The following is a 57,671-nucleotide window of genomic DNA, read 5'->3' as shown; positions in this document are numbered from 1 at the left end:
TCTACTTCTTGCTGATATTTTTGCCCATATGTAAATTCATGAGGCCATTGTAGCCATGTTCCTTCATGTTTGCTTTTTTCATCTGGCATTGTATACTTTCCTACTTGTTTTCGTACCTCTACTTTCTTCATATCTTTTCTTTGCGTTTTTTCAATTTCCTTCGCCTGAACTTTCTCAATCCCTTTCCCTAGAGCATAACCACTGAAAATAGATGTGGTTAGTATAGCACTCATACACAAATTCGTTATTTTTTTCATTTCTTAACCTCCTTTTCTGTCTTACTGTAAACCTTTACATAGTGTGAAGGTCAAGCTTTTCCGTTTGAATTATTTAAATATTTTAAATGTGAAGTGTAATTTGAATCGAACTTTATACAAAACAAGTAAGAATCAACTATTTCTACTATAATCATCATTTTTTCATAAAATCTTACACTCTTTTCTTATGTTATTCTTTTTATACTATGTACTGTATTATTTTCGAAAATAATACAGTACATGAAATTTCATATTAAATACATATTCATTTATTTATTGATTTGTTTATTCAGTTTATATTTAACTATTCAAAAGCAGTTACAATTCTCTCTTTCATTTTCTGTAATACTTCACTGCTCAATACTTTTTGACCAGCAGGAAGTTTTAATATGGCAGCGGCACCTTTACTAAGGTATATTTCTTGATCATTATTTTGATTTACTACCAATATTCCTTGTCCTTCAAATTCGAAATAACTAATATCTTTTGTTTCATTTGTATTATTCTTTATTGCTGTATATAATCCATATAAATCTTTACTTCTATTTTCTCCGCCCGTTCGAATCGGTTCAATATCATTCGCAACAATTAGTCCTTCTGGCTGCTCACCCTTCATAATAAACCACAACTTTTCATTTGTTGGTAATAGTAAATGCTTAAATTCAGAGCTATTTAAAATTTGCTGTGCTGGAATTGTTTCATAGATTGGTAACGAAAATGGAGATGTTGTTATTTTTTCAAAGCTTAAATTTTCAGAAGAACTTCCCTTACTATATTGATAATCTTTTAATGCGATCGATTGTACCGATTCACTTTTATTTTTTGATGCATAACTAATTTTACTAGCGAAAATAATAACGGTCATTAAACACATGCACGGTATCACAAGCTTAAGTAGTTTTCCCATTTATGAACCCCCGCTTTTAATATTATTAGTTTGCATGGATATTATAAACAGTTTCACTCCACCAAAAATTATTATTGTTATGGAACGTACTGAAATTATGATTATAATGATCACCATACCAAGGGTCCATGTACGTTATATAATCTGTTCCATTTGTCCCTTTATAAAATCCATCAAGTACTACAAAGTGTCCGATGTTAGCTCCATTTTGCCACATAATGAGTGCAATCATCGGCTGATTACTATTAATTTGACTTTTGAACCAATCATACGATTTTGCTCCAGAACTTATAGCTGAGCTAACACCATATCCCGATAATCCATATTGTATTTCACGTGAAGTTGCAGGATTATTATATGATCCACCCTTAACATACCTAACGTACTGATCTTGTGAAGGAGTTTTCCCAAAATAATTTAAAACTGAAACCGAAGTGCCTGCCCAACACCAATTTGATCTTTCTTGTAATATGTTAGGTACAGATAATTTACGATCTATTGATGTATTTGGAGGATTTCCATTAATATACGCTGACGTTACATATACTTTTTTTCCATCTTTAAAATAATAAAACCAACGATTATCTAAATTTCCTGTCCAGTAATCTTTAACCGCTTCACCATACTCCCATCCTTTAAAAGATACTTTTGTATTTCCGGGAATCACATCTACAATATTTGCATTCAAACTTTTTGCCTCTCTAACATTTACATTCAATGGAGCTGTTGTTCCTGTAAATTCAACTTCCTCTGCTATTATTTTCTGAACACCAATAAAACTAAATGTGAAGAACAATAAAAACATACAAACAATAAAATGCTTTCTTCCCTTCATTTCTCCACCCCTTCATCAGTACTAAAAAACATCAACAATTCATCCTTATTAATTGTTCAAGCTTAATATTACATACTAACGAAAAATGACTTCTCATAAAGTGAAACTTTGATCAGTAGTGGTTTTATTCATCCCCCACTGATTGTTAGTTAAACCAATCGGGCTGCTCTGCAAATAGCGGGATAAATTCCAATACAAAAAAGGAGCCTATAAATTTTTATAGGCTCCTTTTTATTTCGTCGTTATTACTTAGCTAATTCTTTTGTACCCTTCATTACATCAATGAAGAATCCCCAGTTATTCACTACAGAAGAGATACTGATATGTTCATCTGGAGTGTGGACGTTAAAAATGTCTGGTCCGAATGAAATTGCATCTAATTCAGGCATTTTTTGAACGAATGCGCTACACTCAATCCCCGCATGCACAGCGAAGATTTCAATTTCTTTATTGTATTTTTCTTGATGCACTTTTTCAAATAAATTACGAATTTGTGAGTTTGGATTGTATGGCCATTCTGGATACTCTGACTCTATTTCAAATGTAGCACCAACTAATTCAGCAATATATTTGATTTCTTCTGCAACATGTTGTTTTAAACTACTTACAGAACTTCGCACTTCGTTACGTAATTTAATTTCATCTTGCAACGTTTCAATAACGCCTAAATTTGTTGAGCTTTCTACAAGACCTTTAATATCCATGCTCATACTTTGAATGCCATTTGGAATTAAGAATAATGATGAAATAAGCTGCTTTTGTGTCTCTTTAGCGAATACTTTTTCAACTTTTTCAACTTTTTCAACTTTTTCAACTTTTTCATCCAATTTTGTCAGTGTAACATGAACATCTGGATCAACAGCACGCATTTCTTCTTGTAATACACGTGTCCATGATTCTAGTTTTTCTTCTACTTGTCCTACATCTTCTGTACGAATTAAAATTGTAGCTACACTTTCACGCGGAATTGCATTCGTTTTTAATCCGCCGTGAACTTCACTTATGTTAAACTCCGTATGTGCTGATAAATCACGTAATACTCGTCCTAATACTTTGTTCGCATTACCGCGTTGTTTATCAATTTCCATACCAGAATGTCCGCCTTTTAGACCACCAACATATAGACGGTATGCATCCATATTCGCTGGCGTTTCATCCCAAATTACGGGAATTGTTTCAACAGCTTTCGCACCACCTGCACTACTTACAAGTAATTTATGATCTTCTTCAGAATCAATATTTATAAATATCTTTCCTTCAAAATGATTTGGATCAATAGCAAAAGCCCCGCCCATTGTCGTTTCTTCTTCAGTAGTGATAACGACTTCAAGTGCTGGATGCGTAATTTCTTTTGAATCTAATAAAGCTAATGCATACGCAACTGCAATACCATTATCAGCACCTAAAGTTGTTTGATTTGCATATAACATATCCCCAATGATTCTTAATTCAATTGGATCTTTTTCAAAATCATGTACTGTTGCTTGATTTTTTTCGCAAACCATATCCATATGACCTTGAATAATAATAGCTGGTACATTTTCATAACCAGCTGTTGCTTCTTTTTTAATAATGACATTTAATGCTTCATCTTGAATGACTTCTAAGTTACGCTCTTTTGCAAAGCCCACTAAATAATCACTAATTTCCTTTTCATTACCTGATCCTCTAGGAATCTTTGAAATTTCTGCAAAATGATAAAATACAGGGTGCTTTGTTAATTGTTCTAAAGTAGAATACATTTTTCAAGCTCCTTTCAAAATGAAAAAATAGTATGTAAGTCTTTTATCATTATACCATGATTCATTATTTTACCTTTCTTTTAACTTTTATTGTTCATTTTATGTAAAACACTCTTACAACATTGTAAGGGCATTGTAATCTATATCGATTTTTCTCATTTAATAATAGCCGTATACTTTTTAAAGAAACACATTAAAGGAGATAAAGAAAATGAAAAAGTTTTTAGCAATTATTACACTATGTTTATTATTTTCTAGTTTTACTATTGGCTGTGAGAGAGCGTCACTAAATAGAATTGGCAAAGATGTATATTACATGCAGATAAAAGGCGAAGGAACTATCGAAAAGGTAGATGGTAGAAACTTACGAAACTATACGCTGCCCGCATATGATGAAGATGGCGTCAAAAAACAAATTACATTTAGAAGTACAAAAAAAGAAAACAATCATAAATTAAATGCAGACGCGTTTTTACGCCTTTATGTAGATCAAGATGATAATAATAAAAATGAAATATCATCAATTGAAGTAAAGTCCTATGAAGAGATTCAGAAAGCAGATTTGCCTGAAAAAATAAGAGAAAAGTTTACTATTAAATAAAAAAACAAAAGAAAATGCTCTATGCATTTTCTTTTTTTCTTTTCACCTGTATATATTTTGAACTACTATTATTCATCAGTTTCTCTAACCGATTTATATTCTCCGTTAATGCACCTTTCACAAGAGAGAAATCTGTATTGGATTCTTCTTTTTTTTCTTTAAAAAACGAAGACTTTTGTACATTGACTTCAGCCATCTCTTCTCCCCCTTTTCAAAAAGATACAACCTTTTATTTATATTATATAGCAAATGTAGAAAGAGTGTACACTTATTATTTTCTTTTTAATTCTTCTTCTAATTCTTCTACTTGCTGCAACGTATCACCTTTTATTAAAGAGAAATCTGTTGTACCTTCAACTCCTATCTCACATTATCTCTTTTTTATTTTTGTTAATTATCATAAAATTAACAACATTAATCTACTACTACTTAATAATATTTGATATTATTAAGTAGTAAATTAATGGAATTATCATCTAATATATTTTTGGTTAAAATAATTTTTCATACAAGGAGGTTAACCATATTGAATATTATCGTGACTCCAGAATTATTAGAATGTTCAGCCGAAAAATTCAAAAGTGCTCAAGAACAAGCACAAGTACAATTTACCAACCTTCGAAAAGATATCTCATATCTTGAATCAATTTGGTATGGTTCTACCAAAGAAAAGTTTTATTATGATTTTCAACAATCTATCCAAGTAATGAATAAATATATTCATTACTTGGATAGATTGAAACTCAACTAAAAAGGGCAGCCGAAAAATTCAGAAAAGTAGATGATGAAACAGGAGCTGAGTTATGCACAAATAATGGGAGTTTACTCGATTCTCTCAAAAAGGGATTGATGACCGCATTATCTCCCACCGTTAAATTAGGTATAATGGCAGGTGTATTAAATGTTATTCCAAACAAAAAAAGAAATGATTTAGTAGATATCGTCACTCGTAAATGGGTTAATGGTAAGGCGGGAGAATTATGGAATAAATTAATTCCCTTGAAAGACTTTTCAACATTAGAAAAAACCGCTGCATCATTAGGAAAATTAGATAAATCTCTTCCTAAAAATAGTATTAAAGAATCTAATATTTCTAAGCATATTATAAAAAATATGAAACCCTTTGGTATAGCTTCCATTACCCTTACTACATTAGGTGAAGTAAATTCATTAACATCAGCCATACAAAGTGATTTTAAAAAATATGATGGCTCTCAAGCTGGTGTTAATATTGCTATGGATACAGTTTATTCTACAGGAAAAGTAGTTGGAAATTTAGCTTCAACTTATGCAGGTGGAGTAGCGGGTGCTGAAGCGGGTGCATTAGCTGGCTCATTCATTTTCCCTCCAGTTGGTACAGCTGTTGGTGCAATTGCAGGTGGCATTATTGGTTCTACTGTTGGTGGCACCGCATTCAATGAATTGGCAGATAAATTTGTACCTCGTCAAAAGTTTAAAGAGAGTATTTCAAGTTTTACAGATAGCTTCACTAATTTTTTAAAATAAATTAAAAATCAATTGAAGAAATGAGGTAAAAAAAGTCTCTAATTAGACTTTTTATGAGCTATGAATAAAAAACAAATTGTTTCCATAGAGGAATTAGCATTTCTAATGAACTCTATAGAAAATCAACCTTATGCAAAAGAATTACTAAGTCTTATCTATGATGAACTAGAGAAAGCAGATGTCGAAAAAATATTATTAACTGCAGCGCATTCCCTATTTGCTAGAGGATTATTAAACTTTAATCAACAAACTAAAGAAATGCAATTACAACCGGGTATAAAGAAATTATTCAGCACTATGTGTAATCCGCACCTTTCATTATTACTTCAAAAAGTCGATTTTACAAACGAAACAACGATTACTGCTAACATTTATATTGATAACACTTCAAACGTTACATATCAGAGTTTAGATGGTATTATACATGAAATCGAAGAGATTTCAGACGATAGATTATTTTTAGAATCTAAAAATTTATTACAGCTAGGATTTCAAGAAGAGGAAAAAGAAAGTAACATTGTAGGAACTCTCCCAAACCACATCGTACAAAATATCGAAAAGTTATTCCCATTGTCTATTCAAGAAGGGAAAACAATGTTAATCGAGAATGGATTTAATTCCTTATATGCTGAAAATTTTATAAGGGATTTAAAAACAACGCAGTCGATTTACACTATTATGCGTCTAGATACAACAGAAAAGAATGAGGTTATTTCTGACAATGGATTCTTTGTTATTGAATCACCAAACACTCAATGGCTATTAACTCAAAATATAATAAATGATTCCTTTGATATAACCTATTTAACCAAAAATCTTTTCGAAAATGAAATAGCAAAACTAATAAAACATTAATCCTCTAAGACGGGAGTATATTTATATTGAATAAACATCAGAATTCTAACAAAAAAAAGGAAGGTCTTTTCGAAAATAGGATATTACCTATCATCACTGTTCTTTCAGGTGTAATTCTACTAGTGTACAAAGGGTTAGAATTTATTTCAAAGTATGTACTACTTTTAATCTTATTTGCCCTAATTATTGCTTCTTTATACTTATTGTTTATGCGAGAAATAGTTGGTGCTGCTATTGGATTTATTTTTGCAGCTCTTGGATATTATATGTATAAAATTATTTTTAAACAAAAAAAGAAATAGCGGATAAACAAATCATAAAGATGTAATTTAAAAGAGAATGCTTTTACGCATTCTCTTTTAAATTACCCTCTTTTATATACTTATATGGGATCGCCTCTATAAGTTTTTCTAATCCATTTACATTTTGAGTTAATGCACCTTTCACAAGAGAGAAATCTGTATTTGATTCTTCTTTTTTTTCTTTAAAAAACGAAGACTTTTCTACATTGACTTCAGCCATCTCTTCTCCCCCTTTTCAAAAAGATACAACCTTTTATTTATATTATATAGCAAATATAGAAAGAGTGTACACTTATGATTTTCTTTTTAATTCTTCTTCTAACTCTTCTACTTGCTGCAACGTATCCCCTTTTATTAAAGAGAAATCTGTTGTATCTTCGTTATCTTCTTTAAAAAAATCATTGTCATAATCTTTTACCACTACAATCACCTCTACATGCTAGTGTAGGAATGATTGTCCAATTTCATTCAACTTTGTCGGATTTTGTTTTTAATTTATGTATATAAGAAAAGGACAGAAAAAGATTCTGTCCTTATTTACTAAAATAACTATGATGTATTGTTAAATTATATACATTTTCAAAATCCCGATCTTGCAGGTTATTTTTCTTTCCATCAATAACAATGAAAACGTCACTTACTATTTTTGCTGGTATAATCCCGACATTTTCTACTTGCACCGCTTTCTGCTCATTCAATTGCTCGATATGTTCTAATGGAACGATAATACTAAATTGCGAGCGAATACCACGAAAGTTTGTATTTAATTCCTTCGCGGCTTCAAAAACAACAATTTTCGCACCAATCTTTTCCCCATATGAATCTAAAAATGCATTTAAGCTCTTTGTATATTCCTCTTCCGTATGCCATTCCATCGTACCGAATACTGATGGATTAACATTTTGAATAATTGTCGTGTATATTTCTCCTCTCGCTTTAGATGCAATTAATGATCGTTTTATTGATTGAACTGTCTTGCCAATATCACTAAATTTCGCACCCCATATTTCAGAAATATTAGGTGTTAAAATGAACGCAATATCAACAAAAATAACCATTGCAGTAAACATTAAAAGATTTTTCCAGAGGGTTAAATCAATTCCTTTTATCATGAAATACACGGTGACAGATATGATAAACAAACCATACCAAGTCTTTCTAATACGTTGCTTTTTCTCCTCGTATAACTCCTCATTTTTCCAATAAAAGAAAACAAGGACTACAAAGACAATCGCTAAAACAAATAAGCCAATTCGAATGTTAGAGATCATTAATCACATCACCCTCCATTCAAAAACTACTCACGATATCATTACATGCGCAAGCTGCTCTCTTTATGACAAAAGACGTGGACAAGCTTCTAAAATTAGCTACATCGCATATACATTAGAAAGTACCACGTCTTTTATCCTGTTATTTGTGGGCAGTAAGACCCCCACTGATTAAAATTTCACTTTACCATGAGTCTATATTGTATATGTAGACAAGCATTCATTTCAAATTTTCGTATTAAAAAGAAATATGTTTTGGAATTTCCCCTTCAGGTACTTCTCCATTCATACTTAAATAATAATGACGAATCGGACGTAAGTTTTCGTCTAATTCATAAACAAGCGGAATGCTAGTGGGAATATTTAATGAAACTACACCATCACTTGAAAGGTTGTCTAAATATTTTACTAGCGAGCGAATTGTGTTACCGTGTGATGAAATAATTACTTTATTACCACTTTTTAATGTCGGCGTAATTTCTGAATGCCAATAAGCAAGTACTCTCTTCTCCGTATCCTCTAAACATTCAGTTAATGGAAATTCACCTTTTTTGAGTGTTTTATATCTTGGATCGGTCGCTTCATATCGAGGATCGTCTTCAGTAAGAGCCGGTGGTCTTACATCAACACTTCTTCTCCAAATATGAACTTGCTCCTCACCATATTTTTGTGCAGTTTCATCTTTATTCAGCCCTTGCAATGCACCATAATGTCTTTCATTTAGCTTCCAAGATTTATGTATTGGAACCCAAGTAAGATCCATCTCATGAAGTACAATCCATAACGTCCGAATTGCGCGTTTTAATACTGATGTATAAGCCACATCAAAAGTATATCCGTTTTTCTTTAATATTGCTCCTGCTTCTCTCGCTTCACTTAATCCATTCTCTGATAGATCAACATCTGTCCATCCAGTAAAGCGATTTTCAAGATTCCATAAGCTTTGTCCGTGACGAATAAGTACAAGTTTTATCATTATAATTCCCCTTTCGGAAATGTGAATTTTATTGTTCCATTGCGTACACGTATAAAGTATCTAGTAATGTATCTTTTTATCCATTCACTCTATGACCAAATCATAGTTGCCAAATGTATGGATAAAATTTGTTCTTTTTCAAACGATAAAAACAGAAGTTTTTTCATTATTTTTGATCGACTGGTAGTTCACGTTTCGTTATCCAAGCATCAAAACCTGATCTGCTATTTGCCATTTCATTCATAACTTGGTGCCAATTGTCCTCACATGATTCACCAAATTTTGAAAAAATAGCACCCATTTGTTGTCTTTGTACATCACTCAGTTTTTTCTCTAAATCTGTACCTTTTTCTGTTAAAGACAACTGTTTCACACGTCGATCATGCATAGCTTCATTACTCTCAATTAAGCCCTTTTCCACAAGTTGACGTAGCGGTCCATGGAGAGCTTGTTTACTTATTTCTAATAGTGATAATAACTCATTTACACTTATCCCTGGAAAACGTGCGATAAAAAATAAAATTCGATGATGTACTCGTTGAATGCCATATTCTTTTATAATTTCATCTGGCTTTTCAGTAAATGTTTTATATGCAAAATAAAATAATGCTAATGCCTCATTCATCTGTTCTTCTTTATGTTGTGTCATCTACTTTCCCCCTGTATGTAAATTATACCACAATCTAGTAATGAATATTTTAATCAACGCATTAGAACTTATTTAGTCTATTGAAACATTCATTGCATAATTAGGAGATGATTCATTTGAAAAAACAATATACTGTAAGTACATATTTATTGGATAGACTACATGAATTAGGAATTGAACATATATTTGGGGTTCCTGGTGATTATAATCTTGCTTTTTTAGATGATGTGGTAGCACATGAAAATTTAAAGTGGATTGGCAATTGTAACGAATTAAATGCTGCATATGCAGCAGATGGGTACGCTCGCATAAAAGGAATCGCTGCTCTTATTACTACTTTCGGAGTTGGAGAATTAAGCGCTATTAACGGTATTGCTGGCTCATATGCGGAAAACGTGCCAGTTATAAAAATCACGGGTACGCCACCAACAAAAGTAATGGAAAATGGAGCAATCGTCCATCATACGTTAGGAGATGGAAAGTTCGATCACTTTTCCAATATGTATCGAGAAATCACTGTGGCACAAACAAATGTAAAACCTGAGCATGCTGCTGAGGAAATTGACCGTGTTTTACGTGCATGTTGGAATGAAAAACGCCCGGTTCATATTAATTTGCCGATTGATGTATATAATAAACCAATTAATAAACCTACAGAACCAATTTTATATAAACCGATTTTAAGTAATAAAGAAGCGTTGGATAAAATGCTACTACATGCCACTTCAATAATAAATAACGCCAAAAAACCTGTAATTTTAGCTGATTTTGAAGTAGATCGATTTCACGCTAAAGAAAATTTACATCAATTTGTAGAAAAAACTGGGTTTCCCATCGCGACGTTAAGTATGGGAAAAGGAGTATTCCCAGAAAAACACCCTCAATTTATAGGGATTTATACTGGTGATGTAAGTTCTCCGTACTTGAGAAAAAGAATTGATGAATCTGATTGTATTATTAGTATTGGTGTGAAGTTAACTGATACTATTACAGGCGGCTTCACACAAGGTTTTACAAAAGAACAAGTTATAGAAATCCATCCCTACACTGTGAAAATTATAGATAAAAAATACGGTCCAGTTGTAATGCAGGATGTTTTACAACATTTAAGTGATTCAATTGCGCATCGTAATAAAGATACTCTTGAAATTAAGCCATTTATTTCAGCACCATCACCTTTTACTGAAGAGTTCAATCCAAAAGCACAAATGGTCACACAAAAACGTTTTTGGCAGCAAATGTACCATTTCTTACAAGAAAACGACATCTTAATTGTAGAACAAGGAACACCTTTCTTTGGTAGTGCTGCTATCCCTCTACCTAATAACACTGCATATGTAGGACAACCGTTATGGGGATCTATCGGATATACACTGCCCGCTCTACTTGGTACACAGCTCGCCAATTTATCACGGCGCAACATTTTAATTATTGGTGATGGTTCTTTCCAAGTAACTGCCCAAGAGTTATCAACTATACTACGTCAAAATTTAAAACCGATTATATTTTTAATCAATAACAACGGATACACCGTTGAACGTGCCATTCACGGCCAAAACCAACCTTATAATGATATACAAATGTGGGATTACAATAAACTATCAATGGTATTTGGATCAGAAGAAAAAAGTCTAACATTTAAAGTAGAAAATGAAGCAGAATTAGCAGAAACCTTAGCAAATATAATTTTTAATAAGAATCAACTTATCTTTATTGAAGTTATAATGAGCCAAAGCGATCAACCTGAATTGTTAGCTAAACTCGGGAAAAGATTCGGTCAGCAAAATTCTTAATATAAAAGCATAACCCAATTATACAATTGGTAGTGTAAAACTTGTTTTGAGAATAGTTTCGACACTCAAAATACATAAGGAAAAGGATGGAAAGCACCATCCTTTTCTATTTTAAGAGCATTCTTCGACTAACGCCTCGTGCGACAAGCAAAAATTCTTAATCCATCTTTAACTTTATAGCTTTTGTCGCAATAAATGTTTTAATATGCTTATCTAATATCCTTGTCCCACCAAAATCATCCTCATAAAAACCTGTTATAGCAAAACCAGCTTCAATTTGGCCTTGGATTTGGTCTTCTAAAGTATGCGCATATTCTATTGTTTGATTTGAATCGATGTAATCTTGAACTTCATCCTCTGGTAAATAATCCAATGTTGATGAAGGAATTGAATGTTTAACATCAAGAATACCTTTTTGTTCTTGGTTATCATCAAAGATCCATAGTAACGGATTTGTAAATCCAGCAATAAGAATACCTTCATTCTTTAAAACCCTAGAAACTTCATTCCATACAAGATGAACATCTTTTACAAACAAATTAGAAACAGGATTTATAACAATATCAAAATATTCATCCTCAAAATCACCAAGGTCTGACATATCTCCTTGTACGGTTTTCAAAGTCAAACCATCCCGTTTTGCTACCTTTTCATCTTGTTCCAATTGCTTCTTAGATATATCAGTTACTGTTACATCTGATCCAGCAGCAGCTAGAACAGGTGCTTGTTGTCCACCACCTGATGCTAAGCAAAGTATCTTTAATCCATCTAATGACTTTGGAAACCACTTTCTAGGAACTGATTTTTCCGTAGTGACTGTAATCTCCCATTCACCTGATTTGCTTTTCTCAATAACCTCGCTACTTACAGGCTGCGTGTATCTAGAACCTTCTTCAACCTTCTTATCCCATGCATTACTGTTTTGTTGTGTAGTATCCATTGCGATTAGTCCTCCTAGCGATCTAGTTGTATTCAATGTGTAAGCTTAATGCTTTCCTTTTTCTATTAACCTGCCTAATAGTTCATACATAGTTGTCTATATTTACATTAACAGATAAATGCAAAAATTACTAAAAAAATTCTAAAAAGACAAAAAATTACACATCTATTCCATTCATTTAAACTAATCGTAGAATTGTTAAGTTTTAAACAACTCACTTCCACATAAAAAAAGCATTCCAAACCTGTTGACAGTTGGAACGCTTTTTTATGTTATTTAATTTTTCAAGCTTTTAACTAAATCGATTAAACAAATAAGCTACGCTTTTTCTTTTTTATTCAGCAAGAGTTAACTGCCAAGATACACCATACTTATCATTTAACCAGCCAAACTTTTTACTAAACGGATAAGAATCTAAAGGCATAAGAATTGCTCCATCCTGCGCTAGTTTATGAAAAACCGTTTCAATTTCTTCTTCTGTCTCACAAGTTACATAAAGAGACATAGCTGGAGTGAATGTAAAATTATGATTTACATAACTATCAATACACATAAACTCTTGGCCATTTAGCGTAAAAGTTGCATGAATTACAGTTCCCTCTTTACCAGGTCCATTTTCATTGTAACGAGAAATACTTACAATTTCCGATTGGTCAAATAGCGACGTATAAAAATTCATTGCTTCCTCAGCTTTGCCTTCAAACATTAAAAACGTAGTGATTTTTTGATTTGTGTTACTCATATGGAGACAGCCCCTTGTTATATATTTATGTAAAACATAAGTCGGCCAAAAACCGAACGTATATTCCTATAAGTGTATTGTCTATAAAAACGATGAGTTTGTCAATTATCTACTTTATTATTTCTTCTTAAATAACGCTGTCCAAAGAAATGATTCTCCAAACATTTCATTCGGTTGTTTCATTTGTTTCATCCTTCTAATCTCAATTACTTCAAATTCTTTAAATATCTCTCTTAACTTTTCTTCCGAGTATGCAAGACCACCTTGTAGACTCCATTCTCTATATACGTCCCAATCTGTTATTTCTGATCCATTTCGCTCATCTAAATCGCCTGCCGCAAAACATGTTAATCCAAAATAACCACCCGATTTTAATGAGTTTTTAATTAAATCCACATAATTTATTCTTCTATGCGGTGGAATGTGATGCAAACAGCCCGAATCGTATACAAAATCAAATTCGTTTTGAACCTCTAAATTAAAAATTGAATCACAAATAAAATGAATTTCTACCTCTTTTGCCAATGCCCTTTCTTTAGCCCAATTAATGCCTTCTACAGATAAATCCACTGCTGTTACATCAAATCCTTGAGTCGCTAAATAAATGGCATTTCTACCTGGACCACATCCAAGTTCTAATACTTTCCCTTTTGAAACTCTCTCTTTTTTTATATACGAAACTAAATTCTCATCTGGAATATTTTCAAAAAACGGAACATCTTTTTCTTTATTCTCATAAAACTCATTCCAAAATGGTTCTGCAGGTCTTAATAATGAATCAAGCATTTTTAAAATGTCTTCTTGTGTGTGTAACGTTTCAGTTTTCATTAATACCCCTCCATAAATTAATAGTCAGAAAATTATTATATATCTTTTCGAACTTTCAAACAAAGAAAAAACTCCTATATTCAATAGGAGTTTTTGTCTTTAAAATCCGAGTACAGCTAACCATTTTAACAATTTCTCTTCTCGCGCTTTTAAATCATCATTCCTAAACTTGCCTAGTTGTATTTCACTAACAACTTCTCCGTCCTCCATAAAAAGAACTCTTTTTGTTTTCTCTGCTACCTATACAACATGAGTCACTTAAGAAGGTTACTTTGCTGAAAAATAAAGCCGATTTCGTTAAGGGATATTTTTGCTAACGCCTCTTCTTTCATACATGTTATTTCATACAATCATACTTTTCTAATAAAATAACGCTTTTGTTCACTTTTTTGATACATTTACGAAACATTCATGTGTTACCTTCATTTAGTTCTTTTCTTTTTATAATGTCGTGTGAGATATACCAACAGAGGAAGCCCTAGATCCCCTAATCTTAGGGCTTTTTTATAAGAATTTTATACATTTTATTATTTCCACTAACTCTTTAAATTGTATATACATAATATAAAATTTTCATGTTGTTATATTTTTTGATGGCCTCTTATCTTTCCTTAAAAGGCTTTTTTTCAAATAACGCTTTTATTTAATTTATATTTAAAAAGTTCCTTTTCATAAAGACTTCCCTTATATGCTATACTCATTCTTAAATAATTGTATAAGGAATGTTAAAAATGGATGATAGATCGTCAAGACAATGGAAATTGCGACAAAAGTTAAGAGCACTGAAAACCAAAAACAACAATGACACAAACCCTTTGTTTAGTGAATGCCTTGAATCCCTAGGAAACGAAACTCTCATTTTCTCCCAAGAAAAAAGCCAACAGATTGCTACTATTTTAATGAATTCATTTCCTATAACTGTCTCGGGAAGAATAGATTGGGAACAGATAGATAACCAATTCATAGCTTCGAACAAAGAACAAATAATTTCCCTTATTAGAGCAAACCAACTAGATTTTGACGAACAGATTTTTATAATATGGGATAACTATGAAATCCCTGTAGTAAGTACAAATCTTGATAAAGTATTCCAATCACTAGTTGACGTTGATGCAGTCAGTTTTTATTACTGGCTATTAGACAAAGAATATAGATTCGTAATTGAAATAAATGATGAAGAATTGATTAGGGTTGGGTTTCGCTAATACTCTAAGCATATTTCCTCATTCTACTGATCTGCAAAATTTAAATTGTATTATTTATCAAAGACTTAAAATATACGAATGTCACGTAAACCGATTGGTGTTAATCATGTTTATGTTTATAATTACGTTGATTTGGATAACTTGCATTTATAAAATGTAAATGTTTTACAAATTCAAGTTAAACAAACATTGTTATATCAAGGTTTGTTTGACCTAACATGTTATATTCTTGATACTAAGACGGTTTTTATGAGCATTTCGTATAAGTGTGATTTAACTGATTAAGACTATTTTAAAAAACGACATATCAGCGATAATTTATGTCTATTCTGTATAAGTGTTAGCAAGATCGCTTGCAAACTTGTTAGCACTTTTTTAAAACTTAAACCAGAGGAGATTCATACAATTTAGTAACAATGTAAAATTGAATTTATCAAGGATAAACCATTTAACAAATAGTTTGCAGCACTGAATGATTTACAAAAGAATACCCATCGATACACTACGAATAAAAATAATCAGCTAATCGAGGGAATATAATTATTTTTATTTAATTCGCACTTGTACTTCTTGTTCTTGTATTACTTGAATGATTAACTCCAATACAATATTTTGTATTAACTGATGCTCATTATCATGAAGTTTACTTTGTTCTGATATGTATTCAATACATTGATATATATACCCTTCTACCAATAAGCTCCCTTTTTCAACTGTAAGTGTATTTTGCTCATTCTTTTTTACCTTTGGTATTAAAAATTCGGTTTTTGTCAAAATAATCTCCTGTTCAACCTCTTTTATTCCTATGACTTTTTCTTTAAATACAACCTTTTCTCGTAAACTAATTTCACCTTTATATCTTCCTATTTCTATTGGTAGTTTCGCTGTAATAAAATTATTTACGTCTTCCCCATTTTCACTCTCTAATATTATACTGTGAATAGGAATCCATGAAGATGCCTCTACCTTATTCTCTTCTTTATTCCCTTTATTTTTTTGGTTATATAATTCAAAATGAATTCTCTTCTCATGAAGATTTAAAGAAACTAATTTACAATAACTATCCGAATAATATTGTTGCACTGTAGTTAATAACTTACAATCTAATTCACGCCCTTCTACACCTTTTTCATTCCTAAATACAAATGCTTCTTGATTTTTAACATTTATTTTTGGAAATATTTTAAAACTAGTTACTTCTGAAAAAATAGAAAATGGAGTTTTGACCACCAGTGAGCGTATTAAAGGCCCTATTTGTGATCCAGACGCTTTACCTTCTTTCTCTAATTTTGATGCTACATATTCTCCCTTTAATTCAGGTGGTATTTCTTCTTTTCCCCCTCTTTTTTCGTGTAAATTATCTTGTATATTCAGTTTTTTATACTTGTAAATTTCATCCCATATCCCCTTACCAATCCATGGATTTTTCATCACCATCCCCCCGTCTGATGAAATTCAAAAAATTTGTTTTTTGTATGTGACCATTTCATCATTATATATGTTGTATAAAAATAAAAAAGAAATTGTCTTTTTAACAAAGACAATTTCTTTTTATTTTTATAGTGCTACTTGTACTTGTTGTACTTGTAAAACTTTTAAAGTAAGATCTAGTACAATTTTTTCACGAAGCGTATCAAATGGTTCGTTTAGGTTTGTAGGACAAGGTGAAAAGTCTAATTCAAAAAATTGAGCGCTTACTAATTCACAATATGGTTGTTCGTTATAAAAAACTGCATTTTCAAAGAAATATTTGTCTAGACGTGGTAAATCACCGTTTTTAGGATTTATAAAATGAGAAGTAGTGTCCGAAGAAGAAGCTACTAAAGCTAATGATAGAAAATCACCTTCTGTCAGATCTGCAAAACCAGAAAATGGAACATTTGCAATACGATCATATAGAACTCCATTACACTCGTCATTTGCATATTCAATATTTTTACGAATATAGCCTTGTACAAATAATTTCGCTCTTGTAACTCGTCGGTAAGGTGTACCTGGTACTGGTACGAATGCTACAGGCACTAACTTACATTGTGTTAAAAATACGTTTTTTAAGATGCGTTTAATTTCGACTGCTGGAGGCTCTAATGAAATATCGGACTCTACAACAATTTGAAGCGTTCTTTCAGCTAATACAACTGGAATCTTTACAATAGGTGCTCCTGGAGTAACAATTGGTGTTGCAGTCTCATCACTTAATGGTGTTTGGGTTTGTCCCGCTACCTGACATGGTACATTAATTGGACATTGTTCGCTCATGTTTTATGCTCCTCTTTTTATAAGATTTTAGAGTTTATGAAATTTTCAAACTCATAATACTTGTATATGTCTTTCTTCTACTAATGTTTGGGTTCTATAGTAGCCTTTTTAATCATTATCATTAAGTTAGTATAATCTAATCATTTTTATTGAAAATTCTGAAAATTAATATTTTTAGAGGGATACAAATTCTGTTTTCAACGTATCTCGCAGATTCGGTAAAATTATGAAGTCTTTATTACATGAGTTATCTTGAATTTAATTTTGAATATCACGATATGAACATGGTTACCAAATGATCATTTTTATTTTTATCAAGCTATATATTCGTAAAAAATCGCTTTACATATACTGAAGTTTTATTTGTTGTTACATAAAATCTTTTACCTATTCAATTTTGAAATATACATTCAAGACAGTATACTCCAAAATAAGAAATTATTTTAAATTAGAATATTTTCTTTGATAAATGTGTGTTGATTAATTTCATAATCAGTAGTTCTATCCACTCTCCCTTAAAAATTAGCATAGTTTTTATGAATTCTATATCTAGTAGAAAGCTCTCTATCATATAAAAGTATAATAATAGGTTAATAAACAAGCAGTTTTTTTACTAAAACATAGAATAATACTAACCCTAATTGAAGGGCGGCATAAAAGTATTTCCTGGAATAATGATTGCTGGAAATCTAAAGACAAGCACCATTGTGATGACGATAAATTTAGATATATTATTTATATAATTTGTGTTATAGTTTCAAATGTTAATTAATTACAATATTTTCTAAAAAGGAGTATACATAGTCATATAAATCATGTTATTTTGGATAGTTTGTTCTTTAAATTAGGAATTAAATAAAGAATTATAAAAACGCGCTAGGTACAACTAAGAAAGAAACAGGATAAAGAATAAGTCATATTACCTGTAGTAATAACACTAAGTGAATTGCCCCCCTTATAAGTGACTTGTGTATCTCTTACTGCGTTTGAAGTTAATTGCCAATATTTCGTGTCGTTCTTCCACAAGACATTGCGTAAAACCGTTTGGTTACCAATTCCACCAACGTAATCTTCAACATCTTTCATTCACTTCATTAAATTGTCCTGTTGCTTGATTTTGTGCCTCTTGAACTTTTTTATTCAACTCTGTTTTTGTGGTTTCAATATCTTTGTTGACTTGCTCTAAGGTATCTTTCTTTACTTTGTCCACATCAGGAACAACCGACTCCCAATTGCCATTCTTCCATAATTTGAGGATGCCAGGCTTACCGTTTGAAATATCTAACCATAAGGTTTTTCCATCTTCTAAACCGATTGTCGGTGGTTTTGCGCTTTCAATAATTTTTGTTTGATAATTTTTAAGGTTTTCTTGTACTTTTTCTGCTAACTTTTTTGCTGCTTCTGATTCCTTTTACACAACATCAACTTGTTCATTTGTCTCTTTCACAAGTTCTTCCAACTTATCTAACAAGCCTTTATTTGCTTTTCCAGCTAGACTGCCCATAACTTGGGCATACATGTGATTTAACAGACTTCTCGTATCTTCTACTTCTTTAAAATCACCAAAATACTATTTATCATTTGCTGCATTTGTATCACATTCATCCGCTGCGATAAGACGCGCTTCTAAAAACAAAGGTGGCGTAAATTTTGTATCTTTGATATGGACAATATCGCCCTTATTTACTTTTTCATTAGATAAACCAAATATCTTTTCTAATGCAATTGGAGTTACTTCATACTGTACAGTGCTATTAATACGTTTCTTTAGTTCCGCTTCCGTTAGTTGTTTTAATCTTTCAGCTGACATATTTTGATCTTATGTTTGTGGACTATAGATGTCATATTTGTGTGAACCATCTTCTGTCCAACGTTATATCAACTTTTCCATTTTTGAGGAAAATGTCATTGACCATTTTTAAAATCGTTATATTTATATCAATAATTTTATAACCTACATTTGAATTTAATCATTCGTATCTTTTTCTCTACTTTGACGATTTGAAATCATTATCTTCTTAATCCATACTATTTTCACAAAGTAATTAATATATCATTTCAAGTTCTCTATGACTTACCTATATCTTATATTGTGTGTAACTGCCCCCTTCGCTGAATCCCTTGGTATCATTGAATTTATAATACTTTCTTTTTTGAGTTACATAGTACAAAATTTATGAGTAACTGTAAGGAGTACCACCACATTGCTATCAAGCTAAGAATATGAATTTTATTAATCCATCTTTTTCTTTTGCATATTGGCTAGTATAGAACAAAAAGGTTATCAAATGCCGAGCGAACTCTCAGCAGATGATAACCCTTTGGACTAGCGTATCAATGATTTAATTAGATAACCTCACAAATATATTATTGAACCACTCCAAATACATTAATTTCAGCGGCACTTGTCCATGGATTGTTGTTTACCTCGCTTAATGCACGTAGTTTAATATAACGACCTGTCTTGTTTGCAAAGCTGACCTCTTTCAAGTTAGTATTGTTTGCAAAAGCACCTATGGATACCGCTGTTCCCCAGTTTACTCCATCACTACTGACGTAAAACTCATAGTCCTTAATCGTTCCATTTATTTGGCCGTCTTGCCTTGGCAAGTAGCTGAATTTGGAGAGGTTATAAGTTGCACCTAAATCAATTTGAATCTCGTGTGGCATTGGAGCTACAGGGCTCCAGTTTGTATGCCAAAATGTGTCTTTGTTTCCATCAAAGGCATACGTACCTAAATTGTACCAATTATAGCTATCTACATATTTTAGTGTCCAGTTTGTTTGCGGAATTAAGCTAGCTTCTTTTGTTGTGACTGCTACATTCATAGCAGAATTACTTGTACTTGTCGTTGTAATCGTTACTCCTGTTTTTTCTCCCGTGTAGGTATTACTATTCGGATTAGTGTCTGGACCAAAGGTAGCAGCATGATTTTGATTCGTGTAATAGAATGGGTCTTGGTATTCACTGACTGATTGCTCTATATCAATGAAAGGATGCGAATCACTGGAATTATTATTCATAGATTCATCAATATGCCAAACCGCAATACCACCAGAATTTGTTGGTAAGCTCGCATCATACCCAACCTTTGCGCGATTCTCAACTAAAAAATACGTATTATCCTTTAAAGGAATCTTTAACACATTATAGTTATTTGGGATTGCATTTAGAGTAAAGTTATTAGTGGTATTTACTACAGTTGGTGTTACAAAGCCCAGTTTTACCTTTGACCAAGCATCCATATGATCTGGGGTAGTTCCATACTCTTCCCCTTGAAGACTATTCCAAGCTCCATTCCCCATTATACTTAGACTACCTACACGGTTATTGTCACCATATAGATCTGGAAGACCAAAAGAATGCCCTAACTCATGAGCAGGTATACCAATTGTCGCCATATGACCATATTGTTTTTCACCCTGCGCTGTATACATGCCTGATACCGTAACACCATCGTGATTAGAATTGGGAGCATACGATTGATGTGCCCAAATATAAGGAAGTGGAGCACCAGGAGCAGCTTGTTCATTACCAGCAAGAAAACTTACAATGTAGAAGCCATCTTTAGAGTCAACGACTTGATCATTATTAGTATCAAGACTAGCAAAATTCACTTGAGAATCAGCTTTAGCCAGTGCATCTGTTATAACCGTACCCATACTTTTTCCCGATGTACTCGGATGAGCGTAATCTAATTTCACTTTAACCACTCCATCATTTTGAGTACCATATGTTTCAGGAGCTGGAGTTATCTGTACTTTTCCGTTACTTACTTCATTATAGTAATTCTTAACTGACTTTTGATTTGTAGAAAAGAATTTGTTACTCCAGTCGTTATCGTTATATGCAATATCAACATCTGTAAACCCAATTAACAAAACAAGTAATTTTTTGTTTCCTAAAACTGGAGTGACAGTTCCATCAATATTTTTTGGTGATTCTTTTTGTAATTTATTCATGTGCTCCTGTTTTTTCTTTGCTTGAGGGTTGTATTTTTTTATCCACTTATTCAAATTGTACTCATTTACCGCCATTGAAGGCTTCTTATCAATTTTATATTTTGTACCCGTTGATTTCAGTTCATCTGCTTTAAGCTCCGCGTAATTCCAATACCCCTTCTGATCTTGTAAAAGTACGTCGCCATCCTTTGTACTTACCCAATGGAACCATTCATCTCCATGTAACGTGCCCTCAAAAGATTCGCCTGAAGGCTGCTTCATTTTGACAACTCCCTCGTATGCTGGTGCGGCAAAAGCATTCGTTTGAACATACAAAACACAAATCAAAGAAAAAACGGACATGAACAGGAATTTTAAAATTCTTTGCATAAACTTTCCCCCTTTTTCAATTGTGTGTGGAATATTCTGTTGATTGCCAGACTAGATTCATACATGGAATAGATCGACAGATACATTTGTATAACACTAACAGAATACCTTTAATTATAATTACAGGAAATTGAAAAAATGTTATTTTTTTATTCAGATAAATATTTTCTCAAGATTATCGAACAGGAGTGATGATGATAGTTCTTCAGAGAACTAATATTTTTCTGCCTAAAATGGATCTTAACGTAACCTGCAAATCTTTTGCTGTGGTGATCCCGTCCCAATCAGACTAAGAATTTAAACTATCCTAAAAGAAAAAGCAATGATTAAATTTTAAATCTAGTCATTGCCTTATCCATTGCATCTTGATTTACACCTATATAACGTAACGTGACTTTCTCTGACGAGTGATTAAATATCTCCATGAGCAATGCTATGTTTTTCGTTTGCATGTACATGTGATACCCGTATGTTTTTCTCAATGTATGTGTTCCTATTTCATCTAATCCAAACTCTGCCGCTGCTCCGCTTAATATCTTATATGCCATGCTACGACCAATTGGACGATTCTTACCTTGTCTGCTTTGCAATAAATACTCATTATTTTCTCTTTCTTCAATAAACCATTTAAGTTCTCTTTTCAGTGCTGCAGTAATTTGTATTCGTTTCTGTTTCCCTGTTTTCTTTTCCCGCATAGATATATGACTACCTTTGACATCTCCTACCTTCAATTTCAAAATGTCCGAGATTCTCAGGCCTGTATTGATTCCCATAATGAAGAGAATGTAATTACGTAAGCACTTTTCTTTAAAATACTCTTTAAGCTGCTGTATTTGCTCTGGATCACGTATTGGCTGAACAAAATTCATTATTCATTACCTCCAGTTTCTTCTGTCTCGTAAACTTCTAATCTAAGAGCAAAAGCAAGTTTATAAAATACTCTAGCCTTAACACGTCGATAAGTACGCTCGCTCATGCCGATTTCGTTATATACCATATAATCACATACATCTTCATCTTCTAAATAACGCTTAATGATGATGTCTCTTTGATCCTTTCCTGCACGTCCATTACCCAAACGACTAAGAAACTGGTCAATACGAAATGATGTTTGCTTAATCCACTCTTCTCTTTTACTTTGTTGAATATTAGCCATCGCTATATCTTCTAGTGGCTTCCCTACATCATTTGTAGGCCCGTGATATCTAATTTCATAAGAAGGAGTGACTTTCATTTCTTCACGCATCATTCCAAACTGCCTATACAAACGCACACTTTCCAGAACACCTTCTAATTTTTTCTGCGTTGCTACTCTATCAATTTTTGGTAAGAAAGATAATTGTTTATTCATGTAAGACCACTCCTTTTTATTTTTAAATTACTTTTGTCTTATTGCTCCGCGTCTTCGTTCATAACAAGGTCTATGCATCCCCATTAAATCCTCAATTTCACGAGTACTTAATTTCTCTTTTTGTTTTTTCTTGTTTTTCTTCTTTCCTTGCTTAGAATGCTTTTTCCATTCACGCAACTGATCCTTTAACACCTTCATTTCCCCCTCTCCCTTTTCAAAATAAAAAGGACACCTATTCTTAAAACAACTTTAATTGCTGCTTTAATGAATTGGTGTCCTCTAGTTTTCTAGCCGGACTATATTCTGTTTGCTTTGCTTTACTTTAAAAGGAGTATTTTGTTTGAATTTTCATAAAAAATTTTTAAAATCTCTCAATATTGGAAATAGCTATATAATAAAAATGATTAGATGTTAGGAGTGCTATAAATGCCTGATATAATTAAGATCTGTATTGTAATAGTCGTTGCCTTATTTTTAATATTTTCCATAATATCAGAGTTTAAAAAACCTCAAAAAAATATGTTTTGGTTCTCGATTGACGTAATGTTTCTTCTTGTAGCTTTTTTACTAATAAAAGACTATATCGCCAAACATGTAACGTAATTACCTGAATAAAACTCAAAATTCCGTAAATACTATAGACACATGGTTATCTTTCTCCGATTTTCTTACATGAGCAGTTAGCTTTTGCTAGCTGTTCTTTTGTTTTTTATCACTTTTTCATTTTAAAGCTCATATATTATTTTGAAGCAAAAAAATCAATGCTTCTCAAATGAAAAAGGTATTCTTTTTACATTCATTTAATTAACTTAATTAACTCCTCTCTGAAGAGCACTGTTCAAAGGTGCTCTTTTTATTCACCCGAATAATCCTCACAATTCAGTACATACTACCCGTAAGCAGCTTTTTAACAGTGATTGCAGCTTGGAACCTTTCGGCAGTTAGCCTTAGCTAGCTGCCCTTTTGTTTCATTCCTGTTCCTGTTTCTTAAAGGATTCTTTATTCTTTATTCTTTCTCGAATAAAATCAATAATTCGGCATAAAATATCTGTGCATCTAGATTATCACCTTTGTATCGAGCAGTTAGACTGGGCTAACTGCTCTTTTATTTGTCGCAAAATGAAATTTTTATTTATTTTCATTTCCTGCATAATATTTTGTATTCCGTTTATACTATAGTTGAACTTTCTGTTACTGTTACAGCCATTTGTATCCTACGCTTCTTCTAAAAGCGTACAACCAAGCGGTTAGCTACTTCAGCTAGCTGCTTTGTTGTGTAAAATGAAGTTTTTATTTAGTTCTTTTTCACTTCCACATAATATTTTTAATTCTGCTTATAATATAGCTGTAACTTAAAGTTACATATCATTTACTTGTAGGGCCTAAATTTCTTTTGTACAACGAACAGTTAGTTTTATTAACTAGCTGCTTTGTTGTGCTTAATGAAATTTTTTTGCTTTCTTGCATAAGATTTTTGCTTCTGCTCATACTATAGTTGTAACCATAAGTTACAAAGTATTGTGGGTATCGTCATTGTTGGACGACAAAGCAGTTAGTTCATTGAGCTAGCTGCTTTCTCCTTTTTAATAAAATAGCGTTTTTGTTCAAATTAACGACCATACAATTGGACACATTCACCAGCGTTTTTACCAAAAAATTCATGATATGGTTAATTAGTCGAGTACGTCATTACTTGGCACTTACCCTTAGAAGCCCCGCGGACAACCGGGGATTTCTTTTTATCAAAATATAGTTGTCAAAATAAGCATTTGAGTGTTAAAATATCACAGATTCTCCTTAGGGAGCTTTCATGTAATTAAACAAGAGTTTAAAAGTTCTCGAATCTCAGCCCCTTGGAGCGCCCTTCAAGGGGCTGAACCAATTAAAATAAAGATTTGATTCAAACTTGCACATAAACTAAAAACATACATAAGATTTAATTGCCGATACTTTTCGATTTTAAACTTGGTCAAAGAGCGCTTTCCCGTGCGCTCTTTTTTCTTTTGAAATAAGAATTTTGTTTACTTACTATTAACGTTTTAGATTTCTTTGAATACATTAATATCTAAAGAATTTCTATAAGGTGCCCTGGTCCGGTTACCTTGAATTTCTTGCAGACCTTGTGTGAAGAATCCGTTTATAACAAACGGGTTCTTTTATTTTGGGTTATAAAATAACTATTTTATTAAGTTTCTAATTTAATTGTAATTATTTACCATATATTTTTTCATATTTCATCTACATATTTCATTTACTAATAATGAGTTAACTTTTGGAGGTGAATTATGTCAAAAGAAAATCAATTTAATTCTCACGAAATCTTACATGGAACTGCACTAGATCCAAGTTCTATTGGACCTACATTACCACCTACACCAACATTTACAATACCAACTGGACCGACCGGTATTACCGGACCTACCGGCGTTACCGGACCTACTGGCAGCACTGGACCTACTGGACTTACTGGATTTACTGGGCCTACAGGTGATACCGGACCTACTGGGAACACCGGGCCTACCGGGAACACCGGGCCTACCGGCGTTACTGGGCTTACCGGCGTTACTGGGCCTACTGGGAACACTGGGCCTACCGGCGTTACCGGACCTACTGGCATTACCGGACTTACTGGCGACACTGGACCTACTGGGAACACCGGGCCTACCGGCGTTACTGGGCCTACTGGCATTACCGGACTTACTGGCGACACTGGACCTACTGGGAACACCGGGCCTACCGGCGTTACTGGGCCTACTGGCATTACCGGACTTACTGGCGACACTGGACCTACTGGGGACACTGGGCCTACTGGGAACACTGGGCCTATCGGACCTACTGGCAGCACTGGGCCTACTGGGCCTACTGGCAGCACTGGGCCTACTGGGCCTACCGGACCCACATTTAACATTAATTTTCGTGCAGAAAAAAATGTTGCACAGTCTTTTACTCCTCCTGCAGATATTCAAGTATCGTATGGTAATATAATATTTAATAATGGTGGAGGGTATTCTTCGGTAACGAATACATTTACAGCCCCTATAAATGGTATCTATTTATTCAGTGCCAGTATAGGATTTAATCCAACTTTAGGTACGACTTCTACTCTAAGAATAACTATAAGAAAAAATTTAGTATCAGTTGCTAGCCAAACAGGAACAATTACTACTGGTGGTACACCTCAACTTGAAATTACAACTATTATTGATTTATTAGCTGGCCAAACAATAGATATCCAATTTTCTGCAGCAGAAAACGGAACTTTAACTGTAGGCAGTAGTAATTTTTTTAGTGGCGCATTATTACCATAATGAAAATCTTAAAATATATTACAATTACATTTGGATGGATAACATTATCATCAATTTTGCATACAGTATTCTTTAATTAATTCCCATTAGATTCATACAGTTAACCTTTGTTAAATTTTCTTTTTCTGTACTATTTATATACAACGTTCATATACTTACACAGACTTTAGTAATCCACATTATAGGTCTTGGCTTAAGAGCACCCCAATCTCTAATGGTGCTCTATTTAATTCAAATAACTATTTTTTTATGTTTCCTAACTTACAGTAATGTCCTAAAAAAAACATTCATATATATTTATCAGATGCACTTTGAAATCCCAAAGTATCAAATATTTTTAAGAATTGACTGACCACCAATATTCAACTTCTCTTTAAAAACTTATTAAAAATAACTTAGATACAAAAAAGCTACGTTTTATATAGGATAAAAAATTATCTTACGTAAAGGAGCTTGATTATTTGTGAATTACCAAAATGATAATAACTCTAACCTTCACAACCCTTGCACTTGTCCATCCCCCACGGCTAACAGTTTAAATGTTGTTCAAACTACCCCATCAATAGTTTCTGTAAATTCTGCAATTCCACTAGATACCGTGGTAAATTCTAATGGTACGGCAATCTCATTCACACCACCAACAACTGTTTTACTTGAAGGTGGAAGAACCTATTTGGCAATCTATGAAGTGCAAGTTATCATTCAACCAGGAGGTAATTCGGCAGGTATCACTATGTACCTTAATAATAATCCAATCATTGGCTCTGGTACTTCTCTGGGATATACTGCAGGATTCACTTCTGTATCAGCACCCGCTATTTTCACTACACCTTCAGGTATAACAAGTACTCTTACTGTTAATGTAGGACCATATTCTAATACATTAAATACATTGGGCTTAACTCTTGCTGTTGTAGCGTTAACATAATAAAATCTAGTTCTTTCTAAAATAATTTTCTTTGTTCTTTAACTATTTTTTGAGGCTAGCCTTTAGGAACTCCACATAACTACATATAGAAAAAGAACATTATTTGTTTCGATAGTACTAGGTGACTCGGCTAGCACAATTGCTGAGTCACCTATTTATCTATAATAAAATAAAGCTCTTTTTTAATTTATTACGTGTTCTTTTTGATACAGAATTCTAATACAATTAATTTTCATATTATAATTACCTACATCGCGTATTTTTAATAGATACAACAAATCTCATACATATAGGAGGACCTTAATGATCCTAACTCAAGAAAAGAACATAAAATTAATTATGTATTTTCTTACCTTATTATCTTTTTTTATTCTTATTTTCTTTAGCATCACAATTTTTTATATACCGTTGATTTTTTATTTTATATACAAATCACAAAACATTCGAAAAAATATCCTTGAGGCTGTGTTTTATCAACTATTTATTTGGATAATTACAGTGATTTGGAATCTTTTAATAATAAGAATCTTAATGCTATCCTTGTCTAATTTAGACTTGACTTCAAATAATACTTTGATTATTTCCAGCATAGCTCCTTTATATCTAATACTGTTCCTTTTGTTAATTTTCGGACCGATAAAAGGGATTTTATATGTGCTACAAGAAAAAGAGTTTCATTATCCTATTATTTCTAAATGGATTAACCAATAAAATTACGTGTAAAAGAATTCAGAGTTTTACTGAATTCTTTTTTTATGGATTTTCCAAATTCTTTTACATATTCCTCTATTCCTCCTTTTTAATGAAATTTAAATCACATACCAATTAATTTACTTACATTGAATTTTTTGGTAATTTATAGTAATATTTACCTATAAAATCATTACCCTTATACAAAGAGCTATGAGCCTTTCCACTCATGGCTCTTTTTTATTACGATTTTCACTTCACATCTACACGATTTTGACTAGCTTCTCGACTAAATCCGCCTGGGTATCTTTTTGCTAATTTAGATATATTCATTTGAGCAATATCTTCTAGGGTATACCCCATTTCGTGAGACATGATTGAAATGTAGTACAAGATGTCTCCTAACTCTAAAGCGATTTTATGCGTATTCCCTTCTTCTTCTCCTGGACAATGAGCCAGATCAAATCCATGACCATGAAAAATTGCTTTTTTTACAACATCAGCAATCTCGCCAGCTTCTCCCGTAAGCCCTAATGCTGCATTTAAAACATGTCCACCGAAATCATTATTTGTATTCCATGTGCATAATGCCGCTTCTTGATATTGATCTAATTCACTGATTTGATTAATATTCATTGCAGCTTTTCCTCCCTTTGATTTACTAACTAATTTAGTTGTTTCATATACACCATTTTCCATAGCTTTCATTTTATTTTCTCCTTCCTATTTAGCAAATTCCTAATCCTATCGGACGATTTTCAATTAAATACTTATCAGCCTGATCTATTACAAGGAGCGCAACCTCAGCATGATGTCTCCTTAGTGCTTCCGCCATTTCTGGTAAACTCATACCTTGATTCCACATTTCACGAAAACGAATTACATCTCTTTCATCCCAAATGAAGTTAGCTTCTTCTAAAGCCATGTATATTTTCAAACGTGATTCCTTCATCTCTTCATGACTTCTTGCTACACTCATAAGCGAACCCACTTTCTAAAATGATTATTTTATCTTTTCAGTAAACTTAGCATCTACACGATCAACTTTACCGTTTATCCAAACTGCGACTTGCTCACCGAATCCGCTGACTCTTTTTAACATTCTCCTAATCATATGAAGCTAATTCCCTTCATTTCTTAATATTTTCTTCATCACCACCGCTATTATTATCATTATGAAACTAATAGCACATATAGGTAAATAATTTTTCGTACTGAATTCTTCAAACATAAAACCATAAACGACTTGCCCAATCGGTGCCATACATTGAGATACCGCTGTTATAATTGCCATCACTTTTCCTAGATTTTCATTTGGTGTTTTCTTTTGGACTACAGTAATCACATAGATGGATACAATTGTCATAATCATTGCGATTAGAAGAGAAGAAAGTATAAAGAGGATAAATGGTGGATAGTATCCTAAATTAAGAATAAACGGTTTAACTGATAGTGCCACTGGCATTACTAATAAAGCTATGATAAGCATCCAATTATATAATGTTTTCATCTGTAACTTTTTAGCAAAGAAACCAATTGACAATGCCCCTAATATAGTTGCAAAATCAATTAATCCCATTCCAATTCCATACATCGTATCGCTACTCTGCATAGTTACTCGTAACATAATAGGTCCTCCAACAACAAATAACGGTGTCAAAATTAAGTTTAGTAAAGCTGCAAGTAACATAGCCTTCAAAATAAAAGGTTGCTTTAAAACATAAAGAAAACCTTCTTTCATATCTTTTACAATTGTCGGTATGATATGGCTTTCTTGCGCTCTTTTTATAAAAGGTATTGTAATAAACATTTCTAAAATCGCAGATAAAAAGAAAGCAAGACAACTTGTTATTACGAGCATTTTCAAACCAATTATGCCATATAATATTCCTCCTAGTACAGGTGCAACTATATTAGATAATGCTTGCACACCATTTATGATACCGTTTGCTTGTTCTAACTTTTTCTCTGGAACTAATTGCGGAATACTTGCCATAACAACTGGTGAGTACATTGCACTAACGACTGCTAGTAAAAACATAATTGTTCCAATCAATAAAATAGATACCGATTCAGTTAATAACAAAACTATAAAACTTAATACAATAGCAGCGTTTATAAAATCAAAAATGACCATTACATTACGGCGGTTGAAACGATCTGCTATTGCTCCGCCAAGAGGTGCTAGCAGAAACGGAATACTCGTTACCGCATATAACCCTGCGAATATATCTGCACGCCCTGTTATATCTAGCACATATAGTGAGAGAGCAAAACGTAATAGTGTTGAACCTAAAATAGTAATAATTTGACCACTTACCATTAAGTGAAAATCTTTCAAGGAAGATTGAATACTTGCTGGCATCCTCGTCACATCCTTCATTTAACCTAGACCGACTGTCGGTCGATAATACTCAAACAGAAAATCACTATTTCTGTTTAATTAAAACTTCCATCATATAATCAAAAGATCCCTCTTTCGCTCCGACAGATGCTTCCATCATTTTGATATAAGCTTTAGCTCTGTTTATCATTTCTTCAGGTTTCCACTGGAATAAACTATCATCAAATATGACTTGCGCTGAGGAAATTAACAGTTCAATCGTTTCTTGTGGGTATGAGGTACAAAATATGCCTTCTTCTATTCCTTGCTCTAAAACTTCCGTTAATACAGGAGATAAATGTATAATGGACTGCACTAAACTTTTCTGATGCATTTCTGCATTATTTGGTTGATGGAATTGTTCAATCATTTTTTCTTTTACATCTCCCGATTTTGGTGATTGTTCCATTAAAATTTTAAATAACTTATCTAAAACGGGGATATCGGGATTGGAGACAATCCTTTTCGCCTTAGTGACATCCTCTTTAATAATCCTCATAATGATTTCATCCATTACTTCCTCCTTCGACTTAAAATAATGATAAAACGTCCCCTTTGCTATACCTATTTCTTTTAAAATGTCATTTACGGTTGTTTTCGTATAACCTTTCGTAAGAAACAAACGCTCAGCTGTTTCTAAAATTTCCTTTCTACGCTCCTCATACTCCTTTACAATTCGCATTCAAGTTCTCCTTCCCACCTGACCGACTGTCGGTCTATTAAAATTATATGTTTAGTTTGCAAAAAGTTTCCTATTATTGTATATACAACATCCTACTTTCTATTTCCTTTATAAATTTTTATTTTTTAACGTACGCTCAATTTGTTTAAAACGTATCTCATGTTTTTTATCGTCATCTTTCATTTTAGGAAAAGAACGATGCCCTCCGCTTGATCCTATTTTTCTCGATTCTTCATCCAGACGCACAACACTTTGTAGTTTTTCAGCTCCTTCACCACAAGTCAGCGCATCTCCTTTACATCGATGACTTCAAAAAATGACAATTGATTCATACGACACGGTTCCCCTCCGTTCGATCTATGTTCTTATCAATGGAGTATTTTGTTGAGTTCCAATATGTAATATTGCATATTTTGTACTTTTAATTTTTGTACATGCGATAATTTATTTATAAAAATATAAATTATTAATAAGGGTGATTTATATGAGCAAGTTCCGAAAGAAAATGATTAAATATTTGCAAACATTTTGGGGATGCTTAGCATTTGGTGTATTAATGTTTGCTATCTTCTTAATTACGGATTTAACAGATGCATCTTTAAATACATTAGGCTGGAGAGACTGGCTAGGTTCTATAGCAGGCGCAACCATTTTATCTGTTGGAATGTTTACTTTAAATAAATCGAATTTAAAATAAATATTCGGTCAATACTGTATGTAGGCTGTATGCCAACATTCATTTAAAGTAGTCTTCTCTGTATCTCCTTGTATTGAGCAGTTAGCTTTTGCTAGCCGCTCTTTTATTTTGTTCCGGTTCTTGCCTCTTAAAGAACTCTTTATCTACTTTCCCCCAATAAGTACACATATCTATTCCCCATTGCTACAAGATGAAATCTTTATTTTGTTTTACGCGTCGCTTCTTCAATCAGCCAAGATACAATATTAAAATCATTAGCTTCACCCTTTAAAGATGTTCCGTTCCAAAAGCATTCTTTCATCACTTCAAGTAATTCTTCAACAGCTTCAATTCATCTCATATTCATTTTCTCTTTCTCCCAAATAACTATTTTGTTTTACTAATTAGCCGATTAATTTCACAAACACCTTTATCAAACATTCCACGTTTCTTCACCCCGTGAATATTTTTCAAATAAAAATACATACTATTTTCAAGCCGCCGTGTCGACGGCTAATACCTCTTTCTTTTGTTACAGCAAAAGCAGGTAGGTTCTTCACTTATCTGCTTTCTCTGTATATTTTTTAAGAAATCGAAAATAATACCAACAAGCTGTTTGAACTAGCAGCTTCACTCTTCTCGCAATGGGGATGCAAATTATCACAATTAGCTAACTCATTGAACTCACTGGCAGACAACCAAAATCGTTGTCTGCTTTTTGTATGAGATTTTTCGTTTTACATATACTACTTTTGAACCTGCAGACCAATACGAGCCATTTTTGTGCTTGGGATTTCCCTTCCGGGGATAAGTATTTTTTACTTATCCCTTTTTTGTATAGACACGTATATTTAGGGTAAAACTAATTACAAGCAGATTTTCTGTTTATGCGTAGTTCTAAACAAGATTACTTTTTCTCCTATTAAAGGACGGCAGGTACGACTGCTAGTCCTTTTTTCTTATTTCGCATATTATCACTACATTACCTTCATCGTCGTAAGCAATTTCCTCATAAGGATGGCAGTGTTGCTTCTCGAGTTCCTCATCGATCAAAACTAACAAATTAGTTTTCCAGTTTCCAACGATCGTACACCAATACGAGTTTAATCCTTCATAAACTTCTCTTGTTCTATTTCGATAATTGCGGAATGTGTAATGAAAATACTCGCTCGCTTCAATACCTTTTTTTAACCAAAGTGTTCTGCTGAATGATAGTAATACCCTCGCTCTAATGGTTTTGGACTATAAAATTTCCTTTATAAATTTCAAATACGGTGAATGAAATTTTTGTTTTTTTCTTGCCATCATCCTTGTTGTATACAAACAAAAAAAGAGCCACAATATTTTGCGACTCTTTTACAATTATAACTATTTAACGGCCACGTCTTTGCTGACCTTGCTTTGTACTACCTTTTTTATTACTTGGCTTATTAAATGATCGGTTATTTTCATTTCTAGAACTATTTCTTGAATCACTTCTCGAGCTATTTCTCGAATCACGTCTTGATTCACTTCTTGAACCTTCGCGGCTATCTCTGTGACGATTTTGACCTGATTTCTTCGGAGCCGGCTTTGGTACCGGTTTTCCATTTTCATCTACACGTTTTATCTTCGGTTGTTCGATTATTTCTCTTTGTATTGGTGCACCAAGCGTTTTTTCAATTTCTTCTAAATGTTTTTCATCTTTCGCTGCAACGAACGTAATTGCAAGACCTGATCCACCTGCACGTCCTGTTCGGCCAATGCGGTGAATGTAACTTTCTACATCTTCAGGGATATCAAAATTAAATACGTGCGTTACACCATCTACATCAAGTCCACGAGCTGCTACATCCGTTGCGATTAAGTACTGAATTTTAGCTTCGCGGAAACTCTTCATAACTCTTTCACGTTTCGCTTGAGGTATATCACCATGAAGTTCAGCACAATTATAACCTAGTCCTTTTAAATTATCATAAAGCTTACTTGCTCTAACCTTTGTACGACAGAAAATAACTGCTAAAAATGGCTGATCACGATCCATAACAAAACGAAGTGCATCTGGCTTTGCACGATCTGTTGTCTCAATGACACGCTGTTCAATTGTATCTACCGTTACTTCTTCACTTTGTACTTGAATCATTTGCGGCTCATCCATATAACGTTTCGCCAATTTTTTAATATCTTTTGGCATCGTTGCTGAGAATAACATCGTTTGTTTACTACCAGGTGTCTCATCTAAAATATCTTCAATATCATATAAGAAACCGAAATAAAGCATTTGATCCGCTTCATCTAGTACAATCGTTGAAAGATTACTTAAATCAATTGTTTCACGTCGTATATGATCTAATAATCGTCCTGGTGTTGCTACAACAATATGTGTATTACCTTTTAATTTTCTCAACTGTTGTGCTACATCTTGCCCACCATAAATCGCTAGTACATTAATATCTTCTCTTTGAACAAGCATTTTTTTAATTTCAGTTGTAATTTGCAGGGCTAGTTCCCTTGTTGGTGCAACAATTAAAGCCTGAACATCACTAGACTCTGGATCGATTTTTTCTAAAATCGGTAACACGAATGCTAACGTTTTACCCGTTCCTGTTTTCGCCTGCCCAATAATATCTTTACCTGACATAATAACAGGAATTGCCTTCTCTTGAATTGGTGTTGCTTCTGTAATTCCATTTTCACGTAATGTATGATTAAAAGTTTCACTAATTCCTAATTCTAAAAAGTTTTTCAAATAGACCACTTCTTTTCCTTATTTTTCACATTAGCTTTCATTGTACCATTTGTTTCGCCAAATATGAAAAATAAAAAAATTCTTATCTTCTTTTTTTATATTCATCCTGTACTAGATGAACAAATTCTTTTTGCTTTTTCTCAGATTTTATTAATGCTTCCATTACTACAATGAAGATATTAATGGGATTTTTAAAATCACTGTTTCACCAGTTCAAAACAAATTAGGCTTCTATGTACCTAGTGGAGCTAAGTTCTACAGCTTAAAAAATAATATAAAAGCATTATATAATCCTCATTTTGATTCAGCATATGAGCTTATCTTTCAGCAGAATGGTTTTCAATATACAATTGCAATTGGTAACAAACGCTATATACAAGGTAAATATAACGTAAAGGATTTAATTCAAATTGCAGAATCTATGAATTAAAAAACCAATCTTTTCTATATCAAAAAGATTGGTTTTTTATTATTTTATACAGTAAGCTTTCCTCCATGATAGCAATAATACTGTGCTGCTTTAAGACTTTTAATACTATTTAAAGACTGTTCCGCCCTTTCTATATCTAAACAAAAATTCGGATTAGCTATAACTAATTCTCGATTCTCTTGAACCGCTGCATCTCCTGTAATTACACAGTCTAAATTCGGAAAATATAATGAAATATGCCCCGAGGTATGTCCTGGCGTTGCCACTACTTGACATTCATTATTCAAAATCATTTGACCATCATGTACTTTTTCATCGACGGAAATATGTTTTATATTTTTTAACTGTTGTATAAACCATTTACCAAATTCTTTTTCTTCATTTGGCATACGTTCTAACATTTCTTCAGCTTGAACTAACCTCTCTGATTTTATATCACCATTAATATAGTTAGATTCAATTTCACTAGCAATAACATTAATATTTGGATATTTCACTTTAAAATCATATACAGCCCCTATATGATCGTCATCATAATGGGTAATAATTATATTCTTTAAGTTTTTCATCTCATATCCATGTTTTAATATTGCATTTTCAATTAAAGGTAAAAAACTTGGATATCCTGTATCAACTAACGTTAATTCATTATGTAATATAATTAAACTTGGATAAATACATTGTTTTTGCCCGTTAAATTCGAATTCAATTGGTAGTTCTATTATTTTCATTTTTCTTCCCCCATACCGCTTATAAAATGCATAATAATAACTAAATCACCCACATACATCTTACAATATATATAATATGTAACGGAACACTGTGAATCGTTTCATAATCCAAATTATATTATTTTGAACAGGTATTCCCCTATTTTTATGGAAATATATAATTAAGAAAAACAATAAAATTGATTAATCTCTCACTTCTTTGTCCATCCTTTTAAAAAATCTATGTTTTTGTAAAAGGAGTGTTTATATGGAGAAACAGACACTTTGGAAAAAGTTCAAAAAAAGCTCTGTAAACCTCGGTAAATCCAGCGTATATGAAAGTATTATTTTATTCTACACAATGAAAAAGAAAGAATTACCTACTAAAGCAAAATTCATAATATTAGCCGCTTTATCTTATTACGTATTAACAATCGATTTCATTCCAGATATAGCTGCTATTATTGGGATTGGCTTATTAGATGATGTTTTAGCAATCGCTGTAGCGCATAAATACGTTATGAGACACGCAGATGCTGAAATTCGAGAGAAGAGCAAAGTAAAGATGGAGTCATTATTTACTTCAGCACAAGCATAATTAAACTATCTAGTCATTTACCATGAGAGCATTGCAGAATAAATTCCTAAACAGTAAAAGAATTTCTCTTAGTCCTCAAACCGTAAACAAATAGGGTGTCAGCACTTATTCCTAAGTTCTGGCACCCTTTTATTTGTTCTTATTTCTATCTGTTATACAGTTGCATGTGTCCCCTTATACAAAACTGCTATTGCCGCGACTATAAGGATCACACCCATAAAAGCAGGTGCCGCATGACCAAGTGATACATAGATTTGTCCTCCAATAATAGGACCAATCATTCTTGCTAAAGCTTGAATAGATTGGCTTCCACCTTGAATCCTTCCTTGTTCACTAGAACTAACAGACTTTGAAAGCATCCCGTTGAATGAAGGCCCGAAAATTGAATCCCCAAAACCATACATCAGCATTCCAACGATAAGTAGTGGATAGAGTGAAAACAAAGCTGATGCCGCAATAAAACTGTATCCTATAATCTCCGAAACCATCCCAAGAATTGCTATTTGTTTATCACTAAGCTGGATCAAAAGCTTTGGCATGATAAAACTTTGTGAAAAGATGTCTTGAAAGCCCAAAATTGAAAACATAAGTCCGATTAATGCAGGTTTCCAACTGAAAGTATCCATTGTAAATTGCGTGAAAATTGCTTGTAAAGATCCGTTAGGTATCCAAAGTAAAAACGCTGAGACAAGTAACCATTTTAAACTTTTCATGGAAAGTATGTTTGCTAGCTGTGCAAAAGGATTTAACCTTACAAAAGTAATCTCTTTCAACCTATTATTTTTTTCAAGACTCTCAGGCATATATTTGATCCCATATACAACATTTATTAACGTTATGATTGCACCAAAATACATAGGTACAGTATCACCAAACTTGGCAAGTCCCCCCCCAATGGTTGGACCAATGATAGTTCCCGCACCTACAACTGCACTCACCCATCCAAAGTATTTCGTTCTCTGCTCTTTTGGAATGATGTCTGCAAAGTATGCGAAGATAGTACTTATGCTCCCGCCTGTTATTCCTTCTATTATGCGTCCAGCAAATAGTACCCATAAAGCTCCTCCTATTCCAAAAACTAAGTACCCAATTGCAGAACCAAATAAGCATATTAAAAGTAATGGACGACGGCCATACTTATCGCTTAAAGCCCCGAGTACTGGGGCAGCTAAAAACACGCAAGCCGCATATACGGAAGTTAGTAGTGTTACAACTAATGCTTGTTCTTCCGGATTACTTATATATGGCTGTACTAAGAATGGGACTACAGGCATGATGATACTGAAACCTATACCACAAAGAAATACAGAAATAAGTCCGAATAGTAAAGCATGTTTATCTATGCTTTTTTCAGTTTCCCTTTCATTTTGTGATCTAAATATAGACATTTAACTTCTCTCCTTAAAATACTTTGTTGCTTCGTCAACAAAATAATAACTCCGTTTTGTTGATTAGTCAACAAAAATGACATAATAAAAAAACAGCCTATTCGCATTAGAGTAGGGCTGCCATTTCATTATTAAAATGTATTACGATTTAATATGTATACCTTGTTTCTTTATTTCTGCATCCAAATGTCTACTATACTTTTCCACGAAACGAATTATACTGTCGAATTCTTCTTTAGTTACTTGCTCAAATACAGCTTTATCCCGCTCATGAAACTCTTTGTGCAGATTTTCATGGATTTTATAAATTTCTTTCCCTTGTTCGGTAAGCCTAAAATAAATTTCTTTCTTATTTTCTGACTTTTGGTAGCTTTCAATAAAACCTTTTTGTATGAGCTTCTTAGTCATTCTACTTATAGCACCGCGAGTCACATAAAAAGCCTCTGCGAGTTGTGTCACGTTAGAATCTGCATTGTTTTCAATATATTCAATGCAGTGAACTTCAGAAGACTTAAAACCTTTAAGACCTTCTTCCATCTTATCTTTATTAAGCCAAACCAGCTTATTATATAATTCCCTGAAACCGTTCATGACCTGTTCTTCTTTATTCATGACCTGCCCTCCTCACCGCTCATTAGCACATTAAAACTATTATATTAAATTTCTGCTCATGTTTCGACAATATTGAAATAATTATTGTAACATTCAAGATATGTGTAAAAATTGGCGCTTAAATAAAACCATTCATTAAACAGTAAATTTATTGCTACTTACAGTAAACGGTAGACAAAAAGTAAGAGCTAAGATTATTTCTCTTAGCTCTTCTTTCATAAAACTATTTCACTTCATTAGCGACAAAAAAGTGCTCACATACACTTGATATACGCTGTAAGTCTACGTTCCCACCAGATATAACCGCTACTACTTTTTTTCCTTTTATATAGCTATCAACTTTTCCTGCAAGAAGTGCAGCAGTTGCTAATGCACCTGCACCTTCTACAACAGCTTTCCCACGTTGTAATAAATCTTTCATCGCTACTTCCAGTTCTTTTTCTGATACAGTTACAATATCATCTACTAATTCTTTTACAATTTCAAATGTTAATTCCCCTGGTATTTTAACAGCGCAACCATCTGCAATAGTAGGCGCCTCATAATGTTCTACAATTGCTCCTTTATCGTAAGATGCCTTCATTCCATGAACATTATCTGCTTGGACACCAATTATATTAATCGATGGATTAAAAGATTTTAATGCTACAGAAATACCAGAAATAATTCCGCCTCCACCTATTGGTACAATGACAGTATCTACATCCCACATATCATCAAGAATATCTAATCCAATTGTACCTTGACCAGCCATTACCTCTACATCATCATATGGATGTAAGTATGTCTCACCTGTTTCCCTTATAATTTCTTCACATTTTGCCTTTGCATCATCAAAGGTTTCACCATGTAAAATCACTTCAGATCCATATCCTCTAGTTGCTTCAACTTTTGCCTGAGGTGCAGAAATTGGCATAACAATTTTACTCTTAATACCGAGTAAATGAGCAGATAATGCAACTCCTTGTGCATGATTACCTGCTGAACATGCAATTACACCTCTTTCTTTTTCTTGACCCGTGAGCCGCGACATTTTATTAAATGCGCCACGAAATTTAAAAGAACCCGTTAATTGCATATTTTCTAATTTCAAATGAATTTCTCCCCCCGTTTTACTAGTCAAGTAAAACGATTTTACTAATGGCGTTTTACGAGCATTTCTATCTAGAATCTTGTGAGCTTTTTTAATATCGTCTATATGTAATGGTAGTTTTCTAGTTATCATACTTACACCTCTTCCACTGTTCTATTCCTAAGTTTTCGTAAGTCGTAGCTCCTTTATACGAAAAGAAAAAGTCTTTATATATGTACCCCACTCTGAAATAAACACATTTGCAAACAATTTAACATCCTCTTCACATCACGTTCTTTATAATGATTTAAACATGCAATTTGGATCCAATTATTCTTTTGTAAATAAGATGACTCATAATGAACGATGTATCCTTGTAATGCTAATGCATCGCCTACTACTTTAGAAGAATGATCTTCGCTCAATACAATAGTAAGTATAATTGGCGCGGCATGTTCTTTAGGTGAAACAAGCTTTAAGCTCATATCAGTAATAACTTCTTCAACATAATCGTATGTCTCTTTAATTTTTACAAATGCCTTTTCATCTTCAAATCTCTTCAACGCTTCTTGCAATGCATAAATTAAATTCCATGATTGTGAGTATGGAATGCTTTCATTTTCTTCATACATACCAATGTCCATATAAGCCGGCACAGCCTCGTTTATTTTTACAATGTGGTTATGAAAAATGAAAGAAATTCCTGTATATGATTTAATCGCTTTACCGCTAACACCACTTGCAAAATACACATCCTTCAAGTCTATTGGTATTGCTCCAATTGAGCTTATGCAATCTACACATAGTTTCATTTGATTCTCGTTACAAAGAGTATTTAGCTCGTTTAAATCGTTTAACATTCCAGTAGATGTTTCATGATGAACAAACCAAAGCCATTCATAATTTCCGGTTGTCATTATTTCTTCTAATTCGTTATAAATAAACGGCTCTCCCATTTCCTTTTTATACGTATCAAAATGTAATTGTGCTCGTTTTGCATGCCCAACTAATCTATTTCCAAATTCTCCATTTGTTAATACTAGTCCTTTCCCTTTTAAAGAACGTAGTTGCAAAGCAATTGCATCATTTGCTAACGTCCCTGTTCCTAACATAAGCTGTACATGTTTTGCTTTTGTCATGTGAAGTAACCGTTTTTTCACATTGTCCATCGTCACTTGAAATGACTTAGAGCGATGCGAAATAGGCCGCGTAGAAAATGCCTTTCGAACATTCTCTTCAATATCTACTGGACCAGGTAAAAACGTGTATTCTTTCGTCATAATACTTCCAACACTCGATTCTTCAAACATAGCAGGGGTAACATACATTGGCTGGAAGGCTGCTTCTTCTGTACCAACTAACGTATGGAAAGATTTGAATCCCATTTGCTCATATAAAGCTAGTTCACGTGTTGTTGCAGAAATGAGTGCCAATTCATATCCATTTAGAAGCAAATAACGATGTAGAAAACGAATTAATCCTAATAACGCTCTTCCATTCCTATATTCACGTTCTACTGAAAGTAAACGAATTTCATACACTTTTTCTCCATGCTCTTGCAAATAAATATCTAAATTTGAAATTTTATAATCTAACGAGAATGGTCGTTTTCCCCGCACCGCGACCATACCTACTAATCTATCCTCATCTAAACAAATTAAATATGTATTTTCTTCATGAAACCGATCTATACGAAACCGGTCTTTCGTTTCTTCATGTTGCGGAATCTCTTCTACAAAAGTTTTATAATTCAATTTATGTATACTTTCAAATTCCCAATCTTGATCAGCAACTTTATAAATTAACCCCATGCCTTATCTCCTTTATCTATTTAATAAAAAATGATAAGTGGAGATTATCCCCACTTATTAAACATTCATTTTATTCTCGATTTACATATAGAATAAGTACAATAATCATTCCACTTAAAATAGTCGTAACAATAGAATAAGAATAAAAAATCATACAAATTGGTAAACAAGCAATCGTAATTAGTCCTGGCTTCGTAAATCCTTTAAATATTAAATAAAATACAATAAAAATGCCTATGAGGGTAAGCGCTATCAAATAATCAAATGCGATTAATCCTCCAATAAATGTTGAAATACCTTTACCGCCCTTACCTTTAAATAAAACTGGGTAAATATGTCCAATAATAACGGCCAATAATGTTAACATTACGAATGTAGGATCTTCAAAAAGATATTTTGCAACAGTAACAACGATTGCCCCTTTAATCGCATCACCTAAAAATGTAGCGATGAAATACCCTTTTCCATATACGCGCCCCATATTTCTTGCACCAGGATTTCCGCTTCCTTCACCCCTAATATCAACGTTATGTCTCAATTTTGTTACTATATAAGCGGTCAAGATGTTTCCAATTAAATAAGAAGCCATCAAATATAAAAACTGCATACTATTAATCATGTAATCATTCACTTTCTACATGGGATTACATATACAATATTCAATTACTACGTATATTGTACGTTTTAACATACATCCCTTTATACATTTTAACATCATATTTTTACAAATCATACAAAAATTCTCATACGCTATTTTTAAAAATATATATCCCTCATTAAATAATATGTTCCTTTCACTGCCATTTCTGCTTGTGATACAAATACAATTTCTTTAATACTTTCTTCACAGCATTTCTTAAATGCAGCAAATATTTCAGGAACTAAACGCAATATACTGCCACTTACTGCAATTGGAGTTGAGCGCTTAAATTGCATCTTGTTATAAACATCTACCGTAATTCTTGCTAATTCCTTTCCAGCTCGCATTATAATTTCATGCGCATAATCATTGCCATTTCTCGCTGCCTGAATAACTAATGGCGCGATTGCTGCAATTTTATCTTTAGAAGAAGTATATACTAAGCTTTTTATATGAGACGGTGTCAACAGTTGAAACTGACTTTGAATATTCAAACTCAATGGACAAAGACTGATTCCTTGATCGAATTGAATTGCCATTTTCTTTAAAGCTTGTAATGCAATCCAATATCCGCTCCCCTCATCACCTAAAATATGTCCCCATCCACCGCTATACTCATACACTTCTCCTTTCTTTCCGATACAAATTGCCCCTGTACCACCTATAGTTAATATTCCATCCTTACCTTTTAAAGCAGCTGCATGCGCAATCATTGCATCATTAAAAATTTCAATTTCTGTTCCGTATTTCTTTTTTAAACGTAATGTTAATTCATTTGTATTCGCGCCACTTATGCCGGCTAACCCTAAACAAACACAAACGCAATGCCCATTTATTAAACTCTTCTGGCATTGATCAATTGCTTCCATAATATGCAAAAGTGCCTCATCAAAATCTATTAATACATTTCCAAATCTGCTCATACCTCTTACAACTTCATTTCCATTTTGATCAAATGCAATTGCCTCTGTCTTCGTTCCCCCGCCATCTACTCCGATCATATACTTCATATGTTCGCCTCATTTTCATTTACATATTGGAGGGAATGTTACATTCCCTAAAACCACGGAATTCTTAGCACCTGTTGCGCTCGGCACATTACTCGGATTACGATAATACGTTTCGTTTGCTAAAACCGCAAAGGCGATCGCTTCTTTCGCCGCTGAGGAATAGCCTAAATTTTCTTGAATAAATATTTTGTATTTTTCTTCCTTTAATCCAAATCGTATCATTTCAACAAGTGTACGATTATAACTTCCGCCCCCGCCTAATATTACTTCATCGATTTCATAATACGGAAAAATAAATTCCTGATAATGATGAACAATTGAACTTGCTGTAAACATCGTGACAGTTGCCAATATATTTTCTCTACTATGCTTTTCAAATCGATTCAATAATTCAGTCACAAACGCTTCTCCAAACTGTTCTCTACCTGTTGATTTCGGTGGATTTATTTTCAAAAATGGGTGGTTCATACAATATGTCAAAATTTCTTCTACAACTACCCCCTGTTTTGCAATCTTACCATTTTGATCATATGACAACTGAAATAACCTTTGGCATACTTCATCCATTACCATATTACCTGGACCTGTATCAAATGCTATAACGCTCTTCTCACTTAGTTGACTTGGTATTACAGTCACATTACCAATCCCGCCGATATTTTGTAGTAGTCTATTTTTAGTTTGGTGACGATATAAAATAATCTCTGAATATGGTACAAGTGGTGCACCTTGTCCTCCAGCTGCCATATCCATCGTTCGAAAATTGGAAATAACTGTCGTATTCGTTTCATACGCTATTACTGCTGGTTCCCCAATTTGCAAAGTTGAAGAAAGAATATTACCTTCTTGCTTTGGCTGATGATAAATCGTTTGTCCGTGAGAGCCTATTAAATCTAATTGTCTCAAAGGAAAATTGGCCTCTTTACAAACTTCCTTTACAGCATTGGCGAAGCATAAACCAAGTTTAAAATTTAAACTACATATAAGTTGGACATTCGAAGTTTCAATTGATAACGCTTGTTGGATCTCATTTTTCATATCATTACAAAATGGAACAGTAGTAAAATGGATGAGTTCGATTTTAGAATCTACACCACTTCCTTCTATATGAACGAGCGCTACATCTATTCCATCTAATGAAGTACCAGACATTACCCCTGCAATATACATAACGTGCATGACCTCCTATTTACTAAAAAACAATCATGTAAGTAACGAACGTACAACCAATCGAAAACAATATAAATCTAAAAAACAACTGAGCTTTCGATGCAAACGATCCATCAATGAAAGAAACAACTACCGTAAGCAAAACGCTTGCCGCAATACTTGTAACGAGCCATATACTATGCATTTGTGATAGATTTAGCATGCCTAATAAAGGGACAAAAAGTAAATTTGCACAAATCACTCCAAATAATAATAAAAATACGCCTTTATAACTAAATTTTATATTCATTCTATTTCCCCCTTTCTAGTTTTAATGTGAAAGAAGTGATAGACAAAAAGTCTATCACTCAAAATAACAGCGTGCAGATTAAGGATTAACAGATTCCCCGTCACCATTCTTTTCAATTTCAAGCATATTTTTGTCGTACATTTTAAAGAATGGTAAATAAATAAGGAACGATATTGCTATATTTATAAAAACTAATACAATCGCACGCCAATCTCCACCTGTTGCTAAATATGCACCAATTGGAGCAGGTAATGTCCATGGCGGCATAATATGCGTTGGTGTTACAAATCCCATCGCAGTTGCTGAATATGCAACAGTTGCTGTTACAAGTGGTGTAATGATAAATGGGATAATTAAAATTGGATTTAGTACAATCGGTAATCCGAATATGACTGGTTCATTAATATTAAAAATACCCGGAACAATACAAGTTCTTGATAATGCTTTCGAATATTTCGATCGACCAAATATAATCATAGCTAATACAAGCCCTAACGTCGCACCAGAACCGCCAATCCATATAAACCATTGATATAACGGCTCTGGTGAAATAAATGGCAACTGATCTGCTCCACTAGCAACTGCTTCACCATTTTTCCCTAGGTATACTTCCCATAATGGCCGAGCAACAGTTCCAACAACCGACACACCATGGATTCCGAATGACCAAAAAAACGTAATTAAAAACACTGGAATCATTACACCGAAGTAACTATCCCCAGCTTTTACTAATGGTGCTGCTAATTTATCAACAACATGGTGTAAATCAATGCTAAAAACGACAGTTACTAGACTCATTATAATAATAACGAATGCAGCAGGTATAAGTGCTTCAAACGAACGCGACACAGATGGCGGTACTTGTTCTGGCATTTTAATCATTACATTTTTCTTCTTACAAAATCTTAAAATCTCTACGGATAAAATAGAAACAATCATCGTCACAAATAATCCATGACCTCCGAGATTTGTCATCGGAAGCATGAACCCTTTTTTATCAATTAACTCAGGCGTTAATGTTAAAAGTAGTGAACATACCGCAAGCTGTGCTCCTGATAAAGCATCTAATTTATAACTTTTCGCTAAATTATATCCTATTCCAAATGCTATATATAAGGACATAATAAACATAGTTAAACGATATGGTATCAATATACTTGTTTGATTCTTTAATGCCCAAACCGATATGAAACTATCTTTCGGCAGTGGTGGAAATGCTACTATTAAAAAGAAGCTTCCTACTATAATAAATGGTAACGCCGAAATAACTCCATCACGGATTGCTTGTAGATGCCTCTGCTCAGAAAGCCTTGCCATCGGGCCAGATAAGTTTTTATCAAGAAACGTGACAAACTTATTCATAACGCTTCCCCCTAACTGATTAATTCATTTACAGTTTTTAATAAAGTCGGGCCTCCAAGTGGCGTGTATGCTTGCGGTGGAATGATGCCACACGGAATAGATTCCTCCTCTGCAAATTTTTTTACAGAATCAAATCGGTGTCTTATTTGAGGTGCCACCATTACGACATCCCAGCCATTCTTTACTTCTTCCTCTACCTCATTCGTTCCAATTGCATGCACTTCCATGTTCACACCATTTTTCTCCGCTTCTTTTTTTAAAGCGTTTACAACAATTGCACTGGACATTCCTCCAGAACAGACGAACAAAACCTTCATTTATTAATCCTCCTATACTTATAATTTATTACCCTTCAAATGAAAGGAAGTTTCACTTTACTAACAAGCATATGAAGTAGTAAATGAATTTAGTTATAATGAAAGTAAATTTCATTAAAAATATTTTTCCTATTAAATTAATGTTTCAATATGCAATTTTCTCTATTGCAAGGTCAACCTTGCCTCAGATATTATTTTAAATAATCATATGATAGGGAGGCGTATAAATGATCGTTAAACGTTTATTAATGATATGTTGTATCGTTATCTTGTTCATCCCTTTCTCTTTCATTCCCCCTCACTCTACTTATGCTGAAGTAAATACTACGTACAAAAAACATGAATTACGTGCTGTATGGATCGCATCAGTTCTGAATATTGATTGGCCATCAAAAACTGGCTTACCTATTGAAAAACAGAAGCAAGAATTTATAAGGTTATTAGACAATGTAAAAAGCACTGGTATGAATACAGTTGTTGTACAAATTAAACCAACCGCTGATGCTTTCTATCCTTCAAATTACGGTCCTTGGTCTGAATACATTACGGGTACACAAGGAAAAGATCCTGGTTATGACCCGCTCGCATTTATGATTGAAGAAGCTCATAAAAGAAATATAGAATTCCACGCTTGGATTAATCCATACCGAATAACGATGAATCACACCGATATAAATCGATTATCAAACTATCACCCTGCAAGGCAACATCCCAATTGGGTTGTCCCTTATGGCGGAAAGTTATATTACAATCCCGGTATTCCAGAAGTGAAAAAATTTATAACAGAAGGTGCTTTAGAAATCGTACAAAATTACGATATTGATGCGCTGCATATGGATGATTATTTTTATCCATATAAAGTAGCCGGTGAAGAATTTCCAGATCAGAAAACGTACGAAACATATAATAACGGTAGATTTACAAATATAGAAGATTGGCGACGTAACAATGTAAATGAACTTGTAAAAGATTTAAATAATGCTATAAAACAAGAAAAATCATATGTAAAGTTTGGCATTAGTCCGTTCGGCGTATGGAGAAATATAGCTGACGATCCGACTGGCTCTAACACAACCGCAGGCCAAAGAAACTATGATGACCTTTATGCTGACACACGTGAGTGGATACAAAAAGGATATATTGACTACATTACACCGCAAATATATTGGAATATAGGTTTCACCCCAGCTTCATATGACATATTAGTAGATTGGTGGGTTAAAGAAACAAATAACAAACCGATTCACCTATACATTGGTCAAGCGGCCTATAAAATTAATAATAACTCCGTCCCTGCTTGGTCTGATCCAGAAGAATATCCAAGACAAATTGCATTAAACCGGCTATATCCTGAAATCAAAGGTAGTATGCATTTTAGCTTAAAAGATATTAATAACAATCTACTTGGAGTTAAAGATAGACTCTCAAAAGACATATATAAACACCCTGCATTAATCCCGCCTATGCCTTGGATTGATCATAATCCACCAAAACAACCGACTTTAAAAGGTGCCATTCCAAGAAATGAAGGTATTGCAATTGGCATCATTGACAATAGAGATAATGATTCTGCTTATTACGCTATTTACCGCGCGAATGGGAAAAATGAAGTGGATATACAAAACCCAAAAAATTTACTTACTACTGTAAGAAAAACAAAACTTGGAGAAATTTATGTAGATAAAACCGCTATTTCTGGAGAAACGTATACGTATGTCGTAACTGCAGTTGATCGATTGCATAATGAAAGTGTGGCTTCTAGTCATACTACCGTTAGAGCAAAATAAAGCCTCATAAAAAAAGCGCCTTAAAGCTGTGATATTTAGCTTTTAAGGCGCTTTTTGTTATTTATTCTTAAACTTCTCAGTCGCTGCTCTCATCTTCACATTTAAATCGTGATCAATCGAGTCGCGAATATCTCGCTCTACTACTTCCATTTCTTTTTTGAAATTTTCCAAGTAGATCTTCAGTTCTTCTTCCTTCTCTGGTCTTTGTGAAGGTGGTAATTGTACTACCAACGATAACATGGCCGTTAAATCTTTCATTAAGAATGTTTCAAGTTTATGTTGTTGTTCAAACATGCGTTGCTCTTGATAGTACGGAAGTGCATTTAATACTGAAATTGTAATATCATCAACCGTTCTTTGTAATGAAGGATTTATTGAGCGTTTATACGCTTGAATTGCATTTAATGCGTCTGGATAACGGTCATAAAAATACAATTTGTAAAATGATAAGTCTGTCGGTTTTACAGTTTGCTGCGTTTCTTGTCTTAAGAAATCTTTCACTTTCATCGCAGCCACATCAATATCTTCATTCGTAAGCTTTTTCGTAGTTTTTGCCATTACATGCACTTTTTTCTGCTTTTCTTTCGGTAACATCGAGAAGACTTGCTCTCTCGTACGTTGACCTGATGTACAAAATAGAGTATTTAATGTATTTTGTTCTTTCTTTCCTTCGGTGCGAATCCAGCGATAAAACAGTGGATGTTGTGTAAATTCTTGTAGAAACGGTATTGATTTGTTTGATATCTTATCTAGAGAATCTTGCGCTCTTTTATATGGCTTCGTCCATGAAAAATACAGTTTCCGCCCGAAGTATACGACTAAAACAACGACAGTAAATGCTATTAAAAGCAATGTACCGAGTAGTAATAGTACTGTTTGAATGAAACTCATTTGTTCACCTCCTCTAATAATCAGTTATTTCCTTGGACGCTGAATGAGTTTCTGCTTCATCTCATCATTAAATGTGTCTAGTTCAATAACGAACTTCTTACTTGACTCAATAATACGTTCTGAAGATTTTTCAGATGCTTCAATTGCAGCGAACACATTTTGGAATGATTCACGTAATTTATCCATGCTAATAGCAGGGTTTTCAAGCAATTTCGTCGTTTCTTCTGTATTTTGTTTTAACGCTTGAGAATTACTTAATACCATCGATTCAATTGCTTCATTCGTCGCATTTACTGCATCAATTGTTTTCCGTTGATTCGTTAATGCAAGCTGAATAGCAGCTGAAACTGTTACAACGTTTTGCGTCATCGTAATCGCATTACGTATTGCCTCTGTTAATTTTTCGTTATTTTTCTTAATGATGTCTACAGAAGCTATAGATTGTAATAATACACTTTTCGCTTGCTGCATATTACGTGTACGTACAAGTATCTTTTCTAATGCATCGTTAATTAACGGAATATCCCTTTGACGCTCTGGGTTTTGTTTCTCAGCTTCAAGCATGCCAGCAAGCTTTTTCCCTAAGTATACTTGTTTATCAAGAGCATGAATTTTATCGTGCGATTGTTCTTTTAACATTTCAAGACCAACTGTATCCTCTTGTAAGTTATCACGACCAATTAGAAGGGATCTAATAATTTCCTCGATTTGTTTATCTATAGATTGGTATTTATGCACGTATGTTTCAAGTGGATTTTTCTTGAATACTTTAAACATTATTTTCTTCATACCACTTGCTTTAAGTGAATTGGGATCAAGCTCTGATACCACTTTTCGTAATTCTAACAATGTATTTGGAATTTCTTCATTTTTCCCATTCATCATCGCTGTTACAGGGCGTTTTAAAGCTGATAACGTTTGTCCTGCTGCTTGTTGCTCTTTATCCCCTAAATCTCCTAGCTGAGACAATACTTTTGATAAATCTGTATTTTGCTCGCTATTTAACTTTTGTACATAAAGATCCGCTTCTTTATTTAGTTCCTCTAATTCTGCATCTTTTATAACTGTATCAACTACTACTTCTACATTATTATCTTTCACAATGGATACAGGTTCTTTTTTCTCGAGTTCAGTCAACAAAATCGCTCCTTTATTTATATGTGCGAATTTATATGCACTATATTTCATCAATTATATCGTATTTCATATACATTCTGACTGCTTGAAATCGACTTTTTTAGAAATGCCTGTTTATGCAGTCATTCCCTGTTTCTTACTATAAGTATACCTGTAATCAACATAATTTTCCTCAGACTTAAGACCTAGAGAACAACATGCTGAAGGCGGATTCTTCATATATTTCCTAAATAATTTACGTTCTTTCAATCGTGCTACACTCAATCTTTTGACATTCACCTGTTTTCAATGTGATAATTCTATTACACTCACTTCTATTTATTTTTGCGAGCTACAAATGCTCCCTTTTGAAACGCTAATAACACCGTTTCAAACGTATCATCTTCTTCAATCATTTTTATAAACTCATCTAATTCACTCGCATGAGAAGTTGCATTATCAACAACAAGAAAACCTTTTGGTTGTAACATACGTTTTATATGCTCAAACCACCACATGTATTGCGTGCGCTCTGAATCTAGGAAAATAAAATCAAATGAATGATCTAATTGCGAATCTAAAAATGCCCCGGCTTCTTGATTATGAATATCGATTCTTTGTAACAGGTTTGCCTTTTCAAAATTGACAAGTGCCTCTCCAACTCGTTCTGAAGAAAGCTCTACAGTTGTTACATTTCCATTTGTTTCTTCTACCGCATTAGCTAACCACAATGTAGAATAACCATTAGAAGTTCCAATTTCCAAGATATTTTTTGCATTACACCCTTTTACTAAAATTGATAAAAATTGCCCCATCTCACGAGAAACATTCCGTAATTTTTCTTCCCTTGTTTTTTTATTTCGATCATGCTCTTCTCCATATTGTTCAAGTTGCAATAATAATGAATCTACTGTATCCATTCTTTTCATCGCCTTTCCAAGCAATATGATGAAAAAGCTCTTGCTGCCCGTCTACTTTTTATTATATGCGAAACAAAAACCTTTTTCCTGTTATATGACAAAGATTTATAATTTTTTATAGCATATTGTTTCGTTTTTTGGTAAAGTTAATTTCTACGTGCAATTATTCCATTCATATTATTTCATATTAAAATTGCAGTTATTAAATTATATAAACCCCATTTAAATGAATCGGTATTTCAAATTCAATTAAGCGCCCTTTTCGGACGCATTTTCTTTGTTTATATATTTCCAGAAGAAAGGATGCTTACAAATGAACGTGATTAGCTTAGATGCTGCTCGAAAACGAAAGCAGCATAAAAAATTAATGATTACTATACCGATTATTACACGTATTTATGAAGAAGACGGGGAAATTAAATTTGAGGTAGCGGGCGAAAAAGATGTACCTCTTGAAATGTTAGAAAAATAATAAAAAACGCATTTCTGAAGAAATGCGCTTTTTTATATTTTTACATTTAAATGCATAAGTTTTTCAGGATTAACCATCATATAAATATTTGAAATTTTCTCATCCTCAAATGCAAACGAAAGAACATACGTTACTTTATTATTTATTGTAACTATAACTCCTGGTATACCATTTACCATTTTGAAATCAACAGTGTACTCTTCTGTCAATCGTTGTGCAATCCCAAAGAACAAACGTATAATTCGATCCGCAGAATAAATCGGATTAATCGCAGTCGTAACTTTACCACCACCATCAGCTTTGAGTATAGCATCTGTTTTTAATACTTCTAACATACCTTCCGCATCCCCACACTGTAATGATGATACAAACTTTTCAACATAAGAAGCCATTTTCTCCGTGCTTAATTTTGATTGCTTCGGTTTCTCCAAAATGCTTTTTCTTGCACGTTGAAAGATCTTCCTGCAGTTCACACTACTCTTATCAACAATTGAAGCTATTTCTTCGTATTCATAACTGAAAACCTCTCTTAATATGAAAACAATCCTTTCTACCTCAGATAGTTGTTGTAAAAGTAATAAATATGCGGTGGAAAGGGATTCTTTCATTATAAATGACTTTGATGGCTCATCACTCTCGTCTACAAGTGGCTCTGGTAACCACATCCCTACATACACGTTACGTTTATGCGCTGCCGATCGTAATTTATCAATTGAACGATTTGTCGCCATCTTACATAAATATGCTTTCATATTTTCTATAGATTGAGGATCTTCTATATTATTTAGCGAGATAAATACATCCTGAACGATATCCTCAGCATCCATAACACTCCCAAGGATTCTGTATGCTAACGAAAATAATAATGGTTGATACGCTTCATATAACTGCTCCGTTTCCATGATGAACTGCCTCACTTTCATATTGCTTTAAAATGTGTAACGCTGCTCGTTTCCCGCTTGCTACCGCAGCATCAGCTAATATTTCATCATGCCCTGCCCAATCTCCTGCAACATAAACACCTGGCATTTCAGGTATATTAGGACCCGGCTTTTCAACACGGTCAATATGAGGAAAATCATGTACTACTGTTATTTTCGGTAAATATTGCTGTGCAACAACTTCTCTTTTCCAATTTGGATGTAACAACTCCATCGTACTTTCCAACTGTTCTTTATCTTCATGAATATGATTCATCTCTAGCATAGGATTATGGTACTTAATTAGACTCACTGCAATTGATCCATCTTCACTTAATTTAGCTGCTCTCGATTGATTTGTGAAAAATATAGGTTGATCTAATCCTAATACAAATTGATGTGTAGGATTGGGTAATTGTCTCAAGCCAATATCTAATGCAGCAACAGTAACCGGTACCGATTGTTCATTCCATCTATGCAAATTTGTTCCTTCTGCACCTTTTATTATTTTACAAGCCTCTTTTGGCGGAGTCGTCACGATGACTGTATCTACTGCAAAAACCTCATCATCAACACAATGTATTCTTTGTTTATCTTCATAATGCTCTATTTCCAAAACATGCTTTTTAGCCAAAAATTTTACCCCGACATCATTCGCTAAATCTCTTAATTTTGTTATTATCGTCTCCCAACCACCATCTACATAAAGCACTCCTTCTTTTATAGAAAGCTGTATTTGCTTTAGTACAGATGATGCTAATTGTATTGTAGGAGCAAACGTATATGTTGTTGTCCGGCATAGCGCATAAAATATATTACGAACCATTGGATCTTTTATTTCATTTTCTGCCCATGTAGTTAGACTCATTTTCGGAACTTCTCCTACATCTAAATTTCCTAAACGAATCATAAGACGTGAGAATTGTACTTTTGCAGACCACGAAAGTAGTGGTGTTGATAAAATTGAGCGAAAATCTGTTGGGATGGTGAATATATCCCCTTTCCATATTCCATGTGCTTTTGTAGATGGTATTCCACCTGGAAGATTCAAACCGAGCTCATTAAAAGTTATAAACGCTGCCCCGCCTCTATATAAAGCATGTGCACCAAGATTCATGCAGATTCCATTTTTATTTATAGTCATCCCTCGGCCACCGAATTGACTGGATTTTTCTAATACAATCACTTTCTTTCCAGCTTTCGCTAAATATATAGATGCTGTTAATCCAGCAAGCCCACCGCCAACAATTGCTACATCAAATGTATTCATAATAAAATCCCTCCTTATCGTTCTACATACAAGACGAACGATTAAGGAGGGATGTGACATGAAAATAAATTTTTATTACCCTACTTTATTTCATTATTTTTTAATTCGGTCATATTGCATACGAAATAACTCAATTGCAAATGGAATATCCTCTTCACTCTTTATATAATAACTGATCCATCCTGATTCAGGTAATACGTGATGTGGTTTTACCAATCCTTGCTTCACTAATTCATCTCGCTTTAACTTCGGAAATGGTAAATCAGCTAATTTATCACCATGAAGATGGCCAAGTTCTTTCTTACCATAATTTATTTCAATACCACCAAATCGATGCGGTTTTTCAGAAACACCCGCCCAGCTGAGTACTTCATTTCTAATCATTTCACTAAATGACATGAACATTCACTCCTTATAAATGATTGATGTACTTTTAAATTAACATTTTCATTACTTTTTTCCATCAATCCAAAGTATGAATGGGAATACGAATATAGTTTAATCTTTATACTTTATTCTTTATGGAATAAGTGAATTTATTAAGCTACCGACAACAGCACAAAACAAAGACTAGACACATATCCTAATTTTGTAACCTAACTTACCTATAGAAAGGCGGGTAATACAATTGACTGCCAACATCGACTATACCTCCCCCTCAACCAATTTTACTTATGATGTAAATAAAAGTAATTTTTTTCGGAAAGATGCCCAAAATTATATAAATGTACTTGGTATTAAACAATTAAACACTTTAGAAAATACTTCTTTATTAGATATTTATTTAAGTACAGGAAATGTTGTAGAACCACATATTCATCAAAATGCAGCTGAACTTGTTTATTGTATTTCAGGGTCTGCTGTTGTTTCTTTACTTAATCCATTTACGAATCAAATATTAAACTTACCGATAAAACCGGGGCAAGTTGCCAACATTCCACAAGCGTGGTGGCATTATGAAATTGCTACAGCTGATAATACTCATTTATTAGCTATTTTCAATGCCCCAGCGCCAGAAGTTATTTTCGGTTCTGATATTTTAAGATTAACTCCTGCTCATATGATGGCCCATACTTACTGCCTCAATGAACAACAATGGAAACAAGCGGTTTCTCCTATTCAATCAACTACTGTTATTGGCCCTCCGGCAAACTGCAATCAAAACCGTGGAATGAAAAATTACCCAACCCAACCCCTCCCTCAACAACATAATCCGTATCCCCAAGATTCTTATTACTTTCCTCTTTACTGGGGCTATTAATTTGTAAATTTTTAAAAGAATCATCATTTATCTCCTAGGAAAATACCGAGGAGATTTTTTTATTGTATGTTCTCTTCCTATTAATAATAGTAACAATTGATAGTGTACATACATATAATATTTATATATTAAATTGGAGGTGATAGTACTATGAGTAATTATAACTATCGAAAAAACTACTCTTATAATAAAAATAGTAGCTCTTCAGCATCCTCTCAATCTTCCAATTCTCAATCTTCCAATTCCCAATCGCAAAGAGACTTAGCCGAGCAAGGCTATGTAAAGAAAAAAGGATGTAACTGTAATAAAAATAAATAGTTTATTTTATGGATGAATTCTTTTTTAAAAGAATTCATCTTTTTTTGCTGATCGGAAATTTTTAAAGTTACATAACTTATGCCTTAAATGAGAAAGGGTAAATTATACTTTTTTATACGAACTTAATAAAGAGTAATTGTTCAATTGATTTATTACTTATTTCCTCAAAAAATATAGTCCTTCCTAAATTTATTAGGAAGGACTATATACAAACCCCTGTTTAATTTCCTACTAAACATTGTAACAAATTAAACGATATTAATACCTGCACTTACAAATCCAGCAACTGCAGCTATTGGACTTGCTGCTGTTAATGAAACATACAGTAGTATTTTATCTCCAGCCGCTACTGGAATAGCTTCAGCAATGATTCCTGATGCTGTAGAACCAATCGCTATTGCGGCAAATGCTGGTGTTAATAAAAGAGGTGCGCCTTGTACTGTAAACGTATTGCTTGCTGCAGGTGCAGTTAATATTTGTATTTGCACTTGAACAGGTGATAATGGAGCTAAAGCAGCTGTTGCACTAAAGAAACCAGCTAATGACGTAATAACCCCTGCGCGTGGTGCTACAAATGCATAATCACCTACACCTAATGCTAATGTGATACTTGTTCCACCAGTTAAAGCTACACCAGGCTGACTAAATCCAAATCCAAGAAGAGTTCCTGTATTAGCTATTAACGCGTTAACTAACGCAGATGGTGTTGTACCTGAAGCAAATGGAATAATAGCTCCGCCACCAGTTGCTCCTGTTGCACCAGTTAAGCCTGTTGCACCAGTTAAACCTGTTGCCCCCGTTGGACCTGTTGCTCCTGTTGGACCTGTTGCTCCTGTTGGACCTGTTGCTCCTGTTGCTCCTGTTAGGCCTGTTGCTCCTGTTACTCCTGATGGACCTGTTGATCCTGTTGCTCCTGTTGGGCCTGTTGCTCCTGTTGGACCTGTCGCTCCCGTTGGACCTGTTGCTCCTGTTGCTCCTGTTACTCCTGCTCCTGTTGGACCTGTTGCTCCTGTTGCTCCTGTTGCTCCGCCTCCTGGACCTGTTGGACCTGTTGGACCTGTTGGGCCGCCTCCTGGAGTAGCACCAATTAATTGAGTTAATAAGTTTAATAAAAGTTGTAAGCTTGCAGGGTCAATAATTAAAGAGAAGAAGAATGGTGCAAGAGCACTGTAGAATTGTTGTAATAAAGAAAGTAATTGACTTAGATTTGGGTTAGGAGATTGTAGTAAATTAATAATACTTTGAATTAATTGTTTTAAGAAATTCCCTTCTGGAGAAGGTGCTAATTCATTTAGTAAGTTCAATAGTTGAGTAAACAAATTGAGTAAAGCTAATCTGTTTGCATCACTTGGATTTGCAAAAAACGCTGCAATAGCCGAAATTAAAGAGTTTAGTAAAGTAATTAATCTACCTAATTGCTCACTAGTAATTGGAACTGTTTGTGGATTGTTACAGCAATCTGGAGTGAAAACAATCGGATTATTGCAGTGGTTATGACCGAAACAATTATTACTTGTCATTTATGTCCTCCTTACTTGTTTTATATTTGAGTTTTTCCTATTATAAGGATCATAAAGTTGTAAAAGAGTATGTGTTATATATTGACTTAAAATAGGAAACATGAAATATAATTAAACTTGCAAACGCTATTTAATTATGTTCATGACTCACATATTAATTATATGTTTTTAATAATTGACTGCTTAGATTAAATACCTAAACTTAAGAGTTTATTTTATTTTTCCACGTTTATCTCTTAGGTTTAAATACACATATTAATTTGAATATACTCAACAATTAACAGTGCCATTTTTTTCATATAAATATACCTTATTTCTTTACTAAGATTGTGTTCTCTTTTTTAAACATGAAGCCGTTTGTATTATAGAGAACTCTCATATACTATGTTGCAAAATTCATTTTATATTTTATTCCAATACACTATGAAAAGGATTGAAGTTAAAATTCCTATCATTCAACCATTTATAACAGCTAGAAATTGAATGTACCTTCACTTAATTTTAACTATTCAAATATAAAACAAAAAGGACAGATTCCTTTTCATTAAGGAACTGTCCTTTTAATTAATAATGATAAATTGTAATATAATTGAAGATCCTTGCGATGGTGGTTGCGTATCCAATAAAGTTAATTTACCAGCACTCACTTCATATAATGGTTGTGGTTGCAGTATTCCGTTAACAAACAAATTAATATAAGAAACTTCACTAGGAGACAAAATATTCGTTGTACCATATTGAGGTATCCCGTCAGCATCTGTATATATAAGTTTCTCTCCATCTGCAAAAGTGTAATATAACAAATTGGTTGTGGTTATAGGACCAATGCCCCCAGTAGGACCTGTTGCTCCAGTTACTCCTGTCGGTCCCGTTATTCCGGTTGCTCCCGTTATTCCGGTTGCTCCCGTTGCTCCGGTTAGCCCGGTTACTCCGGTTGCTCCCGTTATTCCGGTTGCTCCCGTCGCTCCGGGCGGTCCTGTTACTCCGGTTGCTCCTGTTATTCCGGGCAGTCCCGTTATTCCAGTCGGGCCTGTTGCTCCG

General features: G+C 33.5%; 59 protein-coding genes and 5 pseudogenes (1 of these 64 only partly in view). 17 read left to right on the top strand and 47 right to left on the bottom strand.

All coding sequences use genetic code 11. The features are described from left to right. From AC1Q51_RS03485 to AC1Q51_RS03470, 4 genes are all read right to left on the bottom strand, one after another. On the bottom strand, window positions 1-257 hold the start of the coding sequence (locus AC1Q51_RS03485; RefSeq protein ID WP_061661054.1) for an agmatine deiminase family protein. The gene continues 925 nt to the left of window position 1, outside the view; only the first 257 of its 1,182 coding nucleotides appear in the window; its start codon is at window positions 255-257; its stop codon lies beyond the left edge, outside the window. 304 nt (window positions 258-561) lie between these two features. Beyond that, the gene (locus tag AC1Q51_RS03480) at window positions 562-1,164 is read right to left on the bottom strand and encodes a hypothetical protein (protein ID WP_071729953.1); all 603 of its coding nucleotides are present in this window, start codon (window positions 1,162-1,164) and stop codon (window positions 562-564) included. A 25-nt stretch (window positions 1,165-1,189) separates the two neighbouring features. Next, window positions 1,190-1,999, bottom strand: coding sequence for a C39 family peptidase (locus tag AC1Q51_RS03475; protein ID WP_053564490.1), 810 nt, complete (start codon window positions 1,997-1,999; stop codon window positions 1,190-1,192). A 245-nt stretch (window positions 2,000-2,244) separates the two neighbouring features. Beyond that, on the bottom strand, window positions 2,245-3,741 hold the full coding sequence (locus tag AC1Q51_RS03470; RefSeq protein ID WP_492331376.1) for an aminoacyl-histidine dipeptidase: 1,497 nt from the start codon (window positions 3,739-3,741) through the stop codon (window positions 2,245-2,247). Window positions 3,742-3,952: 211 nt separating this feature from the next. Here AC1Q51_RS03470 and AC1Q51_RS03465 point away from each other — a divergent pair, with 211 nt between their 5' ends. Continuing rightward, window positions 3,953-4,342 carry a YxeA family protein gene (locus AC1Q51_RS03465; RefSeq protein WP_000713869.1) on the top strand — a complete coding sequence of 130 codons (390 nt, stop codon included), beginning with the start codon at window positions 3,953-3,955 and terminating at the stop codon, window positions 4,340-4,342. A gap of 19 nt (window positions 4,343-4,361) precedes the next feature. Here the strand turns inward: AC1Q51_RS03465 and spoIISB (AC1Q51_RS03460) are convergent, their stop codons facing one another. Further along, window positions 4,362-4,538 (bottom strand): stage II sporulation protein SB, encoded by a 177-nt coding sequence (gene spoIISB, locus AC1Q51_RS03460; RefSeq protein WP_088024060.1) that lies wholly within the window; start codon window positions 4,536-4,538, stop codon window positions 4,362-4,364. Between the two features lie 330 nt (window positions 4,539-4,868). Here spoIISB (AC1Q51_RS03460) and AC1Q51_RS03455 point away from each other — a divergent pair, with 330 nt between their 5' ends. The 4 genes from AC1Q51_RS03455 (at window position 4,869) to AC1Q51_RS03440 (ending at window position 7,005) form a co-directional block, all read left to right on the top strand. Continuing rightward, window positions 4,869-5,093 carry a WXG100 family type VII secretion target gene (locus AC1Q51_RS03455; RefSeq protein WP_492331375.1) on the top strand — a complete coding sequence of 75 codons (225 nt, stop codon included), beginning with the start codon at window positions 4,869-4,871 and terminating at the stop codon, window positions 5,091-5,093. Between the two features lie 98 nt (window positions 5,094-5,191). Beyond that, window positions 5,192-5,848 (top strand): glycine zipper domain-containing protein, encoded by a 657-nt coding sequence (locus AC1Q51_RS03450; protein ID WP_257206323.1) that lies wholly within the window; start codon window positions 5,192-5,194, stop codon window positions 5,846-5,848. 60 nt (window positions 5,849-5,908) lie between these two features. Continuing rightward, window positions 5,909-6,703, top strand: a complete 795-nt coding sequence (locus AC1Q51_RS03445; protein ID WP_176518896.1) for a YfjC family protein — start codon at window positions 5,909-5,911, stop codon at window positions 6,701-6,703. A 26-nt stretch (window positions 6,704-6,729) separates the two neighbouring features. Further along, window positions 6,730-7,005: a hypothetical protein gene (locus AC1Q51_RS03440; protein ID WP_063547286.1), complete on the top strand. Its 276-nt coding sequence runs from the start codon at window positions 6,730-6,732 to the stop codon at window positions 7,003-7,005. A gap of 43 nt (window positions 7,006-7,048) precedes the next feature. On the opposite strand, the gene spoIISB (AC1Q51_RS03435) is transcribed toward AC1Q51_RS03440, so the two are convergent. The 5 genes from spoIISB (AC1Q51_RS03435) to AC1Q51_RS03415 all read right to left on the bottom strand — a co-directional run bounded on the left by spoIISB (AC1Q51_RS03435) (window position 7,049) and on the right by AC1Q51_RS03415 (window position 9,901). After that, a complete protein-coding gene (spoIISB, locus tag AC1Q51_RS03435; protein ID WP_063547285.1) occupies window positions 7,049-7,225 on the bottom strand; it encodes a stage II sporulation protein SB in 177 nt (58 codons plus the stop codon). A 72-nt stretch (window positions 7,226-7,297) separates the two neighbouring features. Then, complete coding sequence (locus tag AC1Q51_RS03430; protein WP_000237818.1) at window positions 7,298-7,426, bottom strand: hypothetical protein; 129 nt, start codon at window positions 7,424-7,426, stop codon at window positions 7,298-7,300. Window positions 7,427-7,538: 112 nt separating this feature from the next. Then, window positions 7,539-8,276, bottom strand: coding sequence for a type II toxin-antitoxin system SpoIISA family toxin (locus tag AC1Q51_RS03425; protein WP_000624982.1), 738 nt, complete (start codon window positions 8,274-8,276; stop codon window positions 7,539-7,541). 238 nt (window positions 8,277-8,514) lie between these two features. Beyond that, window positions 8,515-9,252, bottom strand: coding sequence for a 2,3-diphosphoglycerate-dependent phosphoglycerate mutase (gene gpmA / locus AC1Q51_RS03420; RefSeq protein WP_098352983.1), 738 nt, complete (start codon window positions 9,250-9,252; stop codon window positions 8,515-8,517). Between the two features lie 166 nt (window positions 9,253-9,418). Further along, window positions 9,419-9,901 carry a MarR family winged helix-turn-helix transcriptional regulator gene (locus tag AC1Q51_RS03415; protein WP_000191889.1) on the bottom strand — a complete coding sequence of 161 codons (483 nt, stop codon included), beginning with the start codon at window positions 9,899-9,901 and terminating at the stop codon, window positions 9,419-9,421. A gap of 116 nt (window positions 9,902-10,017) precedes the next feature. Between AC1Q51_RS03415 and AC1Q51_RS03410 the strand changes: the two genes are divergently transcribed. Next, window positions 10,018-11,694 carry an alpha-keto acid decarboxylase family protein gene (locus AC1Q51_RS03410; protein WP_492331374.1) on the top strand — a complete coding sequence of 559 codons (1,677 nt, stop codon included), beginning with the start codon at window positions 10,018-10,020 and terminating at the stop codon, window positions 11,692-11,694. 157 nt (window positions 11,695-11,851) lie between these two features. Here AC1Q51_RS03410 and AC1Q51_RS03405 read toward each other — a convergent pair whose 3' ends face one another. From AC1Q51_RS03405 to AC1Q51_RS03390, 4 genes and pseudogenes are all read right to left on the bottom strand, one after another. Beyond that, a complete protein-coding gene (locus AC1Q51_RS03405) occupies window positions 11,852-12,634 on the bottom strand; it encodes a class I SAM-dependent methyltransferase (RefSeq protein WP_492331373.1) in 783 nt (260 codons plus the stop codon). A 334-nt stretch (window positions 12,635-12,968) separates the two neighbouring features. Next, window positions 12,969-13,376: a VOC family protein gene (locus tag AC1Q51_RS03400; protein WP_492331372.1), complete on the bottom strand. Its 408-nt coding sequence runs from the start codon at window positions 13,374-13,376 to the stop codon at window positions 12,969-12,971. 117 nt (window positions 13,377-13,493) lie between these two features. After that, a complete protein-coding gene (locus AC1Q51_RS03395; protein WP_492331371.1) occupies window positions 13,494-14,204 on the bottom strand; it encodes a class I SAM-dependent methyltransferase in 711 nt (236 codons plus the stop codon). A 99-nt stretch (window positions 14,205-14,303) separates the two neighbouring features. Then, window positions 14,304-14,444 (bottom strand): annotated as a pseudogene (locus AC1Q51_RS03390) (ABC transporter ATP-binding protein); the annotation flags it as partial. Between the two features lie 491 nt (window positions 14,445-14,935). Between AC1Q51_RS03390 and AC1Q51_RS03385 the strand changes: the two are divergent. Beyond that, window positions 14,936-15,409, top strand: a complete 474-nt coding sequence (locus AC1Q51_RS03385) for a CDI toxin immunity protein (protein ID WP_048558849.1) — start codon at window positions 14,936-14,938, stop codon at window positions 15,407-15,409. Between the two features lie 546 nt (window positions 15,410-15,955). On the opposite strand, the gene AC1Q51_RS03380 is transcribed toward AC1Q51_RS03385, so the two are convergent. The 7 genes and pseudogenes from AC1Q51_RS03380 to AC1Q51_RS03350 form a co-directional block, all read right to left on the bottom strand. After that, on the bottom strand, window positions 15,956-16,840 hold the full coding sequence (locus AC1Q51_RS03380; RefSeq protein ID WP_000795504.1) for a BC_2427 family protein: 885 nt from the start codon (window positions 16,838-16,840) through the stop codon (window positions 15,956-15,958). A gap of 126 nt (window positions 16,841-16,966) precedes the next feature. Beyond that, the gene (locus AC1Q51_RS03375; protein ID WP_001294982.1) at window positions 16,967-17,668 is read right to left on the bottom strand and encodes a CsxC family protein; all 702 of its coding nucleotides are present in this window, start codon (window positions 17,666-17,668) and stop codon (window positions 16,967-16,969) included. A gap of 1,072 nt (window positions 17,669-18,740) precedes the next feature. Continuing rightward, window positions 18,741-19,541 (bottom strand): annotated as a pseudogene (locus AC1Q51_RS03370) (distal tail protein Dit); the annotation flags it as partial. 494 nt (window positions 19,542-20,035) lie between these two features. Continuing rightward, a complete protein-coding gene (locus AC1Q51_RS03365; RefSeq protein WP_492331370.1) occupies window positions 20,036-22,000 on the bottom strand; it encodes a M6 family metalloprotease domain-containing protein in 1,965 nt (654 codons plus the stop codon). Between the two features lie 326 nt (window positions 22,001-22,326). Then, complete coding sequence (locus AC1Q51_RS03360; RefSeq protein WP_340942706.1) at window positions 22,327-22,869, bottom strand: site-specific integrase; 543 nt, start codon at window positions 22,867-22,869, stop codon at window positions 22,327-22,329. Continuing rightward, complete coding sequence (locus AC1Q51_RS03355; protein ID WP_048558846.1) at window positions 22,869-23,351, bottom strand: ArpU family phage packaging/lysis transcriptional regulator; 483 nt, start codon at window positions 23,349-23,351, stop codon at window positions 22,869-22,871. Before AC1Q51_RS03355 ends, AC1Q51_RS03360 begins: the two co-directional genes overlap by 1 nt. 27 nt (window positions 23,352-23,378) lie before the next feature. Next, a complete protein-coding gene (locus AC1Q51_RS03350) occupies window positions 23,379-23,549 on the bottom strand; it encodes a hypothetical protein (protein WP_492331369.1) in 171 nt (56 codons plus the stop codon). A gap of 2,087 nt (window positions 23,550-25,636) precedes the next feature. Here AC1Q51_RS03350 and AC1Q51_RS03345 point away from each other — a divergent pair. The 4 genes and pseudogenes from AC1Q51_RS03345 to AC1Q51_RS03330 all read left to right on the top strand — a co-directional run. After that, window positions 25,637-25,747: pseudogene (locus AC1Q51_RS03345) on the top strand (exosporium leader peptide-containing protein); the annotation flags it as partial. Between the two features lie 363 nt (window positions 25,748-26,110). After that, window positions 26,111-26,659, top strand: a complete 549-nt coding sequence (locus tag AC1Q51_RS03340; RefSeq protein WP_492331432.1) for a C1q-like domain-containing protein — start codon at window positions 26,111-26,113, stop codon at window positions 26,657-26,659. 463 nt (window positions 26,660-27,122) lie between these two features. Then, window positions 27,123-27,587: a hypothetical protein gene (locus AC1Q51_RS03335; RefSeq protein WP_016077725.1), complete on the top strand. Its 465-nt coding sequence runs from the start codon at window positions 27,123-27,125 to the stop codon at window positions 27,585-27,587. Window positions 27,588-27,890: 303 nt separating this feature from the next. Then, complete coding sequence (locus AC1Q51_RS03330) at window positions 27,891-28,298, top strand: magnetosome magnetite crystal formation protein family (RefSeq protein WP_065228829.1); 408 nt, start codon at window positions 27,891-27,893, stop codon at window positions 28,296-28,298. Window positions 28,299-28,529: 231 nt separating this feature from the next. Here the strand turns inward: AC1Q51_RS03330 and AC1Q51_RS03325 are convergent, their stop codons facing one another. From AC1Q51_RS03325 to AC1Q51_RS03300, 6 genes and pseudogenes are all read right to left on the bottom strand, one after another. Then, on the bottom strand, window positions 28,530-28,985 hold the full coding sequence (locus tag AC1Q51_RS03325; protein WP_000646384.1) for a nucleoside triphosphate pyrophosphohydrolase family protein: 456 nt from the start codon (window positions 28,983-28,985) through the stop codon (window positions 28,530-28,532). Between the two features lie 19 nt (window positions 28,986-29,004). Next, window positions 29,005-29,256, bottom strand: a complete 252-nt coding sequence (locus AC1Q51_RS03320; RefSeq protein WP_000109540.1) for a hypothetical protein — start codon at window positions 29,254-29,256, stop codon at window positions 29,005-29,007. Between the two features lie 24 nt (window positions 29,257-29,280). Further along, window positions 29,281-29,367 (bottom strand): annotated as a pseudogene (locus AC1Q51_RS03315) (DUF3954 domain-containing protein); the annotation flags it as partial. A 30-nt stretch (window positions 29,368-29,397) separates the two neighbouring features. Further along, window positions 29,398-30,642 (bottom strand): MFS transporter, encoded by a 1,245-nt coding sequence (locus AC1Q51_RS03310; protein WP_492331368.1) that lies wholly within the window; start codon window positions 30,640-30,642, stop codon window positions 29,398-29,400. Window positions 30,643-30,706: 64 nt separating this feature from the next. After that, on the bottom strand, window positions 30,707-31,342 hold the full coding sequence (locus tag AC1Q51_RS03305; protein ID WP_048558446.1) for a TetR/AcrR family transcriptional regulator: 636 nt from the start codon (window positions 31,340-31,342) through the stop codon (window positions 30,707-30,709). Window positions 31,343-31,450: 108 nt separating this feature from the next. Next, window positions 31,451-31,588: a hypothetical protein gene (locus AC1Q51_RS03300; protein WP_002041130.1), complete on the bottom strand. Its 138-nt coding sequence runs from the start codon at window positions 31,586-31,588 to the stop codon at window positions 31,451-31,453. A gap of 238 nt (window positions 31,589-31,826) precedes the next feature. Here AC1Q51_RS03300 and AC1Q51_RS03295 point away from each other — a divergent pair, with 238 nt between their 5' ends. Next, a complete protein-coding gene (locus AC1Q51_RS03295; RefSeq protein ID WP_048558445.1) occupies window positions 31,827-32,039 on the top strand; it encodes a hypothetical protein in 213 nt (70 codons plus the stop codon). 1,351 nt (window positions 32,040-33,390) lie between these two features. On the opposite strand, the gene AC1Q51_RS03290 is transcribed toward AC1Q51_RS03295, so the two are convergent. Beyond that, window positions 33,391-34,755, bottom strand: coding sequence for a DEAD/DEAH box helicase (locus tag AC1Q51_RS03290; RefSeq protein ID WP_492331367.1), 1,365 nt, complete (start codon window positions 34,753-34,755; stop codon window positions 33,391-33,393). A 154-nt stretch (window positions 34,756-34,909) separates the two neighbouring features. On the opposite strand from AC1Q51_RS03290, the pseudogene AC1Q51_RS03285 reads away from it, so the two are divergent. Then, window positions 34,910-35,176: pseudogene (locus AC1Q51_RS03285) on the top strand (hypothetical protein); the annotation flags it as partial. 44 nt (window positions 35,177-35,220) lie between these two features. Here AC1Q51_RS03285 and AC1Q51_RS03280 read toward each other — a convergent pair. Then, window positions 35,221-35,907: an MBL fold metallo-hydrolase gene (locus AC1Q51_RS03280; protein WP_089170985.1), complete on the bottom strand. Its 687-nt coding sequence runs from the start codon at window positions 35,905-35,907 to the stop codon at window positions 35,221-35,223. A 247-nt stretch (window positions 35,908-36,154) separates the two neighbouring features. Between AC1Q51_RS03280 and AC1Q51_RS03275 the strand changes: the two genes are divergently transcribed. Beyond that, window positions 36,155-36,484: a YkvA family protein gene (locus AC1Q51_RS03275; RefSeq protein WP_000415089.1), complete on the top strand. Its 330-nt coding sequence runs from the start codon at window positions 36,155-36,157 to the stop codon at window positions 36,482-36,484. A 152-nt stretch (window positions 36,485-36,636) separates the two neighbouring features. Here the strand turns inward: AC1Q51_RS03275 and AC1Q51_RS03270 are convergent, their stop codons facing one another. From AC1Q51_RS03270 to AC1Q51_RS03225, 10 genes are all read right to left on the bottom strand, one after another. After that, complete coding sequence (locus AC1Q51_RS03270) at window positions 36,637-37,872, bottom strand: MFS transporter (RefSeq protein WP_097924862.1); 1,236 nt, start codon at window positions 37,870-37,872, stop codon at window positions 36,637-36,639. Between the two features lie 141 nt (window positions 37,873-38,013). Next, window positions 38,014-38,484: a MarR family transcriptional regulator gene (locus tag AC1Q51_RS03265; protein ID WP_001030895.1), complete on the bottom strand. Its 471-nt coding sequence runs from the start codon at window positions 38,482-38,484 to the stop codon at window positions 38,014-38,016. A 223-nt stretch (window positions 38,485-38,707) separates the two neighbouring features. Next, complete coding sequence (tdcB, locus tag AC1Q51_RS03260; protein WP_090976568.1) at window positions 38,708-39,709, bottom strand: bifunctional threonine ammonia-lyase/L-serine ammonia-lyase TdcB; 1,002 nt, start codon at window positions 39,707-39,709, stop codon at window positions 38,708-38,710. A 74-nt stretch (window positions 39,710-39,783) separates the two neighbouring features. After that, window positions 39,784-41,367: an aminotransferase class V-fold PLP-dependent enzyme gene (locus tag AC1Q51_RS03255; protein WP_090976565.1), complete on the bottom strand. Its 1,584-nt coding sequence runs from the start codon at window positions 41,365-41,367 to the stop codon at window positions 39,784-39,786. 70 nt (window positions 41,368-41,437) lie between these two features. After that, a complete protein-coding gene (gene plsY, locus AC1Q51_RS03250; RefSeq protein WP_000610838.1) occupies window positions 41,438-41,986 on the bottom strand; it encodes a glycerol-3-phosphate 1-O-acyltransferase PlsY in 549 nt (182 codons plus the stop codon). 137 nt (window positions 41,987-42,123) lie between these two features. Continuing rightward, the gene (locus AC1Q51_RS03245) at window positions 42,124-43,017 is read right to left on the bottom strand and encodes a BadF/BadG/BcrA/BcrD ATPase family protein (RefSeq protein WP_000876626.1); all 894 of its coding nucleotides are present in this window, start codon (window positions 43,015-43,017) and stop codon (window positions 42,124-42,126) included. Window positions 43,018-43,032: 15 nt separating this feature from the next. Then, window positions 43,033-44,187, bottom strand: coding sequence for an anhydro-N-acetylmuramic acid kinase AnmK (anmK, locus tag AC1Q51_RS03240; protein ID WP_492331366.1), 1,155 nt, complete (start codon window positions 44,185-44,187; stop codon window positions 43,033-43,035). Window positions 44,188-44,209: 22 nt separating this feature from the next. Next, window positions 44,210-44,476 carry a hypothetical protein gene (locus AC1Q51_RS03235; protein WP_001021963.1) on the bottom strand — a complete coding sequence of 89 codons (267 nt, stop codon included), beginning with the start codon at window positions 44,474-44,476 and terminating at the stop codon, window positions 44,210-44,212. Between the two features lie 78 nt (window positions 44,477-44,554). After that, window positions 44,555-45,838 carry a PTS sugar transporter subunit IIC gene (locus AC1Q51_RS03230; protein WP_001032277.1) on the bottom strand — a complete coding sequence of 428 codons (1,284 nt, stop codon included), beginning with the start codon at window positions 45,836-45,838 and terminating at the stop codon, window positions 44,555-44,557. Window positions 45,839-45,849: 11 nt separating this feature from the next. Further along, a complete protein-coding gene (locus AC1Q51_RS03225) occupies window positions 45,850-46,155 on the bottom strand; it encodes a PTS sugar transporter subunit IIB (RefSeq protein ID WP_000865907.1) in 306 nt (101 codons plus the stop codon). Between the two features lie 227 nt (window positions 46,156-46,382). Between AC1Q51_RS03225 and AC1Q51_RS03220 the strand changes: the two genes are divergently transcribed. Beyond that, the gene (locus AC1Q51_RS03220; protein WP_098256918.1) at window positions 46,383-47,942 is read left to right on the top strand and encodes a glycoside hydrolase family 10-like protein; all 1,560 of its coding nucleotides are present in this window, start codon (window positions 46,383-46,385) and stop codon (window positions 47,940-47,942) included. Window positions 47,943-47,999: 57 nt separating this feature from the next. On the opposite strand, the gene AC1Q51_RS03215 is transcribed toward AC1Q51_RS03220, so the two are convergent. The 3 genes from AC1Q51_RS03215 to AC1Q51_RS03205 form a co-directional block, all read right to left on the bottom strand. Next, window positions 48,000-48,833 (bottom strand): DUF3974 domain-containing protein, encoded by an 834-nt coding sequence (locus AC1Q51_RS03215; protein WP_000008373.1) that lies wholly within the window; start codon window positions 48,831-48,833, stop codon window positions 48,000-48,002. 24 nt (window positions 48,834-48,857) lie between these two features. Next, window positions 48,858-49,970 (bottom strand): toxic anion resistance protein, encoded by a 1,113-nt coding sequence (locus tag AC1Q51_RS03210; RefSeq protein WP_000137396.1) that lies wholly within the window; start codon window positions 49,968-49,970, stop codon window positions 48,858-48,860. Between the two features lie 314 nt (window positions 49,971-50,284). Then, window positions 50,285-50,878: an O-methyltransferase gene (locus AC1Q51_RS03205; RefSeq protein WP_002094007.1), complete on the bottom strand. Its 594-nt coding sequence runs from the start codon at window positions 50,876-50,878 to the stop codon at window positions 50,285-50,287. Window positions 50,879-51,182: 304 nt separating this feature from the next. Here AC1Q51_RS03205 and AC1Q51_RS03200 point away from each other — a divergent pair, with 304 nt between their 5' ends. Continuing rightward, the gene (locus AC1Q51_RS03200; RefSeq protein ID WP_001100984.1) at window positions 51,183-51,341 is read left to right on the top strand and encodes a hypothetical protein; all 159 of its coding nucleotides are present in this window, start codon (window positions 51,183-51,185) and stop codon (window positions 51,339-51,341) included. A 32-nt stretch (window positions 51,342-51,373) separates the two neighbouring features. Here AC1Q51_RS03200 and AC1Q51_RS03195 read toward each other — a convergent pair whose 3' ends face one another. The 3 genes from AC1Q51_RS03195 to AC1Q51_RS03185 form a co-directional block, all read right to left on the bottom strand. Beyond that, a complete protein-coding gene (locus tag AC1Q51_RS03195) occupies window positions 51,374-52,243 on the bottom strand; it encodes a sigma-70 family RNA polymerase sigma factor (protein ID WP_000447145.1) in 870 nt (289 codons plus the stop codon). Then, the gene (locus AC1Q51_RS03190) at window positions 52,221-53,531 is read right to left on the bottom strand and encodes a phytoene desaturase family protein (protein ID WP_090976556.1); all 1,311 of its coding nucleotides are present in this window, start codon (window positions 53,529-53,531) and stop codon (window positions 52,221-52,223) included. The genes AC1Q51_RS03195 and AC1Q51_RS03190 overlap by 23 nt, the downstream gene beginning before the upstream one ends. 93 nt (window positions 53,532-53,624) lie before the next feature. Beyond that, entirely contained in the window at window positions 53,625-53,930 is a 306-nt protein-coding gene (locus AC1Q51_RS03185; protein WP_000010317.1) for a luciferase domain-containing protein, read from the bottom strand. Window positions 53,931-54,159: 229 nt separating this feature from the next. On the opposite strand from AC1Q51_RS03185, the gene AC1Q51_RS03180 reads away from it, so the two are divergent. Beyond that, window positions 54,160-54,792, top strand: a complete 633-nt coding sequence (locus AC1Q51_RS03180) for a cupin domain-containing protein (RefSeq protein WP_000126322.1) — start codon at window positions 54,160-54,162, stop codon at window positions 54,790-54,792. A 566-nt stretch (window positions 54,793-55,358) separates the two neighbouring features. Here AC1Q51_RS03180 and AC1Q51_RS03175 read toward each other — a convergent pair. Continuing rightward, window positions 55,359-56,630: an exosporium glycoprotein BclB-related protein gene (locus AC1Q51_RS03175; protein ID WP_492331365.1), complete on the bottom strand. Its 1,272-nt coding sequence runs from the start codon at window positions 56,628-56,630 to the stop codon at window positions 55,359-55,361. Between the two features lie 560 nt (window positions 56,631-57,190). Continuing rightward, window positions 57,191-57,671 (bottom strand): DUF4183 domain-containing protein (locus AC1Q51_RS03170; RefSeq protein ID WP_492331364.1); only part of this gene is annotated, 481 nt, incomplete at its 5' end.

The sequence above is a fragment of the Bacillus sp. MT94 genome, assembly GCF_058792475.1.
Note: the sequence above shows the minus strand (reverse complement) of the source record. Positions and strands in the feature narration are given on the sequence as shown.

Bases quoted from the DNA above. Each gene is read 5' to 3' on its own strand.
- AC1Q51_RS03385 (WP_048558849.1), top strand. From the start codon at position 14,936: ATGGATGATAGATCGTCAAGACAATGGAAATTGCGACAAAAGTTAAGA.
- AC1Q51_RS03375 (WP_001294982.1), bottom strand. From the start codon at position 17,668: ATGAGCGAACAATGTCCAATTAATGTACCATGTCAGGTAGCGGGACAA.
- AC1Q51_RS03230 (WP_001032277.1), bottom strand. From the start codon at position 45,838: ATGAATAAGTTTGTCACGTTTCTTGATAAAAACTTATCTGGCCCGATG.
- AC1Q51_RS03470 (WP_492331376.1), bottom strand. From the start codon at position 3,741: ATGTATTCTACTTTAGAACAATTAACAAAGCACCCTGTATTTTATCAT.
- AC1Q51_RS03330 (WP_065228829.1), top strand. From the start codon at position 27,891: ATGATCCTAACTCAAGAAAAGAACATAAAATTAATTATGTATTTTCTT.
- AC1Q51_RS03475 (WP_053564490.1), bottom strand. From the start codon at position 1,999: ATGAAGGGAAGAAAGCATTTTATTGTTTGTATGTTTTTATTGTTCTTC.
- AC1Q51_RS03185 (WP_000010317.1), bottom strand. From the start codon at position 53,930: ATGTCATTTAGTGAAATGATTAGAAATGAAGTACTCAGCTGGGCGGGT.
- AC1Q51_RS03235 (WP_001021963.1), bottom strand. From the start codon at position 44,476: ATGAATATAAAATTTAGTTATAAAGGCGTATTTTTATTATTATTTGGA.
- AC1Q51_RS03465 (WP_000713869.1), top strand. From the start codon at position 3,953: ATGAAAAAGTTTTTAGCAATTATTACACTATGTTTATTATTTTCTAGT.
- plsY (WP_000610838.1), bottom strand. From the start codon at position 41,986: ATGATTAATAGTATGCAGTTTTTATATTTGATGGCTTCTTATTTAATT.
- AC1Q51_RS03355 (WP_048558846.1), bottom strand. From the start codon at position 23,351: ATGAATAAACAATTATCTTTCTTACCAAAAATTGATAGAGTAGCAACG.
- AC1Q51_RS03220 (WP_098256918.1), top strand. From the start codon at position 46,383: ATGATCGTTAAACGTTTATTAATGATATGTTGTATCGTTATCTTGTTC.
- AC1Q51_RS03195 (WP_000447145.1), bottom strand. From the start codon at position 52,243: ATGGAAACGGAGCAGTTATATGAAGCGTATCAACCATTATTATTTTCG.
- AC1Q51_RS03450 (WP_257206323.1), top strand. From the start codon at position 5,192: ATGACCGCATTATCTCCCACCGTTAAATTAGGTATAATGGCAGGTGTA.
- AC1Q51_RS03425 (WP_000624982.1), bottom strand. From the start codon at position 8,276: ATGATCTCTAACATTCGAATTGGCTTATTTGTTTTAGCGATTGTCTTT.
- AC1Q51_RS03215 (WP_000008373.1), bottom strand. From the start codon at position 48,833: ATGAGTTTCATTCAAACAGTACTATTACTACTCGGTACATTGCTTTTA.
- AC1Q51_RS03480 (WP_071729953.1), bottom strand. From the start codon at position 1,164: ATGGGAAAACTACTTAAGCTTGTGATACCGTGCATGTGTTTAATGACC.
- AC1Q51_RS03205 (WP_002094007.1), bottom strand. From the start codon at position 50,878: ATGAAAAGAATGGATACAGTAGATTCATTATTATTGCAACTTGAACAA.
- AC1Q51_RS03380 (WP_000795504.1), bottom strand. From the start codon at position 16,840: ATGAAAAATCCATGGATTGGTAAGGGGATATGGGATGAAATTTACAAG.
- AC1Q51_RS03270 (WP_097924862.1), bottom strand. From the start codon at position 37,872: ATGTCTATATTTAGATCACAAAATGAAAGGGAAACTGAAAAAAGCATA.
- AC1Q51_RS03175 (WP_492331365.1), bottom strand. From the start codon at position 56,630: ATGACAAGTAATAATTGTTTCGGTCATAACCACTGCAATAATCCGATT.
- AC1Q51_RS03405 (WP_492331373.1), bottom strand. From the start codon at position 12,634: ATGGATACTACACAACAAAACAGTAATGCATGGGATAAGAAGGTTGAA.
- spoIISB (WP_088024060.1), bottom strand. From the start codon at position 4,538: ATGGCTGAAGTCAATGTACAAAAGTCTTCGTTTTTTAAAGAAAAAAAA.
- AC1Q51_RS03320 (WP_000109540.1), bottom strand. From the start codon at position 29,256: ATGAGTGTAGCAAGAAGTCATGAAGAGATGAAGGAATCACGTTTGAAA.
- AC1Q51_RS03395 (WP_492331371.1), bottom strand. From the start codon at position 14,204: ATGAAAACTGAAACGTTACACACACAAGAAGACATTTTAAAAATGCTT.
- spoIISB (WP_063547285.1), bottom strand. From the start codon at position 7,225: ATGGCTGAAGTCAATGTAGAAAAGTCTTCGTTTTTTAAAGAAAAAAAA.
- AC1Q51_RS03275 (WP_000415089.1), top strand. From the start codon at position 36,155: ATGGAGAAACAGACACTTTGGAAAAAGTTCAAAAAAAGCTCTGTAAAC.
- AC1Q51_RS03310 (WP_492331368.1), bottom strand. From the start codon at position 30,642: ATGCCAGCAAGTATTCAATCTTCCTTGAAAGATTTTCACTTAATGGTA.
- AC1Q51_RS03445 (WP_176518896.1), top strand. From the start codon at position 5,909: ATGAATAAAAAACAAATTGTTTCCATAGAGGAATTAGCATTTCTAATG.
- AC1Q51_RS03265 (WP_001030895.1), bottom strand. From the start codon at position 38,484: ATGAATAAAGAAGAACAGGTCATGAACGGTTTCAGGGAATTATATAAT.
- AC1Q51_RS03255 (WP_090976565.1), bottom strand. From the start codon at position 41,367: ATGGGGTTAATTTATAAAGTTGCTGATCAAGATTGGGAATTTGAAAGT.
- AC1Q51_RS03325 (WP_000646384.1), bottom strand. From the start codon at position 28,985: ATGAAAGCTATGGAAAATGGTGTATATGAAACAACTAAATTAGTTAGT.
- AC1Q51_RS03295 (WP_048558445.1), top strand. From the start codon at position 31,827: ATGAGCAAGTTCCGAAAGAAAATGATTAAATATTTGCAAACATTTTGG.
- AC1Q51_RS03190 (WP_090976556.1), bottom strand. From the start codon at position 53,531: ATGAATACATTTGATGTAGCAATTGTTGGCGGTGGGCTTGCTGGATTA.
- tdcB (WP_090976568.1), bottom strand. From the start codon at position 39,709: ATGATAACTAGAAAACTACCATTACATATAGACGATATTAAAAAAGCT.
- AC1Q51_RS03225 (WP_000865907.1), bottom strand. From the start codon at position 46,155: ATGAAGGTTTTGTTCGTCTGTTCTGGAGGAATGTCCAGTGCAATTGTT.
- AC1Q51_RS03280 (WP_089170985.1), bottom strand. From the start codon at position 35,907: ATGAAAATAATAGAACTACCAATTGAATTCGAATTTAACGGGCAAAAA.
- AC1Q51_RS03350 (WP_492331369.1), bottom strand. From the start codon at position 23,549: ATGAAGGTGTTAAAGGATCAGTTGCGTGAATGGAAAAAGCATTCTAAG.
- AC1Q51_RS03360 (WP_340942706.1), bottom strand. From the start codon at position 22,869: ATGAATTTTGTTCAGCCAATACGTGATCCAGAGCAAATACAGCAGCTT.
- AC1Q51_RS03400 (WP_492331372.1), bottom strand. From the start codon at position 13,376: ATGAGTAACACAAATCAAAAAATCACTACGTTTTTAATGTTTGAAGGC.
- AC1Q51_RS03415 (WP_000191889.1), bottom strand. From the start codon at position 9,901: ATGACACAACATAAAGAAGAACAGATGAATGAGGCATTAGCATTATTT.
- AC1Q51_RS03305 (WP_048558446.1), bottom strand. From the start codon at position 31,342: ATGCGAATTGTAAAGGAGTATGAGGAGCGTAGAAAGGAAATTTTAGAA.
- AC1Q51_RS03365 (WP_492331370.1), bottom strand. From the start codon at position 22,000: ATGCAAAGAATTTTAAAATTCCTGTTCATGTCCGTTTTTTCTTTGATT.
- gpmA (WP_098352983.1), bottom strand. From the start codon at position 9,252: ATGATAAAACTTGTACTTATTCGTCACGGACAAAGCTTATGGAATCTT.
- anmK (WP_492331366.1), bottom strand. From the start codon at position 44,187: ATGTATATTGCAGGGGTAATGTCTGGTACTTCATTAGATGGAATAGAT.
- AC1Q51_RS03245 (WP_000876626.1), bottom strand. From the start codon at position 43,017: ATGAAGTATATGATCGGAGTAGATGGCGGGGGAACGAAGACAGAGGCA.
- AC1Q51_RS03200 (WP_001100984.1), top strand. From the start codon at position 51,183: ATGAACGTGATTAGCTTAGATGCTGCTCGAAAACGAAAGCAGCATAAA.